At 46.3% G+C, this 45,716-nt stretch carries 42 protein-coding genes; 16 read left to right on the forward strand and 26 right to left on the reverse strand.

All coding sequences use genetic code 11. From position 1 onward, the window contains the following. Positions 1-414 precede the first annotated feature (414 nt). The gene (locus IQ263_RS14325; RefSeq protein ID WP_194068015.1) at positions 415-636 is read left to right on the forward strand and encodes a hypothetical protein; all 222 of its coding nucleotides are present in this window, start codon (positions 415-417) and stop codon (positions 634-636) included. A 51-nt stretch (positions 637-687) separates the two neighbouring features. On the opposite strand, the gene IQ263_RS14330 is transcribed toward IQ263_RS14325, so the two are convergent. Next, entirely contained in the window at positions 688-834 is a 147-nt protein-coding gene (locus tag IQ263_RS14330; RefSeq protein ID WP_194068016.1) for a hypothetical protein, read from the reverse strand. Positions 835-914: 80 nt separating this feature from the next. On the opposite strand from IQ263_RS14330, the gene hmpF reads away from it, so the two are divergent. Then, positions 915-2,660 (forward strand): pilus motility taxis protein HmpF, encoded by a 1,746-nt coding sequence (hmpF, locus tag IQ263_RS14335; RefSeq protein WP_194068017.1) that lies wholly within the window; start codon positions 915-917, stop codon positions 2,658-2,660. On the opposite strand, the gene tilS is transcribed toward hmpF, so the two are convergent. From tilS to ccsB, 3 genes are all read right to left on the reverse strand, one after another. Next, complete coding sequence (tilS, locus tag IQ263_RS14340; RefSeq protein WP_194068018.1) at positions 2,657-3,742, reverse strand: tRNA lysidine(34) synthetase TilS; 1,086 nt, start codon at positions 3,740-3,742, stop codon at positions 2,657-2,659. The two genes, hmpF and tilS, sit on opposite strands and share 4 nt — an antisense overlap. Positions 3,743-4,387: 645 nt before the next feature. Further along, positions 4,388-4,813 (reverse strand): KGK domain-containing protein, encoded by a 426-nt coding sequence (locus IQ263_RS14345; RefSeq protein ID WP_194068019.1) that lies wholly within the window; start codon positions 4,811-4,813, stop codon positions 4,388-4,390. Positions 4,814-5,237: 424 nt separating this feature from the next. Then, positions 5,238-6,296, reverse strand: a complete 1,059-nt coding sequence (gene ccsB / locus IQ263_RS14350; RefSeq protein ID WP_194068020.1) for a c-type cytochrome biogenesis protein CcsB — start codon at positions 6,294-6,296, stop codon at positions 5,238-5,240. Between the two features lie 799 nt (positions 6,297-7,095). Between ccsB and IQ263_RS14355 the strand changes: the two genes are divergently transcribed. Further along, positions 7,096-8,004 (forward strand): Rpn family recombination-promoting nuclease/putative transposase, encoded by a 909-nt coding sequence (locus IQ263_RS14355; protein WP_194068021.1) that lies wholly within the window; start codon positions 7,096-7,098, stop codon positions 8,002-8,004. A 96-nt stretch (positions 8,005-8,100) separates the two neighbouring features. Here the strand turns inward: IQ263_RS14355 and IQ263_RS14360 are convergent, their stop codons facing one another. From IQ263_RS14360 to IQ263_RS14370, 3 genes are all read right to left on the reverse strand, one after another. Then, complete coding sequence (locus IQ263_RS14360) at positions 8,101-8,259, reverse strand: hypothetical protein (RefSeq protein ID WP_194068022.1); 159 nt, start codon at positions 8,257-8,259, stop codon at positions 8,101-8,103. 676 nt (positions 8,260-8,935) lie between these two features. Continuing rightward, positions 8,936-10,675, reverse strand: a complete 1,740-nt coding sequence (locus tag IQ263_RS14365; RefSeq protein WP_194068023.1) for a DUF3352 domain-containing protein — start codon at positions 10,673-10,675, stop codon at positions 8,936-8,938. A gap of 387 nt (positions 10,676-11,062) precedes the next feature. After that, a complete protein-coding gene (locus IQ263_RS14370; RefSeq protein WP_194068048.1) occupies positions 11,063-12,154 on the reverse strand; it encodes a hypothetical protein in 1,092 nt (363 codons plus the stop codon). A 135-nt stretch (positions 12,155-12,289) separates the two neighbouring features. Between IQ263_RS14370 and IQ263_RS14375 the strand changes: the two genes are divergently transcribed. From IQ263_RS14375 to IQ263_RS14385, 3 genes are all read left to right on the forward strand, one after another. Continuing rightward, complete coding sequence (locus tag IQ263_RS14375; protein WP_194068024.1) at positions 12,290-13,528, forward strand: LL-diaminopimelate aminotransferase; 1,239 nt, start codon at positions 12,290-12,292, stop codon at positions 13,526-13,528. A 380-nt stretch (positions 13,529-13,908) separates the two neighbouring features. Next, the gene (locus IQ263_RS14380; RefSeq protein WP_194068025.1) at positions 13,909-15,228 is read left to right on the forward strand and encodes an alanine--tRNA ligase-related protein; all 1,320 of its coding nucleotides are present in this window, start codon (positions 13,909-13,911) and stop codon (positions 15,226-15,228) included. A 114-nt stretch (positions 15,229-15,342) separates the two neighbouring features. After that, positions 15,343-15,501 (forward strand): hypothetical protein, encoded by a 159-nt coding sequence (locus tag IQ263_RS14385; protein WP_194068026.1) that lies wholly within the window; start codon positions 15,343-15,345, stop codon positions 15,499-15,501. Between the two features lie 44 nt (positions 15,502-15,545). On the opposite strand, the gene cofH is transcribed toward IQ263_RS14385, so the two are convergent. Beyond that, positions 15,546-16,691, reverse strand: coding sequence for a 7,8-didemethyl-8-hydroxy-5-deazariboflavin synthase subunit CofH (cofH, locus tag IQ263_RS14390; RefSeq protein WP_194068027.1), 1,146 nt, complete (start codon positions 16,689-16,691; stop codon positions 15,546-15,548). 139 nt (positions 16,692-16,830) lie between these two features. Between cofH and IQ263_RS14395 the strand changes: the two genes are divergently transcribed. Further along, on the forward strand, positions 16,831-18,045 hold the full coding sequence (locus IQ263_RS14395; protein ID WP_194068028.1) for a glycosyltransferase: 1,215 nt from the start codon (positions 16,831-16,833) through the stop codon (positions 18,043-18,045). A gap of 150 nt (positions 18,046-18,195) precedes the next feature. After that, positions 18,196-19,986, forward strand: a complete 1,791-nt coding sequence (locus IQ263_RS14400) for a glycosyltransferase family 39 protein (protein ID WP_333194390.1) — start codon at positions 18,196-18,198, stop codon at positions 19,984-19,986. A 93-nt stretch (positions 19,987-20,079) separates the two neighbouring features. Here IQ263_RS14400 and IQ263_RS14405 read toward each other — a convergent pair whose 3' ends face one another. Continuing rightward, positions 20,080-20,490 carry a hypothetical protein gene (locus IQ263_RS14405; protein ID WP_194068029.1) on the reverse strand — a complete coding sequence of 137 codons (411 nt, stop codon included), beginning with the start codon at positions 20,488-20,490 and terminating at the stop codon, positions 20,080-20,082. 151 nt (positions 20,491-20,641) lie between these two features. On the opposite strand from IQ263_RS14405, the gene IQ263_RS14410 reads away from it, so the two are divergent. Then, positions 20,642-20,899, forward strand: coding sequence for a helix-turn-helix transcriptional regulator (locus tag IQ263_RS14410; RefSeq protein ID WP_194068030.1), 258 nt, complete (start codon positions 20,642-20,644; stop codon positions 20,897-20,899). Positions 20,900-21,175: 276 nt separating this feature from the next. On the opposite strand, the gene IQ263_RS14415 is transcribed toward IQ263_RS14410, so the two are convergent. From IQ263_RS14415 to IQ263_RS14430, 4 genes are all read right to left on the reverse strand, one after another. Continuing rightward, complete coding sequence (locus tag IQ263_RS14415) at positions 21,176-21,628, reverse strand: HNH endonuclease (RefSeq protein WP_194068031.1); 453 nt, start codon at positions 21,626-21,628, stop codon at positions 21,176-21,178. A gap of 2 nt (positions 21,629-21,630) precedes the next feature. Next, positions 21,631-21,903 (reverse strand): hypothetical protein, encoded by a 273-nt coding sequence (locus IQ263_RS14420; RefSeq protein ID WP_194068032.1) that lies wholly within the window; start codon positions 21,901-21,903, stop codon positions 21,631-21,633. A gap of 47 nt (positions 21,904-21,950) precedes the next feature. Beyond that, positions 21,951-22,556, reverse strand: coding sequence for a DUF3318 domain-containing protein (locus IQ263_RS14425; protein ID WP_194068050.1), 606 nt, complete (start codon positions 22,554-22,556; stop codon positions 21,951-21,953). Positions 22,557-23,156: 600 nt separating this feature from the next. Beyond that, positions 23,157-24,734 (reverse strand): NupC/NupG family nucleoside CNT transporter, encoded by a 1,578-nt coding sequence (locus IQ263_RS14430; RefSeq protein ID WP_194068033.1) that lies wholly within the window; start codon positions 24,732-24,734, stop codon positions 23,157-23,159. A gap of 221 nt (positions 24,735-24,955) precedes the next feature. Between IQ263_RS14430 and IQ263_RS14435 the strand changes: the two genes are divergently transcribed. Further along, positions 24,956-25,243, forward strand: coding sequence for a hypothetical protein (locus tag IQ263_RS14435; protein WP_194068034.1), 288 nt, complete (start codon positions 24,956-24,958; stop codon positions 25,241-25,243). An 83-nt stretch (positions 25,244-25,326) separates the two neighbouring features. Here IQ263_RS14435 and IQ263_RS14440 read toward each other — a convergent pair whose 3' ends face one another. Continuing rightward, on the reverse strand, positions 25,327-25,521 hold the full coding sequence (locus IQ263_RS14440; protein ID WP_194068035.1) for a hypothetical protein: 195 nt from the start codon (positions 25,519-25,521) through the stop codon (positions 25,327-25,329). A 61-nt stretch (positions 25,522-25,582) separates the two neighbouring features. Between IQ263_RS14440 and IQ263_RS14445 the strand changes: the two genes are divergently transcribed. After that, complete coding sequence (locus tag IQ263_RS14445; RefSeq protein ID WP_194068036.1) at positions 25,583-25,783, forward strand: hypothetical protein; 201 nt, start codon at positions 25,583-25,585, stop codon at positions 25,781-25,783. Positions 25,784-26,006: 223 nt separating this feature from the next. Next, the gene (locus tag IQ263_RS14450; protein WP_194068037.1) at positions 26,007-30,848 is read left to right on the forward strand and encodes a CHAT domain-containing protein; all 4,842 of its coding nucleotides are present in this window, start codon (positions 26,007-26,009) and stop codon (positions 30,846-30,848) included. A 463-nt stretch (positions 30,849-31,311) separates the two neighbouring features. Here the strand turns inward: IQ263_RS14450 and IQ263_RS14455 are convergent, their stop codons facing one another. Beyond that, entirely contained in the window at positions 31,312-32,004 is a 693-nt protein-coding gene (locus IQ263_RS14455) for a hypothetical protein (RefSeq protein WP_194068038.1), read from the reverse strand. A gap of 31 nt (positions 32,005-32,035) precedes the next feature. Beyond that, complete coding sequence (locus IQ263_RS14460) at positions 32,036-33,418, reverse strand: GAF domain-containing sensor histidine kinase (RefSeq protein WP_228050053.1); 1,383 nt, start codon at positions 33,416-33,418, stop codon at positions 32,036-32,038. A 638-nt stretch (positions 33,419-34,056) separates the two neighbouring features. Between IQ263_RS14460 and IQ263_RS14465 the strand changes: the two genes are divergently transcribed. Then, complete coding sequence (locus tag IQ263_RS14465; RefSeq protein ID WP_194011340.1) at positions 34,057-34,377, forward strand: DUF3155 domain-containing protein; 321 nt, start codon at positions 34,057-34,059, stop codon at positions 34,375-34,377. A 458-nt stretch (positions 34,378-34,835) separates the two neighbouring features. Here the strand turns inward: IQ263_RS14465 and IQ263_RS14470 are convergent, their stop codons facing one another. The 3 genes from IQ263_RS14470 to IQ263_RS14480 form a co-directional block, all read right to left on the reverse strand. Next, positions 34,836-35,372, reverse strand: coding sequence for a cofactor assembly of complex C subunit B (locus IQ263_RS14470; protein ID WP_194011341.1), 537 nt, complete (start codon positions 35,370-35,372; stop codon positions 34,836-34,838). A gap of 318 nt (positions 35,373-35,690) precedes the next feature. Continuing rightward, positions 35,691-36,083 (reverse strand): PadR family transcriptional regulator, encoded by a 393-nt coding sequence (locus IQ263_RS14475; protein ID WP_194068040.1) that lies wholly within the window; start codon positions 36,081-36,083, stop codon positions 35,691-35,693. A gap of 406 nt (positions 36,084-36,489) precedes the next feature. Further along, the gene (locus tag IQ263_RS14480) at positions 36,490-36,693 is read right to left on the reverse strand and encodes a DUF751 family protein (protein ID WP_194011343.1); all 204 of its coding nucleotides are present in this window, start codon (positions 36,691-36,693) and stop codon (positions 36,490-36,492) included. 70 nt (positions 36,694-36,763) lie between these two features. Between IQ263_RS14480 and IQ263_RS14485 the strand changes: the two genes are divergently transcribed. Continuing rightward, positions 36,764-36,964: a hypothetical protein gene (locus IQ263_RS14485; RefSeq protein WP_194068041.1), complete on the forward strand. Its 201-nt coding sequence runs from the start codon at positions 36,764-36,766 to the stop codon at positions 36,962-36,964. A 111-nt stretch (positions 36,965-37,075) separates the two neighbouring features. Here the strand turns inward: IQ263_RS14485 and IQ263_RS14490 are convergent, their stop codons facing one another. From IQ263_RS14490 to IQ263_RS14500, 3 genes are all read right to left on the reverse strand, one after another. Next, complete coding sequence (locus IQ263_RS14490) at positions 37,076-38,368, reverse strand: type II restriction enzyme (protein WP_194068042.1); 1,293 nt, start codon at positions 38,366-38,368, stop codon at positions 37,076-37,078. A gap of 2 nt (positions 38,369-38,370) precedes the next feature. Next, a complete protein-coding gene (locus tag IQ263_RS14495; RefSeq protein ID WP_194068043.1) occupies positions 38,371-39,261 on the reverse strand; it encodes a DNA adenine methylase in 891 nt (296 codons plus the stop codon). A 162-nt stretch (positions 39,262-39,423) separates the two neighbouring features. Then, complete coding sequence (locus tag IQ263_RS14500) at positions 39,424-40,359, reverse strand: metallophosphoesterase family protein (RefSeq protein WP_194068044.1); 936 nt, start codon at positions 40,357-40,359, stop codon at positions 39,424-39,426. A gap of 99 nt (positions 40,360-40,458) precedes the next feature. Between IQ263_RS14500 and IQ263_RS14505 the strand changes: the two genes are divergently transcribed. Next, the gene (locus IQ263_RS14505) at positions 40,459-41,505 is read left to right on the forward strand and encodes a hypothetical protein (protein WP_194068045.1); all 1,047 of its coding nucleotides are present in this window, start codon (positions 40,459-40,461) and stop codon (positions 41,503-41,505) included. Positions 41,506-41,854: 349 nt separating this feature from the next. Here IQ263_RS14505 and mrdA read toward each other — a convergent pair whose 3' ends face one another. Beyond that, positions 41,855-43,669, reverse strand: coding sequence for a penicillin-binding protein 2 (mrdA, locus tag IQ263_RS14510; RefSeq protein WP_194068046.1), 1,815 nt, complete (start codon positions 43,667-43,669; stop codon positions 41,855-41,857). 213 nt (positions 43,670-43,882) lie between these two features. Here mrdA and IQ263_RS14515 point away from each other — a divergent pair, with 213 nt between their 5' ends. Beyond that, on the forward strand, positions 43,883-44,176 hold the full coding sequence (locus tag IQ263_RS14515) for a phage holin family protein (protein ID WP_370589102.1): 294 nt from the start codon (positions 43,883-43,885) through the stop codon (positions 44,174-44,176). On the opposite strand, the gene IQ263_RS29840 is transcribed toward IQ263_RS14515, so the two are convergent. The 3 genes from IQ263_RS29840 to IQ263_RS14525 form a co-directional block, all read right to left on the reverse strand. Then, entirely contained in the window at positions 44,155-44,328 is a 174-nt protein-coding gene (locus IQ263_RS29840) for a hypothetical protein (protein WP_370589103.1), read from the reverse strand. The genes IQ263_RS14515 and IQ263_RS29840 overlap by 22 nt on opposite strands. An 87-nt stretch (positions 44,329-44,415) precedes the next feature. Next, on the reverse strand, positions 44,416-45,090 hold the full coding sequence (locus IQ263_RS14520; RefSeq protein WP_194068047.1) for an N-acetylmannosamine-6-phosphate 2-epimerase: 675 nt from the start codon (positions 45,088-45,090) through the stop codon (positions 44,416-44,418). A gap of 196 nt (positions 45,091-45,286) precedes the next feature. Next, the gene (locus tag IQ263_RS14525) at positions 45,287-45,652 is read right to left on the reverse strand and encodes a four helix bundle protein (protein ID WP_194068051.1); all 366 of its coding nucleotides are present in this window, start codon (positions 45,650-45,652) and stop codon (positions 45,287-45,289) included. Positions 45,653-45,716: the final 64 nt, after the last annotated feature.

A 45,716-nucleotide genomic window follows, 5' to 3' on the forward strand; every position in this document is an offset into this window, starting at 1 on the left:
CGCATTGTTTGTACAGGTCTACTAACTTAATTCCTTGGTTGTCTATCCAATGTCTAAGAGTTTTGTTTCTGACAAATTGAGCCGTCCGAATCATGTCGTCGATGATTCGATATTGCTCTGCTTTGCCCTTCAACTTAAACTCTAAAACTATCATTGGAATAGTTTATCACTTTTGCTAAAACTTTTACTTATAAGTCTGTATATTTAACAAGTCTTCACACTTCTGGTAATTAAAGCCGTCCTATAAGGACGGGGCTTTAGACCCAATTTTTTGGTAAAATTATGTGCGGTCAAACATGGACACTCGATCGGGCTAAAGCCACGCTCGATTATTGCTTCTACGAATCGACTTGCTGATGCACCCATTACTTCAACTAGACAGTTTTTGACTGACCCCGACCAAAAACGGGTGGCGTGCCGCCTACTCCGATCGCGGCGATCGCCAATTTTGAAAAGAACGTTCCTGCTAGGGTGATTCATCTCCTGCAAGTAAATCGAAAATCGAAAATCGAAAACTTGTACAGCGAAGCCGAAGTATCGAAAACTTGTACGGCGACTCGTGCCCTGGGACTTGTGTCCAGCGAAGCCGAAGTAAGCCGCAGCAAGCGGAAAAATCTAAAATCTAAAATCGACTGACTTTTTTCGGCTTTGGGCTGTGAGAGTCGCTGCGGTTTTGCTAGTCTTGAATCAAGTGGCATTGAGACTGCTCTGCCATTCTTCCAGAAAGCGGGCGGTGGCAAGGTTTTCGAGACGCTCTCCGTTGGGGGAGTGTTGTGGGTGATTGCTGTGCGCGATCGGGGAAAGGATGCTATCCCCGGATTGGGAAAACGACACCAAAGACTACTTAGTATTTTCGGTCTTTAAGTAGCTTAAAGTATGTTTGGATAGGTTTTAGGAAGCAGAGGACTATTAGTGTGCTGTATCTAGCAGAAGTACAAAAACAGAGAAGCGGCTTTGGTCTCGGTGGCGGTAAGGCTGAACTGAAACTGCTAGCTTGTCAGCGGGGCGAACACAATTGGAGTGCCGTACCGGGGGATGATGCGATTCCAGTTGAGGAAGCTAATAAGTTTAACGACGGCACGCTGGTGCTGGTTGAGTTGAGCGCTAACAAGCAAGTACAGCGGATTCAGGAGGCTGCCCGCCAGTTGGTGAGCATTCTGCAAAATTTCTCGCGCTTGCAGGACAAGTTTAAGGATAAGGAAGAGGAAATTGAACAGTGGAAGGCTTCTCTGACGTTTTCGAGTCAGGAGCTCAATCGCCGGGAAATGGAAATGCAAGCCCGCGAAGAGCAGTTGGCTCAAATGGAGGAGGAGTTGGAGCGGCTGGAGGCTCAGCGCTCGGAAATTGAAAATACTCGCGATGAGGCTAACCGATTGCGGGATGAGGTCGATCGCAGCCGGGTGGAAATTGAGACGGCTTGGGAACAGTTACGGGGCGAACAGCAGCAGGTGGCTCAGCAGCAGTCTCAGATTCCGCAGGGGGCTGCGATCGACGAGCAGCAGGCACTGAGGATTCAGGAGTTGATGAACAAGCTGGGAGGTGCAATTTCTGCCGCTCAAGGGGTTCGGGAACAATTGAATCAGTCTTTTGGTGTTGTGGGGGCTCAGCAAGCAATTTTGGATTTGCACTGGCAGCAGTTGGAGCAAAAACGGGCCAATGCTCAGCAGCAGCAGGAAGAGGTCGAACGACAGCTTCAAAGCCTGCAAAGCCGCTGGCTGGAGTGGTATCAATCTCAAGATGTTTTGGGACAAGCTCGGGCGGATCTTAAGGGGCATCAAAGTACGCTCAGCGCTAAGCAGGATCAGGTTGAGTCGATGTATTTGCAGGTGCGGGCTGTTGAGGATATGTACGAGCAATTTTCTCGGTTCGCATCTGCTGCGGGTGCTGGGGGTATGGAGCAGGCAGTAGATGTGTCTGCTCTGGAGCAGATGCCGGTTGATGAGTTGCAGGGGCTGGTGCAACACTTGCAAGAGGATTTGGAAAAGGTGTTCCGCTTTGTTAACGATCAAGAGGAGGAGTTGACTCTCCAACGGGAGACTATTGAGGAGCTGCAAGGGAAAATTCAAGCGGCTTCGGAGTACGATCGCATGGCTTTGGAAAATGAAATGGCCGATGAGCTCGAAAGTTATCAGATGTTGAACGAAACTCTGGTGGGACAGCGGCTCCGCTTGCAGGAACGGGAGGATGTTTTGAAGCAGCATCAGGGGGTGCTGTGGCGAAGATTGGGTACTGCTAATGCTCCAAAACAAGATCCTGCTGATATTGATTGGGAGCCGATGGTTGCAAAGCTCAATTCTGTGCGCCAGCAGCAAAGCCAAGAACTGCAAAGGCTGGAAAATGAAATTAAGCAGGTGCGGGAACTCATATCTCAAATTGAGGAAAATGTCAACATCCAAAATGTAGAAAGTGAGTCGAAACGTTACGAACTCAAGCAGTTAGAGCAGAATTTGTTCAACCAAAAAGCTGCTGTGGCGGAACTCTGGGGCCGGGTGAATGTTTATCAAGAAATGTTGCAACCGGTGCAGGACAATTTGAGCGGGCTGCGCCTGAAGCTGGAAGCGGCGGGGGCGGAACTCGATCGCGTGCAGCAGACTGGGGAGGAGCAAGATCGGGTAGTTTCGGATCTGCGACAAGTTTTTTCGGGCTTGATGACTGCTTAAAATTTAAGATCTAAAATTATCCAAGGTTTTTCAACTCGGGCGATCGCTCCTCCTGGAAATGGATCGGTTTGCGATCGGTTGGGCGCTGCGATTAAGCTGGTGAGTTTTTCTACGCTCTCAAAGCTGGGCGCTGAGGGTAATATTTGTTGCAGTAGCTGTCGCATAGCCCGTCGCTGCAACGCTAGGGGTGCTTCTCGCAAAATCGGGCGATTTAAGTTGACGGGCAGTTGAAATTTCACCTGCTCGCTGTCTGCAATGGGACAGATTGCTCGCTGTAGCAAGTCGCTGGCTGCAAGTTCGAGATATTCGACGTCGGCGCGGAGGAGTTCGGCTGTTTGGGCGATCGCCTGTTGGGCTTTTGGATTGAAATGAGTTTCTAAATAAGGCAATAATTCCGATCGAATGCGGTTGCGGGCATATTTTAAGTCTTGATTTGTGGAATCTTCCCAAATTGGTAGTTTTTGCTCTTGACAAAATTGACCGGTTTGCGATCGGGTGATTTCGAGCAAGGGACGAACCAATCTAAAATCGGCCGATATTTGGGAGTTGGGATTTTCCTCGGAATTCTCCAATCCAAAATCTAAAATCGGCGATCGAAAATCGCACAGGGGGCGCGTCCAGGTGAGGGCAGAAAGTCCGTCGGCACCGCTACCGCGAATCAGGTTGTAGAGGAGTGTTTCGGCGCGATCGCTGGCTGTGTGGCCTGTGACAATGTAGGGGTAGTTGTGGGCGATCGCAATTTCGGTTAAAGCTTGATACCGCCACTGTCTTGCGGCCGCTTCGGTTTTGGGGACTAACAAGGCGGTTTGCAAATAATAGGATATGCCCCAATTTTTCGCTAAATTTTCTACATGACTTGCATTTAATTGAGAATCAGAACGCCAGCGGTGATCGCAGTGGGCGATCGCTAAATCCCAACCCCATTTTGGCTGCAAATCCACCAGTAATTTGAGCGAACACAGAGAATCTTGGCCGCCGGATACTGCTACCAACAATCGCTGATTTGAGGGCAATATTTGTCGCAGCAGCAGCGTCCGGTGCAGTTGAGCGTGGAGGTGCGTCCAATTGGAAGATTGAGCCATGAGAGCAGTTTTTCATGCAGTAAGTCATTGGGCATTGGCCCGCGCAGGGCATTAGTCATTAGTCATTAGTCATTAGTCATTGGTTATTGGTTATTGGTTATTGGTTATTGGTTATTGGTTATTGGTTATTGGTTATTGGTTACTTGCTACGAATTCCCAATTTCCACTTCTCAATTCCCAATAACAACTAACAAATAACAGTCAACAGTCAACAGTCAATAGTCAACAGTCAATAGTCAACAGTCAACAGTCAACAGTCATTAGTCAACAGTCAACAGTCATTAGTCATTGGTGCTGTCCTCCCCGAGCTTTCCGTCCAATGTCCAATGTCCGAAGAGAAATGGAAGAAGGAAGAAGGAAGTTCAGCGTACTCGCAGTCTAGCCTGCAAGCTATGGTAGTGCTGTCCACGAAGAGCGGTTAGACAAAACTCGCTCATCGCCGACACTAAGCCCGTGCTATATCGCGACAGCTTGCAAAGCGAAAAAAAAGCTTTTTGCAAAAATATGAGATGCTCCTAACAAATGGGTGTTGAGGGAATTGGGAATTGGGCGGAGCGAAGCGGAGGGATTGGGAATTGGTAATAGGGCAATTTCCCTTTTTTTCACTCACAATTGCCACTTTCCCATTCTCTAAATTTCTGCTTTTTAGCTCCACATTCCTCTACTTTGAGGGTTGCTGTCTGGATACCCAGACAAAGGATAATTGTCACTTATTTGTGTTGAATCGGCTACAGTTGGTTCATCATTAGTATCAGTTGGGAATGAGCTATTTTGGTCGTAGGTCTGCGCGGTGTCTGATGTTTCTGGGGAGGCTGGAAGGGCTTTTTGTTCTGTTACCTCAGATTCTATCGGGTAAAACTCCAGACGCATCCTAAGTTTGCCTTTTGTCCAGTTTTTTCCGGCACTTAAAACTTCGCAATCCATGCCGTCTGAAAACAAGTGTTGTTCTAGCAATTTTGACTGCATAATGGTCATAAATTCGCTAACTTTGAATGTACACTGATACATTAAAGCGCTGGCAGGAGCAGACAAAACATCGTCTTCTTTGAGAAATATTTGTGATTCGTCCATATCAATTGTCCTGTTAATGAAGGAAGACGGAAAAGGGAAGAGAACCCTTCGGCTACGCGAGCGGGTAAAAAGAAGGAAAAGGGAAGAAAGTTTTTGATTCTCGATGCTTTTATAAGCTGGCATTGCATTGATGTCAAGTTTACCTCAAACGCAGTACCGGTCTGCTGTTTTACGATCGGGCTCCGAGCCCCCCAAATTCTTGCCCCCTACTCCCCCTTAAGAAGAGGGGGGGTGGAAGCGATGGAAGTCCCCTTTTAAAGGGGAATTTAGAAAGAGTCAGACTCGGATGCAAACGAGAGATACAGAGGATTTTAGGCTGAGTTTGACACTAATATTGGGCGTTGCCACCTGAGAACCGGAGATGCTATTAATCCCTACGCTTGGATTTATGCTGTTTTTCTGTGGCTGATTGGTGGCTGGGAAATTAGAAAAACCAACCGTAGGAATGTAAACCTTTGCCTAGCAGATTAACGCCTAAATAGCAAATCCAAACTACTACAAAACCTGTGGCGGCTAAAATTGCTGGGCGTCTTCCCTGCCAGCCGCGAGTGATGCGGGCGTGCAGGTAGGCTGCAAATACTAACCAAGTAATTAGCGCCCAAGTTTCTTTCGGGTCCCAACTCCAGTACGATCCCCAAGCTTCGTTGGCCCAAACGGCACCGGCGATAATTCCAACTGTCAGCAAGGGGAATCCTAAACCGATGATGCGATAGCTAATGTTATCAAGGGTTTCTGCTAGATTCAAGCGCTGGGGCGAGAGAAGTTCTGCGGTTTGAGTTGGGGCGGTTGATGCGGTTTGAACGGTTGCTAGTTCTAGCACTGCGGTGGTGCTGTAACCGTTATTGCTGTTGAAAGCGGGTTCGCCAACAGGTTGTCGGCTGTCGTCGTCGGCTGGGGGTTGGGGGTTTTGCGGGCGTTGGAGGCGGTAGTTGCCGTTGCGGTTGCTGTTGGTGCCGAAGGAACTGCCGGTGAGTTCGATTTTTTGGCCGCGGGTGACGATTAAAAATGCGATCGCCAGCAATGCTCCTACCATTAAGGTGGCGTAACTGAGCATCATGACGCTAACGTGCATCATCAGCCAGTTGGATTTGAGGGCTGGTACTAGGGGCTCTGCCGATTGCATGGTGTCGGGGAGAGTCAGGGCGGCAAAGGCGGTTATTGCCATTGCTACGGGGGTTGTCGCTACTCCTACTAGGCGGGAACGGCTCATGTTTTCGGCGACTAGATGGATGGCGGTGATGCCCCAAACTAGGAAAAATAGGGATTCGTAGAGGTTGCTGAGCGGGAAGTAGCCGGCTTCTATCCACCTAGAACCGAGTAAGGCGGCGATGGAGAGGTTGGCGACGGCCATTCCTGCGGTGCCTAGGGCGGCCAGGTAGGGAATGTTGGGGAAGGCTGCGCCTACCCAGTAGATGAGCATTGTTGCGAACAGGATGGCGAAGGAGATGTTGTCCAGCCAGTTCTGAAGTACGACCAGATCCATATTATTTACTCCGGTAGTGTTTTTACTTATTTTTGCTAACTAGATCGATCGTACTGGGGTTCGGGAGTTTTGGGTTTGAGATTTTGAATTTTTGTGGCAATTATGAGTTTTTGGGGGTGGTTGAGGTGCCTGGGGGCGATCGGGCGGACGCATCAAATAAGCTACTCTTGACCCACCAGACGAGTGTCACCCCGTCAAGTCGCGCTGGTTGATTCTGGCTGACGGCTTGAGGTTGGACGAGTTGAAAGTAAGGAAACACCGAATGCTGAGGGGCGAAATTAGATCGCCCGCTAACAAATTTATTCCTGGACGTAGAGGGGGCAGAAACAGGGTTTTTTCAGGAAAATGCTTCGTTTTCACCCAGAGATTAAGTAAAAAACCCGGTTTCTTTGTCGGGAGTGCGTCTAGGACTGAAAATATAGGATATTTTTTGATATTGGGCTATCTCGAATCGTTTAAAATTGATTTAGCAGATTACCCACTTGCTGTTTTTGCAACCAGCAAAAAAACGGAATCCCCCGAATCAAGTCGTGGATACTCCCCAAATTTTAGACAAAAGCTTAAGCTCCGGTGATTCATCTAGAAAAGTCAATTCTAAAATTGAAAATCTAAAATCTAAAATCGACTGATGGTTGGATAAGTTGCACAGGCTAGATGATATCATGTGCAGTCGATTAGTATAACAAAAATAGTTCGTAGTGCGGACTTGCATACGCAATCCCGGAGCGGACTTGCATAGGCACTACGAACCAATCCGAGATCGGTCAATCGATCGCACACGATAGGAGATGTTGAGTTAATGCGTCGAGATTCAATTTTTTATAAGTTATTTCAAGAAGCTCCGACGCTGTTGTTTGAGCTATTGGAAGAGTCACCATCAAATGCGGAACAATATCGATTTGATTCGGTGGCGGTGAAGGAACCGAAGTTTGAAATTGATGGGGTGTTTTTGCCGCCGGATGCTGCACCGGGAGTTGTATATTTCTGTGAGGTGCAGTTTCAGCGGGATGAATTGCTTTATGAGAGATTGTTTGGTGAGTCGTTTTTGTATTTTTATCGCAACCGCCAGCGATTTACTGATTGGGAAGCGGTGGTAATTTATCCGAGTCGATCGACTGAACAATCCGAAACGCATCCCTATCGATCGCTCACCTGCAGCAATCAGGTACATCGGGTATATTTGGATGAGTTGGGTGCGATCGAACAGTTGCCGCTGGGAGTGGCGCTGATGGCGTTGACGACTATCGACGAAGCGAGTACGCCGGAAGCTGCGCGATTGTTGCTGGCGCGATCGCAGCGGGAGGAATCGGAAGCGGCGAGTCGCGCCATAATAGAGATGCTGACGACAATACTGGTCTACAAGTTTACAAATTTGAACCGAAGGGAGGCAGAGGCGATGTTAGGGATTACGCTTGAGGAAACTCGGTTTTATCGGGAAGCTAAGGAAGAAGGCATTGAACAAGGCATTGAACAAGGCCGCGAACAAGGCATTGAACAAGGCCGCGAACAAGAAGGAAGAGCCTTGATTTTACGTCTGTTAAATCGCCGTCTGTTAAATCGGCGAGTTGGAACTTTGCCGGAATCTATTACCTCTAGAATTGCTGATTTGTCGATCGAGCAAATTGAAACTCTAGCAGAGGAATTGTTAGATTTTCAGTCGATCGCAGATTTAGAGATTTGGCTGGAAAATTTGCCGCAGGAAGACTGAGGCGATGTGAGGGATTACACTTGAGGGGGCGATCGCGCCCTTTGCGCGCACAAACACATCAAACGCACTCCCCCTCTGCTTCCTGGGTTCTGGGGCCTATGAAAGTGCATCCGCCGTTGCTGGGAGGATGTTAAGGGTGCGATCGGGGATGATTCCGGCGGATTTGAAGCGGATTGATGATGGAAGATGTTTTGGGCGATCGTACCCACAGACTGATGTTAAATTTTTCTGTATGGCTAGTCTAAATGGGAGCATCTCACTTTTGCAGCCAAGCTAGAAATTGGAGGTAGGAGGCAGGAGACAGGAGACAGGAGGAAAGAGGAAGAAAGAAGGAGTCAAAAGAAGTCTTTTTACAAATATGAGATGCTCCCGTCTAAATCAATGGCGTAATTCTTTTAGGAGAAATCCCCCCTTGGAATTTTATTCATGACTACAATCACCAAATCCGATTAGCAATGCTGAAGATTCAACCCCCCTCAATTTTCTCCATCCTTTACATAAAAGCACTACCAAAATAGCCTGTACAATGACCTAACATTAACAGTCCAGCACGCAATCGCCCGCCAAGAAACCCGGTTTCTTTGCATGACTGGGGACTGCAGCGGAGGATTTTAGTCCATTAAACCCGGTTTATGACAACCGCTGCACAAGTCCTAATTAAGTTATAAAAATAATCAACGATCTTGCCTCCCGCCGTTGCTGTTTAATATCATATCCGCACGACGAACTGCACGCGCAAGCAGGTTCGTAGTGCGGACTTAACTCTGCTTTCCGCCAGCAGAAAATGGACACTATAAACCAGATTCGTAGTGCGGACTTAAGTCCGCTTTCCGCCAGCAGAAAATTGACACTACAAACTTTGTTTGTTATGACAATCGAACCGACAGGATATAAAGAGTTTTCATGGCGGATTTGTTCAATGATTTAAGAGTTAATTGGGAGAAGTTTGGACGGTGGGCGAAGGACTCGGTGCACTAGGATTCGGCGAGGGCTTTGGAGAAGGAGTGGATTGGTCGGATTTTTTGAGTCTGACAAAAGCGTCGTAGCGGGTGGTACGATCGCTAATGACGGCCGCTGTAACGCCGATCGACCGCGTGGCATCTATCCACATTTTTTGGGTGGGAGGAAACTCCGGTAAAGCTAGGTTTTTCGGGTTAAACGCAGCCTCGGTGTCGATGAAAAAATTGCCGTTGTTGGGCTTAAGTTGCGATCGTACAGTTTTCTGAAAAATTTCGCTGCTTAAAAGCGGACTTTTCGGCGCAGGAACGATCGCCTCAACCACGGGAGCTCCTACTGCGATAAACGCAACATTATTCATCCAGCCGCGAGTTACCGCAATCCCTCCAAACTGCGATGTCCATTTAGTCGCAGGTTGACCGCCGACTTTAATATCCTCAACTCTAAACCCTTTCATTTTCATCGTTTCATCAAGCTGTTTCAGGGATTTGTTAGCTGCGCCGCGGTTGTTTGTTTCCACCATAAATACAAATCCAGCAGCATATTTGTCTTTGGGATTTGGCGCGCTGGCAGGTATTAATGACAGAGAAAATTCTCCCCCCATCCAGTCGAGCAAATCTTTATCTAAATCCAAGCCGGTAGTGGATTTTAAACCTGTACGCAAAATTTGGGGATTAATTGGGGACAGCGGGTTAGCATCCGCTCCCAATACATAGTCTTGCCACAAACGCTGCAAGTTGCCGCCCGATACCATCATGATTGTATTGCTTGGGAGGCGGTCAACCATTTTTAAAGCGTTGTTTTCTACCACTATCTTTCTCGTGGAATCTGGTTTGAGCCAAGAGATGGATTTGAATCCAATGCCTTCTGAATCTAGTGTCGCTGTGGTGGCAAATCCCTGATTTTGTTGCAGTTTTTCCAGGTTTTCTGGCGAAATTTCGCGGGCTGAGTTGGCTGCTGTAAAGGCTGCTGCAACGGGCATATTGACGTAGAGTTGACCGAAGGCTGCTGGATCTTTTATTTGTTGGATGGCGTCTGCATAGCCGGGGGTTTTGGCGAGGGATGGTTCGCCTTTGTAGGTGTCAATTATTCTGTCTGTAGCCGTGGGATCTGTGGTGACTGCTAGATAGTTTGTGCCGAGTACCGCAACTGAAAAACTGCGATCGGGTATACCTTGAGTTTCTGTAACTTGCACGCCTTTATAATTGCGCTCAACCATTTTTCCTTGGTTGAGGGATCTGGGTTTTGCTAATAATTCTTTGGCTTTAATCGGGTTAGCAATTGGCAAGATAATTGCGACTGACTGCTGCATTGGCTGAGGCGGGGGCGAGTTGGGTGTCCGTGGGGGGACTGGTATTGCTGTTTTGTTTCGCAGAAACGCTACCATTGCTGTGTTACCTACCCACGGTTGAATGTCTTGCGCGTAGGCGTAACCGTTGGTTGTCAGGAGGCGATCGCGCAATTCGCTTAAAAACCTTTCAAACGAAGCTTTTGACTCGGGCGTACCAAACTCTCGCAGTTTATTCCACTGCGATTCATCCGTAGTGATCGATAGAGCCATCATCGCATCTTGCGGGACAACCGTTGCTCCCGCCGGTAAATCTTTGGCGGACCCGCGAGAAATGACGAGGTAGTACGCGAGAAAGCCTAAACCGATCAGAAGTGTAGCGGCTCCGATCGCAAACAGCAGGGAAGATTTATCTTTCTTAAACATTATTCGTAAGGTTTGGGTGCTCGGAACATGATAGATGATTTCCTTGCCTAATGTAGCAAATGTTGAAACAAGAAGGAAAAACAGAAACGGAAGTCGGAAGAAGCAAGAATAGCAATAGAAGCAGTAAAGCGTGAAGTCGCAAAATCTCCGAGAAAAGAAGACTTTACAAAACTTACGCGCGCCGAGGGCACAAACCGGATTTCTGCCTAAATATCTAGCGAAGAACCGAGGATTTTTCTAAAAAACTCGGTTTGAGAGCGCAACTCCTGCTTTAGTTAAGCCGATCGACCTTGAAATTCCCTGCTAGTAAATAATAAACTTTTTGTAAGCCTTTGCTCCGACAGCCTCCGAAAAGTCAAATATAAATGGCGCAACAGATTAATTGAATCAGTTTCTCGCCTTAAAGTCTTTAAAAATCGTTTGAAACGAGTACATCAACCGGTGGACATCGTTTGTCGCCCTCGGAAAAATGTTGAGCTCCCATTTTTTGCGCGCAGTTGTTAGTAGTTTTGCTACGGGCTGGGAGTAACTGTTAGAAATGAAATAGCTGCCGCCTTCGTAACGAATATCTGACGCTAATCCGATAAAAGCACCGGCCGTTTCTAGTTGAAGTTCCGAGGTGTAGTGTTCAGTTTTGACCGCTAAAATTACTTGCGAGTGTCGGGGTTCGCGGTTGAGCAAGCGACAGATATTCGCTTCTTTTTGGTACAAAATTAAAACGTTGCAGTTGTGCAGAACTCCGGCTCTACCTTGGACCTTTACTCCGAGGTGAATTTCTAGGGCTGGTTTGTCGGGAAATTCCACCACAGCATGAGTGTATGGATGTGCGGTGCCGTGGATTGTTCCGGCTGTTTTTCTAAAGGTTAAATATTTCGGTGTTTCGTCGTCTAAAACATTGTTGTAATAAATATTGCCGCCTTCATTAGCCACTGCTTTTAGCAGGATGGTGAATAAGTAAGCGTCAAAAATTCTTGCTTGTTCTGCTGCTCCGTTGAAATCGGGGTCGATGGAGCTTTTTAATTTGCTTTTAATGTCGGAATTGAGGGCGTAGTTGCTAGGCTCAGAGGGCAGTTTTTCGAGTAATTGCTTGAGGGCGATCGCCTGTTTGTGGCGAGGGGCTGTCACGTTGGAGGTGAACTCGATTGTTTGGGCTGTTTCTGCACCTGAATTGGCAAAAATTATTTTTGTGCCGAGGGGAGAAGTTTCCGATTCTACTTTCAAGAAATAAGCTATTTCGTCTTCCATTTCGGAAGTGTTCACCGTCGCTTGTCCGACAGCATCAATTAACAGCAAAAGTTGTTCTTTTGCGGTATAATCTTCTATCTTGAGCAGAGGTGTCTTTCTTTTGAGCGATCGCTCTTGAATTACTTTACCTATCTCTACAGTATCCGCTACTTGTTGAACTACCCAATCCAATTTAAACTCATTTAGAATTGCCGCCAGTTCTTGATAGAGTTTGGCGTACTCGATGTCGTCCATAATTGCTTCTGCACTGCACACTATATCTAATTATACAAGGTGGTTGATTTTTTTGTCAATCTGCCAACAGCCAACAGTCAACACTCAACTGCCAATTAGCAGTAAGCTATTTTACGACAAACTAGCGATCGAACTATGGCAACTATCAACGACAACTACCTCAAACTCAAAGCCGGCTACCTGTTTCCCGAAATTGGGCGCAGAGTCAAAGCCTTTGCAGATGCGAATCCCCAAGCGCCCATCATCCGGCTGGGGATTGGCGACGTGACTGAACCGCTACCGGCTGCTTGTCGCGAGGCGATGGTGGCGGCGGTAGCAGACATGGGTTCGCGGGATACCTTCAAAGGATACGGCCCGGAACAAGGTTATGAATGGCTGCGCGAGAAAATTGCCGAGCACGATTTTAAGTCGCGGGGATGCGAAATTGATGCTTCGGAAATCTTTATTTCTGACGGTTCTAAGTGCGACTGCGGCAACATTTTGGATATTTTCGGCAGCGATAATACGATCGCAGTTACAGACCCAGTGTATCCGGTGTATGTAGACACAAACGTGATGGCCGGACACACGGGAGATGCGAACGACAAAGGCGAGTACGAAGGCTTTGTTTACCTGCCAATTACCGCAGAAAACAATTTTACTGCCCAAATTCCCACCGACAAAAAAGTCGATTTAATTTACCTGTGTTTCCCCAACAATCCGACGGGCGCAACTGCAACGAAGGAACACTTGCAAGCTTGGGTAAATTATGCTAAAGCTAACGGTTCGATTATTTTCTTCGATGCGGCCTACGAAGCGTATATTACCGATCCGAGTTTACCGCATTCTATCTACGAAATAGAAGGTGCGCGCGATTGTGCGATCGAATTTCGTTCGTTCTCCAAAAATGCTGGTTTCACCGGTACTCGCTGCGCCTTTACAGTAGTACCGAAGAATTTAACAGGAAAAGCCGCAGACGGTTCCGATGTCGAAATTTGGAAGTTATGGAATCGCCGCCAATCTACTAAGTTTAACGGCGTTTCTTACATTGTCCAGCGCGGTGCAGAGGCGGTTTATTCGGAGGCTGGAAAAGCACAAATTCAGGCATTAGTCAATTTTTACATGGAAAATGCTGCAATTATCCGCGAGAAATTGACAGCGGCCGGAATCGAGGTTTACGGTGGCGAAAATGCGCCTTACGTGTGGGTGAAAACGCCTCACGGTTTGACGAGTTGGGAGTTTTTTGATAAGTTGCTGCAAACTGTAAATGTGGTGGGGACACCGGGTTCTGGTTTCGGCGCGGCGGGTGAGGGTTATTTCCGCATTTCGGCGTTTAACAGTCGGGAGAATGTGGAGGAAGCGATGAGACGGATTGGGGAAGAGTTTAAGGTTTAATATCCTGTTCTGCTTAAACCGAAAAGCCGCCAGGGAATTCATTCCCTGGCTGATAGCTAAAGTCCTCGCTATGAGGACTGAAGAACTCATTAGTTTTATGCAAGAGGATTTTTGATTTGAGGTAAGGGTTTCAACCGCCGTCTTATCTCATACATCATATCATGCGCGATCGATTACGATAATAAAAACGGTTCGTTGAACCAATCGCGAGATCCGTCAATCTACTGGACACGATACCACAACCAAAGAAACCGGGTTTTTGCAGTTTTTGCTTTCTGTAACCCAATATTCTCGAAAAAACCCGGTTTCTGACCGCCCATGCTGTCGAGCCGGAAGAGCAACTTTATGTTTTAATTGTATCCATGATTGGGAACAAAAATATGCACCTGAATAGCAACCAAATTCGTCAACAGTTTCTTGAATTTTATGCAGCTAGATCTCATCAAATCCTCCCGACTGAACCTTTTGTTGTCAAAATTCCCTATTTAAATTCAATATCGCGAACTAATTTGTGGACGTTACCATTCCACCCTATTTCCCTCGGAGAGAAATACTCGCCCGAAAATCACAGTGCGATTTTACAAAAACATATTTCTCCGAATGTCCGGGTACTCACCGAGCGCCATCCTACCTTTTTCGAGATGTTAACTCACTGGGGCGATTACTCCAAACAACAAGCATTAATTTGGGCTTGGGAACTTTGCACGGAAATTTATCAAATTCCGCGATCGCGATTGGTGGTGAGTGTAGATGCACGCGATACTGAAACTCTGGCTATCTGGCGCGACAAAATCGGCATACCCGAACAACAAATTATTATCAGCCGCTGGAATTCGTGGCATCCCAAGCCTTCCGGTCATTGTGGGATTTCTACTCGCATCCATTACGATTGTTATCCTGAAAGAGGCTATGAATTAGCTGCGTCGCAAGAAGATATCGAATTTCGATCTAAAAGTAAAGAAGAGTACGATCGCGAAGATTCTATCGGTCACATTCTACCAGAAGAAGATTTGCGATTTTTGAGTTTTTACCATCTGGTATCTATGGACTCAGAATCACCGCAATATGGAAATACAAGGACTCCTCTCAAGACAAATTATATGGCTTGTGGGATGAACTTAGAACGGTTGGCGGCGATTTTGCAAGGAGGATCTAGCTTTTATCAAACCGATTTGATATTGCCCATGATTCTAAGGACGGCTAAAGTTGCGGGTGTGGAGTACGATCGCGCTGACAATTTAACTAAAGTTTCTCTCAAACTAATAGCCGACCAAATTCGTCCTGCCGTTCATTTGACTGCCGATTATATTGTCAAACCACCGCATCACTGGCCGCAGTTTATTCATCAACTAATTCAAATGTGGTTAATGCGTGGGGTATTGTACTCCCAAATATTAGGAATTGAGGAGCCTTTTGTTGAGTTGTTAATTGACAAGATTGTAACTTGTGGAGAAGTTTTTTATCCTCACCTGCGACAGTGGCAGAAGGAGATTGTTGCTTATCTGAAACCGCAAGAGTCTTACTGTTGGAGTATGTTGGAGGACGAACGAAAAAAAGGGATTGTTAGCGGTTACTTGTTAGATAAACTTTTCCGCACCTACCATTGCTACAGACAAGACATTGAAAAATGGGCCCAGAAAAATAGCTTAACTATTGATTGGGATGGGTACAATCTGATGTTGGGACCGGAGATAGATTGATAGTAGTTTATAGCAGTTATTATAAAGATCGGGTATCTATCGATAGCTCCCTCAATCCCTCAATCCCTCAATCCCTCAATCCCCCAATCTAAAATCCCCCAATCTAAAATCTAAATGAGTCCGAATTTTCCAGAAATCGCGATCGCCCAACTGATTCCGGCTACAGTGGAACGTGCTTGGCAGGTTGGAAATTTGCAAGCGCTAGAAGAATTTGAAAGTGCGATCCTCTCCGTTGGCGTAGCCCCCGTAGGGGCGGGCTTCGCTAACGGCTAAACTCGTAGGAGACGTTACGCACTTCGCACTTCCCATCCAAAAAATCACACACTTACTGCAAAATTGTCAACCCCCAAAGGTCGATAAATTGTATCTCTTTGCTGATAATCCCGCCCCAAAGAACGAATCGCATTCTGCAAATCTTCCACAGACTGACAACTGCCGCCAACTGCACCAGCCATTGTAGTAATGTGCTCTTCCATCAAAGTGCCGCCGATATCGTTGCAGCCCCATTTCAGCGCTTCTGTAGCTCCATCTAAACCCAGTTTTACCCAGCTTGGCTGATGATTGGAAATCAAATTTCCCAAAAAGATTCTAGATACAGCGGTGAGCAACAATGTATCTGCTAAAATCGGTTGGTCGCGGCCGACTCGACTCCGCAAAGGAGCCGGTGCATCCTGTCCGACAAAGGGCAGTAAAATGAATTCTGTGATGCGCGCCCCATAGTTGTTGTTAATTGCAGTTTGTTGGAGCGATCGCACTTTTTCCAAATGCAAAACCTGCTGAGAGGTCGTCTCAATATGCCCGCAAAGCATCGTGCTAGTTGTCGGCAAACCCAGACGGTGAGCAGTTCCCACAATTTCTAACCAAGTTGCAGAATCTAGTTTTTCCGGGCAAATTATCCTCCGCACCGCATCGTCGAGAACTTCCGCCGCAGTACCCGGCATCGAACCAACTCCCGCATCTTGCAAAGCTGAAATTACATAGCTGAAACTCAGATTATCTTGTCGGGCAATAAATTCTATTTCTTGGGGCGAAAAAGCGTGCAAGTGCAACTGCGGAAACTTATCCTTAATAGTTTTTACCAATTGCAGATAATAAGGCAAAGATGCGCCGCCCTGTTTAGCTTGAAGATTTAAGCCGCCCTGCATACAAATTTCCGTCGCACCCCGCTGCACTGCATCAGTTGCCTTTTCCTGAATTTGGGCTGCATCTAACCAAAAAGCGCCTTCATCTCCGTCGTCGCGGCGGAACGCACAAAAACTGCAATGCTGCTCGCAAATGTTGGTAAAATTAATATTGCGATTTATAACATAGGTGACAGTATCCCCTGATTGTCGGCGGCGCAGCAAGTCAGCGGTTGCTTGAATTTGGGCGAGATCCTCTGGATCTCTTTGCTGCAAAAGTATCAAGGCTTCGGCGGTAGAAATGTTATAACCTTGTAAAGCTCGATCTAGAATTGCATCCACAGTTTTATTTTTGGCTCAGTTACAGAATTACTGCCTAGAATTAAGGCGTTTTTATATCTTAACAAATCGATCGTAGAGGAACGCTCTGCTAAAATCTCAACTTTTACAAAAGCATCTTTTAATTTGTGAAACTTAATTTATGGGCATCAACCAAACAAATCATCTGTTACCAGTGCCTTCTGGACTTTTGCAAATTCCTGCTGTACCGACTTTCGCTTCAACTTTTACAGACGCAAATACAGCGCCCATTTATTTTTCCCTCGTCATTCCCACCTATAACGAGTGCAAGAATGTCAAGAGTATTGTGGAACAATTGAGCCAATTGCTTGATGGCATGATTCCCGGCAACTACGAGTTAATTGTAGTCGATGACGACAGCCCCGATCGCACCTGGGAAGTTGCCCTGTCCCTGACACCAGAATATCCGCAATTGCGCGTGATGCGCCGCTCAGACGAGCGGGGACTTTCTACCGCCGTAATTCGCGGGTGGCAAGCCTCTAGGGGCGAGGTTTTGGGGGTGATCGATGCCGACTTGCAGCATCCGCCGGAGACACTATTGCAGCTTTTAGCAGAAATTCAGCGGGGAGCCGATTTGGCCGCTGCGAGCCGCCACGTTGACGAGGGCGGGGTGAGCGACTGGAGCGTTGTCAGGCGATTGTTGTCGCGGGGAGCTCAAATAGTCGGATTGATCGTACTACCGGGAGTGGTGGGCCGAGTTTCCGATCCGATGAGCGGCTATTTTATGGTGCGCCGCAGTTGCATTGCCGAGAAAACCATGAATCCTGCCGGTTACAAAATTTTGATTGAAGTGCTTGGAAGGGGGGATATCCGCTGGATTGGAGAAGTTGGTTACGTGTTTCAGGAGCGGAAAGAAGGCGAGAGCAAAGTTACTGGGAAACAGTATATTGAGTATTTGCGGCATTTGCTCATATTGCGGTTTGCCCGCTGGCCGATGGGTAAGTTTCTGCGGTTTGGCGTGGTTGGTTTCAGTGGCGTGTTTGTGAATATGGCGGTTTTGTACGTGCTGCGTGAGATATTAAATTTGGAGCTGACTCGCAGTCTGATTCTTGCTGCTGAATTAGCAATTATCAGTAACTTTTTTTGGAATGATTTGTGGACTTTTGGGGATATTTCTAAGCGACAGCCGGGAATGAAGCAGCGCTTGAAACGGCTGTTAAAGTTTAATACAATTTGCTTGATGGGTTTGATTTTGAATGTGCTGCTGGTTAATGTGATGTTTAATATTTTGGGGATGAATGAATATTTGGCGACTTTAATTGCGATCGCAGTCGTGACTCTGTGGAATTTCTGGATTAATATGAAGCTGAGCTGGCGGGTTACGGAAGTTGATTAGAAACTGGGTAATGGGGAATTGATAATTGGCGATTCGTAATTGATAAAATGACGTTGGACGGAAAGCGAGTTATTGAGGTGCTCGCACTAATGACTAATGACTAATGACTAATGACTAAGGACTAATGACTCTTCTTCCCTAGGGCTTTGAATGACTGAATTGATGATTAAAAATAAACAACTGTTGCTAATATTGCTGTGGATGGCGATCGCCCTAATGCTGCGCTTTGCCAATTTGGACTCGAAACCGCTGTGGACGGACGAGTTTTCGACTCTAGTGTTTAGTTTGGGGAACAGTTTTCGCGGTGTGCCGATCGATCGCGCGATCGACCTTCCCACTCTACTACAACCGTTGCAATTTCGTCCCGATGCTGGCATTGGAGATGTCCTAAACCATTTGCTGCTAGAAAGCAACCATCCGCCAGTATATTTTATGCTAGCCCACTGGTGGATGCAGTTGTTTGGGCCGACTGAGGATAGTTTAGTGTGGATTGGGCGATCGCTGCCGGCATTATTGGGCGTAATTTCAGTTCCAGCCATCTACCTTTTAGGCAAATTTGCATTCAATTCTCGTTTAGTTGGTCAATGTGCGGCCGCAATGATGGCAGTTTCTCCCTACGGCATTTATCTCGCTCAAGAAGCCCGCCATTATACATTGGGAATCTTATTAGTTATTGCCTCTCTTTTTTGCTTGACCTTAGCTGCCAAAAAACTGCAACAGCGCGCTCCGCTGCCTATTTGGGCGGTGCTGCTTTGGATAGTTGTTAACTGTTTGGGAATTGCTTCTCACTACTTTTTCGTGCTGACTTTGTGTGCCGAAGCCATAGCCTTAATTGCTGTAATCTGGCAACAGTTTTATGGAAAATTGGCGCTTTCAGACAGTCAGCAGCCGAATATTTGGCAATTTCAAATTCTGTGGCGGCTTTTCGCAGTAGCGCTGGGGACTTTAGCTGGCGGTTTAGTTTGGTTGCCGATATTTTTGTCAAATAAATACGGTAGCGAACTCACGAATTGGCTTGTCAGTGGCGATCGCACATTTTTAGATTTGATCGCGCCGATTTTCCAAGCTTGCGCGGGATGGATTACTGTCGTGTCGCTGCTGCCGGTGGAATCGCCAAATTTGGCAGTAGTGGCTGGATCTGCGATCGGCATGACAATATTTTTGCTGTGGGCGCTTCCCATCCTATTTGTCGCTCAGAAAAACTCCTTAAAAACGCTAAATAATCGTTTAGGTACTGTGATTTTCGGCGGATTTGTGCTAGGAGCAATTTTCCTATTTTTCAGCTTTGCATACATTCTTGGAATTGACCTAACTCGCGGCCCTCGATACAATTTCGTCTACTTTCCCGGCGCTATATTATTGTTAGGAGCAACCTTAGCAGTTATTTTTAACACACCTACAGTAAAAAGTCGATGGTTTAATTTACCTGCCGTAGAAATTTCTGGCAAAAGAGCAGTCATGCTAATTTTAGCAATGAGTTTTGTCAGCGGTATCACAGTAAATTCCAATCTCGGCTATCGCAAATATTACAAACCAGACCTTTTAATTCCGATTATCCGCGAAGTTTCGTCGAAAGTTCCCGTTTTAATTGCCACTACTCAAAAGACTCATGTAGAAATAGGAGAGTTGATGGGGATTGGATGGGAATGGGAAAGAAGTTCGGCAACGGATTTTGTAGCGGATGTAACGGATGTTAGGAATAAAGAAGAAGTTAAAGCCTTTGATTCTCCGCTGTTTCTTTTGGCTAATCAGAGAAGGGATGGGCCGGAAATAGCGGCAGGGACACTTGACAAAACACTCAGTCAATTAGAACGTCCGCTAGATTTGTGGTTAGTAAATTTTCGCACACCTGTCAACTTAGCATCACAAAAATGTCAGCTTGAATCGCGCGAGTTTCCGGCAGTAGACGGGTATGAATATCAAGTTTATCACTGTTTTTGAACGGGCGGGCGATCGCAATATTAAGGTTCCTAGTGTGGACTTCAGTTCGCAACAAAGAGCGGACTAAATGCCACACTACGAACCGATCGCCCGCTAAGCATCAGCGGCAAAATATTTAATTAAGACGCTCATCACTTCACCGGGATTTTGAGTTGGAACAAGCGGGCTCCAGTCAGTAGCGCAGGCAAAATTATCGCGGTGAAAAGAATGAATGACGCGGGAAACAACAGGACGAGAACTGATCATGAAAAGTTTCAAGAGTTCTCGGTTAACTGAAGTTTGCAAGTTTGGCTGCTTAGCAGGAGGCTGCATGAGTTCGGCAGTTAGATTGTCTTGCCCAACCTCGAAAGCAAGTATTAATTCGGTATTGGGCAGCAGTTGCCGGATGACTGTCAGAGATGATTCTGCTTCGCTGCGGCTGCGAAATTGCGCGACGGGTAAGCGCTGAAAGTTGGGCAGCAGTCGGTAAATAGTCCAAGCATTCGGAGTTTCTGGGGTGTTCATGGTTGTATTGTAAATTGGGTATGTTTGCCCATAGGAATCTGACAGACTTGCATCTTTTATTGTTAGTGCAGTCTGTTTTGGCTATGGTTGTGCCTATCAAAATCAAGATAACCGCTTAATTTAAGCGCTCAAATTAAGATTTTATAATTATATGGTAAAAAAAAGGCAACGTCAACGGCAACCAGAAAATGAGTTGCCTTTTCGGAGACTGCGGGAGGATGCTAACCTCAGCCAAGAAGAGTTGGCTGTACTGATGGGCGTATCGGGTTCGTCGGTGCGACGATGGGAAAAGGGAGACGAACCGACGATGACTGTTCGGCAAATGAGGGATTTTTGCCGTTTGGTGGGGGTATCTTTTGATGAGTTGCCGGATTATCTCAGTCGGTGGGTAGATGAGGAGGAGTCATAGGGGAGCATCTCATATTTGTAAAAAGACTTCTTTTGACTCCTTCTTTCTTCCTCTTTCCTCCTGTCTCCTGTCTCCTGCCTCCTACCTCCAATTTCTAGCTTGGCTGCAAAAGTGAGATGCTCCCAGTCATAGGAGGTCGATCGGGCGATCGCGCTTTCGATTAAAATAATTAAAATAAGTGCGTTAGCGAAGCTTTCGGCAGGAATCGAGCTTTCATTGCAGTACAAATTTTGTGGCAGAAGTAGCCGCTCAAAGTTTGAGTAACTCTCAGTATGCTCAACTTTCTGATTGAATTAAATCCCCTGCAGGTGGATGTCGTTTTATAGCTTTGTCAGCGGCCCGAATATTAATGACTCTCTCTCGATTTAAGACTAATGCTGTAACTGTAGCTCGTCCAATTGGAGTCAAACCAACTATTGATAATCCATCCGCAGACCAAATAAAATGTTCGTTCCAACTATCTTGTCTGGGATTAAACAAGGGTACTTCTACGTCTGACTGAGCATCTATCGCTCTAGTTTTATCAGATTTCTTGCGGTTGCAGTGAAAGCAAGCTAGTGCCAAATTGTCAATATCGTTAGTCCCATTTTTAGTTAAGGGAATGATGTGTTCGATAGTAAACTCTACGTACTGCCATTGTTCGGAGGCATGACAATATTCGCACAGACAGTTTGCTCTCTGACGAACTTGATTTTGAATATTTTCAGGGATTAGACGACGAGGGGACATTTCTATGCAGTAGGCTGAATCTGACCCAAGAAAAGATTGCGGACAGTCCGATTGACAAAACTGAGGTAATCGTCGATTTCTTCGTAAAGATTGAGTTCTTGTTCTTCCTCATGATTTAGGGGCAAAGTTTGTTGTTTATCCAACAGTTCTTGGATTCGATTTTTAACAGCGGTGGAGGCTTTAAAAATGGGTATGCCTTCCACTAATTCAATTCGGACAGCTCCTTCTATAGGTAGAGTATCGCGCAGGTTTTCCAGTTTTGGCAGGATTAGCATAGTTGTGGATTTTATGGGTTTCCGTCTTGATTATATCAAGGTTTTTTTCAATCTTTCCTCACACTATCGGGCACGCCCACCGCCGAAATACCCGCTATCGCCCTTAAATTCTGACACCGAATCAACTCATTAAAATCCAAACTGCGCCCTTCAATTTGCGCCGCAGCTTCAATAGCAGACAGCAAATGTCCGGCGGCCTCGGCTTCGCTGTAACCGCGCCTTAGAGCCACTTTAATCGCCGTCTCGTCAGCATCTAACTCTACTTGCGAACTGCGGTTGTCGCGCCAAATTCGAGTCATCGCCAGTCCCGTCAACCCACCGGCGATCGCAATTCCGATCGCATCTCCCTGCAACAACTCTACAACAGTCCCGACAATTCCCGCCAGAGCAGCACCTTGATAAATATCCGCTTTAAACCACTTGAAATTGCCCAAAAAACTCACATTTCGCAATAGCAGCAAATCTCGCTGCGGCTTAGATAGCAACCTCCACAAATCAAAATTAATATAAATCGGTCGAGATTGATTCCAAGGCAAAGGAAAATCGCAATCAATTACCGTCGATTGTTGAGGCTTATTAATAATTTTACACGTCATGCGACCGGAAGCGGGCATCACATCTAACAGGCGGCGAATTTCAGGTTCGGGATTCATAGTTGAAGTCATTAGTCATTGGTCATTAGTCATTGGTCATTGGTCATTAGTCATTGGTCATTGGTCATTGGTCATTGGTCATTGGTCATTGGTCATTGGTCATTGGTCATTGGTCATTGGTCATTAGTCATTAGTCATTGGTCATTGGTCATTAGTCATTGGTCATTAGTCATTGGTCATTAGTCATTGGTCATTGGTCATTAGTCATTGGTCATTAGTCATTGGTCATTGGTCATTGGTCATTAGTCATTGGTCATTAGTCATTGGTCATTAGTCATTAGTCATTGGTCATTAGTCATTAGTCATTGGTCATCAGGAAGAGGGAATTGGTGCGATAAATCTCGTTTATTACTACTCATTAACAGGCTCTGTATGGTAACGCATATCCGGAGGCTCTGCCTCCTTTTTCCCAGTCGAGGCAGAGCCTCTGAATATCGGTTCCAAGGCAGAGCATTGGAACCAGTTTACCAGTTAAATATTGTTGGCCAACCCACCCCTACAAGCGGGATTTTACTGTTGCGTGAGGGCGGTTTTTACCGAATTGTCAATAATTGATAAATATTGTGGGTGAACCCGCTCCTACAAGCCATTAGAAGATAATTAAGGCGTTTTCTTCGATTCAGATTTAGGAGATTCTTGAGCTTTTGGAGTTGCTTTGTTACCCTTCGGCGAAGGCTTCGGGCTGGCAATTTCTGGGGCAACGGACGGCTGGGAAGTTACGCTTGGGGATGCCTGCTGTTTTTGGGAAGCGGGGGCAGTTATCGGAGCTGCAGGGGCTGCCTTAGCACCTAAAATGCTCGCGTCTCCGGTGTCAAATAAGCCGGCGATGCAGGCAATCATCATTGTTGCTAGGGTGCCGACAAATAATGCTTTCCAACCGAGTTCGGAAATGTCTTTGCGGCGGGAGGGAATTAGGGCGATCGTACCGCCGACAAATATACCGACGGATGCTAGGTGCGCGAAGCCGGAAAGGGCGTAACTGACAATCAAAACTGTGCGATCGCTAATCAGTCCTTGTTTTGCGGCTTCTGCTAAACTTTGATAGGGCGGAATTGCGGTTTCTAACAGGCGCCGTCCGATGATTACTGATGCTACCCAAGAATCCTCAATGGGAACTCCAGTTAACAAGGTTAGCGGATAAAATAAAACTCCTTGGATATTTTGCAGGGTGACAAAACTAAAGATTGTGCCGATGGGAGCCGGCAACACGGCTAGCCAGCCAAAGAATTGATTGATTAAGGAAACTAAGCCCAAGATTAAAATCAAAACAGCGGCGATCGCCACTGCCATTTTTACACCGTCCAATGCACCAATTATCGCTGCATCCAAAGGGCTGACTCGTTCGATGGGTTCTCCGCCCACAGTCTCTTGTTTGAGCGCTTCGCCGTCGATTTCCGAAATTTCGTCGCTGATAAATTCGCCGAGGCCTTGAGGCTTCCGTTCTTCCTTGGGGATGCCGCCCATTGTCAGCGGCACGCCTGTTTCGGGAACTAAAATTTTGGAGATGACAAAGCAAGCGGGAATGGCGATAATTGAGGCGGAAACTAAATGTCCTAAAATATTGGGAAATACAGGCTTGAGAAAGCTGACGTAAATTGCTAAAGTTGATGAAGCGGCGGTTCCAAAACAGCAGGAGAGAATGGCACAAAGTTCGGAACGAGTCATTTGCGGCAAGTAAGGCTTGACGACTATTGCTGCTTCTATTCCTACAAAAATATTGGCTGCGCCGCTGAGGGCTTCCGCGCCGCTCAACCGCATTGTCTTATAAAATATTTTGGCAAAAACTTCGGTGACAATTTGAATTACGCCGATGTTGTACAGTAAGGCCATGAGGCCGGAAAAAAAGACGACTGTCGGTAAAGCTCGAAAGGCGAAAATATATCCTAAATTAATTGCCGGCTCTTTACCCGGTACTGGTACAATATTGCTCCCGAATACAAATCTCGCTCCGGTGTCAGCAGCGGTGAATACTCCATCGAGCAAGCCTGTAAACCATTCTAGGGCGATACGAGTTGGGGGAAACAGGAATACTAAAAATCCTAAGACTAATTGCAGGCCAATTCCCCAGATGATGACGCGCCAAGGTATATAACGAACTTGGCGGTTTTCTGAGAAAATCCAGGCGATCGCGCAGAGCCCAAAAATGCCCAGAAATGAGATAAAGTTGTAAATAGACATGAGTCTAGTCCTTAAAATAGCTGAGAATGCCGATCGACGGTTTGTACCACATCAGTTATACTATTCATCGGACGGCAAGTGCCAAAAAAATAATTAGCAGATCAATTACGCACTCAACAGCGTATTTATGTCGTTGTTCATGTCAGCGCCAGCGGAAGCGGATCTTTAGCAACCGTTGATTTGCCGTAATTACCAGCAGTTTAAATAAAAACACGCAACACATGGAAGCTTTTGCTCCACATCCTCCCGAATGGACTGCGATGGCGGTTCACGCTACTGAGTTTTGCTGTCCCAAGTGCGGTGCTAGCTGCACTGATGCCCGCGAGGTCTGGATTAATCGCCGATCGCCAGTATACAGTGAGTTCCAGCGTCGCAAGTGGCAAGAATTTTATCGCTGTCAGTGCGACGGCGTGTGGTGGGCCTGGAGTAGCGATAGGCCTCCTTCTGAACTTGTGCGTCCCGATGAGAGTTCGGATGAGAGCTCCGATGAGGACTATGATGATTTTTAGAAGGACTTTCGATTTGATTTCAAATTAGGGTAAGGTGCGTCCGGGCGCACCTTACACTTACATTGGCGCGTGCAAGTTTTCAATTAATTCAGCACGTCGAGTACGCCCTTGACTACGCCTTCCATGACTTTTTCAACTAAGATCAATTCATTTTCGCCGATCGACTCGTCTAAGAGCATTGACTGAATTCGCTGTCTGTCTTCGCGAGTCAGTTCGCCAGAGGCAAAGATCCGTTCAACTACTTGTTCATTTAAAAATGGGAAGGGTTGATTTTGCATTATCTGTCCCTAAAAGCATCAATATTTTATTTTTAATTTTGCTAGAGGAGGCAGTTATTTTGTGGGTTTTTGCCTTCTCACCCAAATCTTTGCTCCAATCTTAGGACTCAGCAGGCGTTTTGTCAAGACACCTGCGACCGATAAATACGGAATCTGCTTGGTATTTCTGACATTCTGGCAAAAGATGGTTTTAGAGGGCGATCGACTCAAAGACGCTGATTTGCACCCTGGGAGCAAACCGCCGTGCCCGCAAGCTTTTTAAGTTTATTGGCACTTTAGCGGAACATTACAGCTCAAAAAAAATCAAAACTACAATAGATTAGAATGGGGCATGGCGAATGGGGAATGGGGAATTGGGAATGGGGAATTGGGAATGGGGAATTGGGAATGGGGAATTGGGAATGGGGAATTGGGAATTGTCAACCACTAACGACTGATGACTGATGACTAATAACTAATGACTAATGACTAATAACTAATAACTAATGACCTATTTTCGCTCTGCTATAATTTTGACATTAGGTTTTTTGCTGCTACCGCTAGCAGCGCGATCGCAATCTGTCATTCCGGCAAATGACGGCACTAATACTATTGTCAACCAGGAGCAAAATCGCTTAGAAATTAGAGGCGGACAACTGTCTGGAAACGGCACAAACTTGTTTCACAGCTTCAGCCAATTTAATCTCAGCGAAGGTCAAATTGCTAATTTTCTAACTAATCCAAATATTCAAAATATTTTAGGGCGAATTTCCGGCGGCAATGTTTCCTTCATTAATGGCGTGATTTCAATAAGCGGGGGAAACTCGAATTTATTCTTAATGAATCCGGCGGGAATTGTTTTCGGTCAAAATGCGAGATTGAACGTGCCGGGGTCTTTTTTTGCCACAACTTCTACGAATATCGGTTTCGGCGATCGCTGGTTTAATGCGGCCGGAATTAATGATTATAAATCCTTGCTGGGAAATCCCACTCAATTTAATTTTAATAACTCACAATCTGGGATAATTGTCAATGCTGGAAACTTAGCAGTTGGTAGCGGTCAAAATTTAACTTTGTTGGGCGGTGCTGCGATCAATACCGGGCAATTGTCCGCCCCGGCCGGTCAAATTACGGTGGCTGCTGTTGCGGGAAGCAATACAGTCCGCATCAGTCAGACTGGTAATTTATTGAGTTTAGAAATTACTCCGTCTTTGCAGTCAGACAAATCGGCGATCGCCCCAGTTGCTTTACCTGTGTTGCTGACTGGCCCAGGCCTAGAGTCAGCCACAGGTTTAACGACTAACGAACAAGGTCAATTAATCCTGACTGGGGGCCAAACAGTGCCGGTAAATGCCGGAAGCGCGATCGTATCGGGTGCTGTAAATGTCTTTGCACCTTCTGGTGCCAGAGGCGGCACAGTCAATATTTTAGGGTCAAAAGTCGGACTGTTCGGCGCAAATATCAATGCTTCCGGGACAGATGGCGGAGGAGTCGTGCGCGTCGGTGGCGGTTTCCGGGGGACGGAACCAGTGCCAAATTCCCTGGTAACTTATGTTAGTCCTGATTCTACGATCGCAGCAGACGCGATCGACCGCGGTAACGGCGGCACAGCGACAATTTGGTCAGACAATACAACTCGCTTCTTCGGCAATATTACGGCTCGCGGCGGCACAGCAGCAGGTAACGGCGGCAGAGTGGAAGTTTCGGGTAAAAATGCTCTAACTTTCCAAGGAGAGGTGGATACCCGCGCGCCTAACGGGGCGATCGGCAATTTGTGGCTCGATCCGGCAAATATTGCGATCGTCAGCGGTAACGGCGAAAACAGCCCTTCATCCTCTGCTGGCGGGGAACTCCAAGCCACAGAATCACCCACTGAAACATCGATCTCAGAAGTGCAGTTGGAACAGATGGCGGCCGGCAGCAACGTAGTTGTAGAAACCCCCGGCTACATCACCCTCCAAGACTTACCCGACAACAAACTCGCACTGCAAGCGCAAACCGGAGACAGCGTAACATTTACATCAGGCGGAGTGTTTTTTGTCAATGACCCCAAGGATTTAATCGAGACTCAAGGTGGCAACATTAACATTTTTGCCAGCAGCATTTCTCTGGGCGGAGTCAACGCTAACGGCGGCAATATCGCTCTGACTGCTAACGGCATTGACTTCAGGGGCGGCAGCAATTCCGTCAGCAGTGCGGGGGGGAAAATTCGCTTGCAGCCCAGCGACGGCCGAGGGATTCGGGTGGGCGGCACTGGCGATATTTTAGGGGTTTTGGACTTGACGGGAGGTGATCTGGGTGCTTTGGCGGCGGGTTTCGGCTCGATCGCGATCGGGCGCGCCAACAGCAGCTCGATCGCGATCGTCGCACCCATTACCTTCAACAGCCCGCTGACACTTCAAGGCAGTTCGATCGCGATCGACCATCCCCTCAGAACAACCGGCAGCGCTAGCTTGACACTCGACGCGCCCCAAACGGAGATCGGTGCCAACATCGCCGCACCGGGCGCAGATATCGCTTTTACTGGCAACCTTTCCCTGAATGCTGATGCAGCTTTGGACGCTCAAGCCACGGGCAGCATTCTGTTTTCCGGCAGCCTGGACGGAGCTCGCGCCCTGAGACTTGACGCTGGGCGAGTGCGGTTCGGCGGTACAGTCGTCGGTGAAGCTGCACCGCTGGCGAGTTTGACTGTCAGCGGCGGGGGTACCGAGATAGCTGGCGATATCGCCACATCTGGCGACATCACTTTCAAAAGTCCCGTCACAGTCGATCGCCGCAGCACAATTTCGGCCAGTACCGGCAACATCACTTTTGCCAGTACCCTCGACAGCATCCAAGGCCGGGCAAATAATTTGACGCTGCGCGCTGGCGGCAACATTACCTTTACCGGCGCAGTCGGTCAAAGTCAGAGGTTGGGCGTGCTCTCGGCTGATGCTGCTAGCGTGACGGCTACTTCCCAAATTGCAGCCCGCTTTTTGAGCGTGAACGCGCGAGATTTTGCTACCATCAGGGGGGACAGCACGGCCGCTTTGGGAGCCGATATCAAGGCAGGAAATGTACTCTTAGAGGGTAATTTAAGGACGGATGGCGGCAATGCGAACTTGCAAGCTTTGGACGAGGTTCGGACTGGCAATATTACCTCCAACGGCGGCAGCATTCGGGTTGAGGGAAATACTGTTGCAGCAGGGGCGATCGACTCTTCGTCAGCAACGGGAACAGGTGGCGCGATCGCCGTCAAAAGCAATGCCGGCGCTTTAACTGCGGGAGGTTTGAACTCTTCGGGGGCGATCGGCGGCAATATTGCCCTTACCTCGCAAGCCGGCATTTCTACTCTCGATCTCAACTCCAGCGGCACTCAGGGAAACGGCGGCGCAGTCTCTCTGAGCGCGATCGGTAACATTCAGTCGGGCTTTATCAACGCTAGAGGTGGCAGTGTTGATGTCACAACCCTCGGTTTGTTTCGATCGAACAATGTTTTTAACGATATATCCGGCAATCTTGCCAGTATTTCTACTGCAGGAGGTACAGGAGGCGGGGCGATCGCCATTCGGCACGGAGGCGGTAGCGATCGACCCTTTGTAGTTGGCGGGGCGATCGACAACGGAACTCAGGGAAGCATTAATGCTGGCGCAGAAAACGCCATTTTGCCCAGTTTTTCCTTTGGGCAAACTTACACCCAAGGAAGTTTACAAAACCAGATTTCCCTAATTACACCGGGCGCGCCCCCTACTCCTCCACCAATCCCCGAACCAATCCCCGAACCAATCCCCGAACCAATCCCCGAACCAATTCCCGAACCAATCCCCGAACCAATTCCCGAACCAATTCCCGATCCGGCGCTGTCATTTCCTGCATCTTTGCAAGTACAATTGCGACCGCCAAATCAAAACAGAAATTCCCCAACTAGCCCGGAAATTTTCGTTCCTTCTCGCAGATTCGATACCGCAGTATCCGGTATTTTAGCCTTTGAACAAACCTTCACTCGCGAATACGAAAAATATCTAGATTTGCCCGCCCGAAAGCCGATTACTAATATGTCGGTAATTTACGAAACCCTTCGCAAAAACGAACAAATTACCGGGGTAAAATCTGCAATCATTTATATGAATTGGGTCAGCGAATCAAAAGCAGCAGCCACAGAAAATGATTCGGTGCTGGTGGCAAGTCGAGATTTATCTAATCTATTTCCTGTCAGAAAAAACCTCATCCCGCCGCCTCCAAAAATGTTAGAAGATGGGTTGGGGGAGAATTGGCAACTAGCCGGCACAGAAGTTTCCGATGTTCCTACCGGCGAGCATTTAGAATTAGTGTTAGTCACAGCTAACGCTCAACCGATGCGCGTTTTAATTCCGGCGACAACGCGCTGGCAGGTACTGCAATTAGCCGACGCTTTGCAAACGGAAATTACTAATCCCAGAAGAAGAAATAGTATCAGTTATTTGGATGCAGCTCAAAAACTTTATCGGTGGTTAATTGCGCCATTTGCAGGAGAATTGGCAGCTTTAAAAATTAATAATTTAATTGTAATTCCGGCAGCGGGTTTGCGAAGCGTGCCGTTTGCAGCTCTTCACGATGGCAAACAATTTTTAGTTGAGAAATATAGCTTGAGCGTGATGCCGAGTCTGAGTTTGACTGATATCCGCTACGACAATATTACTGACGATGAAGTGTTGGCGATGGGGGCGTCGGTATTTAAGGATAAAGCGCCATTACCGGCGGTACCGGTGGAGTTAGAGTCGATCGCCCCGCCGACGCGCGGAAAATCATTTTTGAATCAAGATTTTACTCTCGCGAATTTGCAAGCTCAACGGGCAAATCAACCTTTTGGAATTATTCACTTAGCAACTCACAGCGAATTCCAGCCAGGAGAACCGAAAAATTCTTACATTCAGTTGTGGGATACTAAATTGCGCCTCGATCAAATGCGGCAGTTGCGGTGGAATGAACCGCCAGTGCACCTGTTAGTTTTAAGCGCGTGCAGTACCGCTTTGGGCGATGAAGAGGCGGAGTTGGGGTTTGCGGGTTTGGCGGTAGCTAGCGGTGCGCGATCGGCTTTGGCGAGTTTGTGGGAAGTCAGCGATGAGGGGACTTTGGGACTAATGACGGAGTTTTACCGCCTGTTGCGGACTCCCAGAAGCGGTGGTAATTTGATGATTAAAGCCGAGGCTTTGCGGTGGGCGCAATTGCAGATGTTGCGGGGGCGGGTGCGGATTCAAGACGGGATGTTGCGAGTTGAAGGGCTTTCTGAGGCGATCGCTTTACCTCCTGAAATTGCGGCCAGGGGCGATCGAATGCTTTCCCATCCTTATTATTGGGCTGCTTTTACAATGATTGGCAATCCTTGGTAATTGGGCATTGGGCATGGGGCATGGGGCATGGGGCATTGGGCAAACAGGGCATTGGCCAAACAGGGCATTGGGAATTGGCCCGCGCAGGGCATTGGGCGGAGCGAAGCGGAGGGATTGGGCATTTTCCCTAATGACTGATGACTGAGGACTGATGACTGATGACTGTTGACTGTTGACTGTTGACTGTTGACTGTTGACTGTTGACTGTTGACTGTTGACTGTTAACATCATGTATGAGTGCAACCGGAATTGATATAACCAATAACTAACAACTAACAACTAACAACTGAGGGCGGGCACGCACCATCCACCGCCCCTACCAACTAACAAATAACAACTAACAACTAACAACTAACAACTAACAACTAACAACTAACAAATAACAACTAACAACTAACAACTAACAACTAACAACTAACAACTAACAACTAACAACTAACAACTAACAACTAACTCTTCTTCCTTAATATTTTTCGCTAGGCTGGAAATGCCGCGCAACTTCCTGATGACATACGTGCCAAAAATACAAAGCCAAATTCAGAAGAGCTAATAACTTAGTGCCATCTTCTAACATCGCGTGCAATCCTGTACTTGGAGAGTTTATAATATCCTCAAACCGCGAGATAGCAAACAACAATAATGCTAGGACTAATGGCAAGTAAGGAGTAGTTTTGATGTACCGCCAAAAATTAGATATGTAAAGAAAAATCCCGCTCGCATAACATAAATAAATTATTTTTTTAGATATTCCCAGCCGAGTAAGAATCAAAGTCATCCGAAACCTGTCATCCACATACAAGACTCCCAGCAGTAAAGCACTAAAAAATAAGAAGATGGTCGATCGACTGCGGGGATCTTTTTGGCGCAGCAATCCAAAACTAAATGCACAAATTGCCACACAACTGCACCCTAGGACTTCGGAAACTCCGGTGAGAATGCCTTCGTAAGGGAACCAGAAATTAAAAGGATCGCTAAACAGGCGTTCAACTCCGTCTCCCTTCTTGTTGAGTTTTGCGTAGACGCTTAGCCAGCCCAAAATCAGGACAGTCAGAATGTTGAAAGCAGCTAAAAACGGTACAGTAAAAAAGTGTGTTTTGAAAAATTCTAAAGAATTTGAAAAATTGGGAATTTGATCTAATAAAGACCGACGCTTCATAAAAACTATCTCCAAGCAATAGGCTTAGTTACTACTGATTGAGCGGCAGCCAAAGTACAAATGTAGTACCGCGATCTGTTGGATATAAATGAGTTTCTGCTGGTGGCAGCCATTCGGGATTTACTGGAGAAAATACTTCAATTTCTCCTTGCATTTGGCGGACTAAATCGCGGGCGATCGCCAAACCCAATCCGGTGCCGGGAATTTCTGTCTGCGCTTTTTCTCCCCGGTAGTGCCGCTCGAATAAATGTTCTAAATCTTGGGGTGGAATCCCGGCACCTGTGTCGCTGACTGCCACTGCGATGGCAGGTGATGGGTGGTGTGTTGCCCGATCGCCCTTCGCTTCCTTGTACCTTACTTTAATATAAATTTGGCAGCCGACAGAGCTATATTTCAAAGCATTGTCAATTAAATTGCTCAAAACTTCGCGCAAAGCTCGATCGTTCGCCGAAACTGGCGGCAAATCTGCCGGAATGTCGGCTACCAATGATAGACGCCTTTCAGATGCGATCGCCCGGGCGGAAATTAACAGCGGTTGTAGCACCAATCCCACAAAACAGGATTCTTCCAAATTGGCTGCTGGTGACAGCGACAGAGAAGAATGCGACATTAATTCTAAATTGGACACTGCTTTTTCTGAAGTGCCCAATGGGAGTCTGAGATTTGCTTCGCCGGTGTCAAGGGTGCGATCGAACTCGGCGAGCAAGTCTTGCAGCCGATCGCTCTCTCGGACAATACTAAAAGCCACATTGCGATTTCTGTCTTCCGGTACCAGCCTGCGCGCCAACAGCTTACCAAAAGTTCGCAACGCTGTCAGCGGACTTTTGAACTGGTGCAGCAAATTGTGCATCGTATCGTACACCTGAGTCTGGATTTGCCTCGCCGTGCCCAATTCCTGCTGCATCCACTGCGATCGCTGGTCTAAAATACAAGCCAGGGTCAAGGTGCGAGCAATTTGCTGCATTTGAGCCTCCTCTCGATCGTTCCAAGGCCTGTCTTGCCTGCCGCACACCAGGAGTCCCATTACAACTCCCTCGTGTACCATAGGCGTCACAATTTGCCGGCGTTGCTGCCACACATTCTCCGGGCCTTGACACCGATCGTTCCGCCGCTGATTATCCGGGCTCTGCTCGGGCGCGATCGCCCCCACCGTCGATTCTTCCACAGGAAAAGCTGGCGCAGCCAGCCGCGGCACTGGTTTGGCTGTCGAGTTTTGGGAAGATTGCAGCCTCAGCCCCAGATTTTCTTCCGATTCGGCTGATGTTTCTGGGTAAACCGCGATCTCTACCAACTTTGCTGCGCTTCCGGGTACGAGTTCTTGTGTCAGGTATACCGCGCTGAATGTCGCTCCCAAACTGACGGCGATCGCCACCTGCGATCGGCAAAGCTGGACAAATTCGGAACTGGCTGGCATTAACATGAGCGCCACATTAAGATATCTAACGGAATTCTAAGTCAATTACAACTGGGCCGGTGCCGATTACAGATGAGAAACTTCTAAATTTCTGGTGTCTCCGCTTTGATGGAAGGCTGCTAGGTTCAAAGCATTCGGCTTTCACAAACAAAAATTGCTTAAAAGTAAAGTCCCGCCTGCATACTTTCCACAGATTTCCCAGCTTGGCTGCTGCCGGAACTTGCGGCCTACATTACCACAACTGGTGTATTTTGTCGATCGGCACGAATGTTAAGATTGTGTCGATATATTAAAAACCGTTGATTTTTTGAGCTAGAAGGGATATACTGGCCTCGGATTTGGTAGCTATGATTACCTAAAAAATCGATCTCAAACCCCGTCCGATCGGGACGGCTTTGATGATTGAATCATATATTGTTGATTCGCCAGATGTAAAAATCCGGTCTCAACTCTAGCATCCAAAAAATCTCAAATAGGTTGGGGCATCAACCTGGGGCTCGGCAAGATCGGACAAGCCGTGCTTGAGGAAAGCTGTTAGAATCCAGAATCCCCATTTTTTTTAGGGATGGGGAGTATGTCAAAACCTGTCTGTTCATACTGTCTGCTCATACTGTCTGCTTACAGAGGAGGTAAAGAAATTGGCCAGGAGACGCAAACGCAAGAGTCGCCGCCGACAAGAAGGACGCAGAATTTTAGAGTGCGTGCCTCAATATAGCATCGAGAGCGGCGAAGATAAACCCGTAACAGCGGCTCGCAAGTTCATCCATGCTGAAGGCATTGCTCCCCCTGCTTTGCTGTTAGTCAAGCGTAACGAGCATACCACCGACAGATACTTCTGGGCTGAAAAAGGTTTATTCGGAGCCCAATACGTAGAAGAGAACCATTTCTTGTTTCCCAGTTTAAAGGTAATGCTGGAAACAGCCTCCGAAAAAATTCCTGTGGTGTCCGCCCGCGCATAGGTCAAAATGTTGAGTTCAAAACATTGACAGCAATGTTTGTCTAGCTCTTTTAACAAAAGTGCGAGAGTTCTCATTGTCTGGAGAGTGCTGGCTGAAATTTACGCGAAAAGTCCTTAAGAATACAGAATAAGGGTATAAGGCTCCATCGCAACAGGATACTCGCCTGCAAAGGGCGATCGCCACAGCGCGCACTCTCAGGATAATGGTTTTTTTAGACACCGCTCACGGATACAAGCCCCGCAGGGCTGTCGCGGCTTCAAATTTTAGACGAAAATTCAAATTCCCAGATTCATCTTGAGGATAAATCGAAAATCTCAAATCTCGACTCTAAAATCGACTGAGTGTTCTGTCGATCGAGCTTTCGGACTCTTTGAGAGATCCGCAAACATTCATCGGTTAGTCGGCTAGAACTTTAAGCACGGCATCTAGCATATCAAAAAACGTTCCACACCAAAATTTTAATATTCCAGCGGTTTTAAATCTAAAGCTTTTTCCATAGCTGCTAGTTCATCGCGGTGAGCTCTGACAGTAACCAGGCTCTTAGTTTGGCTTCCCGACTCAGCAACAGATTCGAGTTTAAGGGAAACTTGCTCCGAGCGTCCAGCTTTTTTCCAGTAAAATATTCCCGCCAGCGGTGACAGCAGTACCAAAGCTAGGAAAATTTGACCTTGCTGGGGAAGTAGCATTCCCAAAAGCAAGCCCAAGGACAGAGTGCCGCCTGCACTCAGCAAAGTGAGAAAAATAGCTAAAAACCAACTAGGCCGCACAAAACCTTCAAAAGTGACTTTATAGTTTGGGGCATCGACGGCTACAACTCGGTAAGCTCTAGAAGCAAAATACTCTTGTAGCTGGGTTAAAAGCGACTCTTGGGCGCGGGGCGAAGCAAACTTGATTTGTTCGATTCTTTCTTTGACTGAGGCCTTGATGAAGAAAAACAAGCCTACAGTCATCAGCAGGGCGATCGTAAACGTTGAAGAAAGAACAGTAGTATCCATCGGTAGAAGTTTGTGTAATTGAAATTATCTACTACTACTTTACAGAACTTTACAGACAAAAGCGATCGAGGACTTACGCAGACACTTGCTTACCAAAATTACCAACAAGCTTTGTAGCAAGGTTTTTTTCTCCCCATCACCAAATTCTTATATCTCCCCACGCTTTCTAATTTTCAAGTGACAATGCGTAAGTCCTGACGTAGTGTAGCTGCTCTAATTCCTGTGCGGCGATGCTTGCAAAGCGAAGACAAGGAAGGCAGTTCGCTTTGCTAGTAGCGCCAGCATTTCAAGGGTTTAGGCATCCGATTCCAACACCGACTAACCTGTGTGACCGGTTTCTAGGGCACGGGGGCGACGGCCAGACGCGCCGTTTCCCTGACCGATATAATCGTGCCACAGGCGAGCTAGGTCTTGAGCTTGGTGCCGCCACTCGGGGAGGATTTGATACATCCGGCGGGGGCGGCCGCGTCCTTCTACTTTTTTCCAGTAACCGGTGATGACGGCTTCATCTTCGAGGAATTTGAGAGCGCTGTAGAGGACGGTATCGGAAAGTCGGTAGATGGGGAATTCCCGCTCTAGTTGTCCGATGAGTTCTGTACCGTAGGAATCCGATCGCAATAACACCGAGAGAATGTAGCACACTGCTAGTTCCTTGTTTAGATAAACAGGAGGGGGGTCTTGAAAAAATTGATAGATATGTTCAAATTTCATCTGTCTTGTCCGCTAGAAACTCTCGCGATACCGTCAGGTTGACGGGAGAGGAAAGCGGGGCGGGGTGTGCCGCTTCCTAAGAACTAAGTGGGAATCGGGGAAACAGAGGTGCAGTATTTCCCCAGTTGTGTTGATGGCTCGAAAGAGTTGTGCTGCACTTAGGTAATGTTTGCTTGCGCCAAGGTTGAGGAGCGCTCACATAACTAGGGTAACTTTCTTTCTCTTATAATCTATCGCAGCGGCTATTGCCGGCGCGGGCGATCGCACATCAGAATTTCGTTGGCTTTAGTGATTAGTGTTTCCGCTCAAACTCAGCAGCAGAAACTTCCCTAAACCCTCTACCTGCCTTTCCAAGGGGGCCACAGTTTGTCAGAGCAAGCCGGCTTTTTCGGGCCGAAACTTGCTTTTAAACCGGGCTCAGACCTAACATGGCGCGCAGGGTAAAAGTTAGAAAGACAAAAGTCGCTACAATCGAAGTAACCAGGACGATGGCTGTTGCCGGTCGATCGAGTAGAGGTTTGAGTCGCTCGAACAGGAAAAAGAAGATTCCGAGACAGACAGTAATCAAAAAACGGGGGTACCTAGAGACGTTATTAATGAAATCTTGCATGAGCGCAGATGGGGTAATTTGTTACAGCTCGATCGTTGACTGGTAACACTTGTGAGCGAGTTAGATAATTTTGGCACAGCCGGAGCTAAATCGGCTCCTCGGGCGATCGGGCGTTTTTGCCGGCGAGGCTGATATATATAATTCTAACGAATATTTTTGGTCGATCGATCGCGGTCTGTTTAATCCCGTGCAACATCCGGTGACAACTTCAGAAGTATTTATATTCAGTTCTAGTTGCGATCGACATTATAAGGCTGTTATTTATAGATAAATGTCTGCTTCCGCACCTTCTTCCCTCTTGCCGCGTCCGTTTCAGAAACCGGCCTTACGGTAGAACTAGGTCGAAGGTAATAAAAGCCCACAGAATCAAACTATGTGAATTTTAGTCTTTGATTTGGAACCAAATCCAAGAAATCCACCCTCGGACAGTAGAATAACGCCTTTTTATAGTTGTATCATTAATATCTGAACGATTTTCTGAGATTATTTTACAGATTGCATCTTCTGGCGGAATTTGTCCCAGTTCAAGCGCTAATTGAAACACTAAATAAAAAACTTTACGTTGTAAAATCTTATTAATCAAATCTAGATATTTTAATTTAGGTCTTTTATGTAAAATTGACCTTCCTTCACTTGTCAAGCGAAAAATTACTTTTTTTCTTAGGGAATCTTGATAATTTTCTATCAGTCCAATATACAATCCAGCATTAGTATAATAATCAGTTTGCCTGCGGTCAAATTCATAGTTTTCTGTAATATCATCTTTAGTTAAATCTCTTTCTAATAACAATGATAATAAATCTACTACTCTCTCAAATTTATCAGCTTGGGGAAATGGAACATCTGGCTCTGCAATTAGTTGAATATTATTGAATACCCGATCGACATCGCTCAGTTGTATTTCTTGGGGAGCGATCGTATAATTCTTTTGTTCTCTCAGTTTCAGAGAGTTATAATCTTCATCATTGCTAAATTCATAAATAAAAAAGCTAAAAACGTCGTTAGAGTATGTCATCAATACTGGAATTACTTTTTTAGTTATTTTTTGTGACCACAATCTGTAAGGATAGTAAAGTTGTCTAATCAAAAAATCCTCGATCGAATAGTTCTTAGCTTCTATCAATACAAAATAGTTGTCGCTTTCAAATCCGGCATCTATCTCACACTGAGAATTTTTAACCTTGATTGAATAGGGTTTGTTGGTGGTGGGATTGATAATATTAAAATTAAAGGACTCTGTAGACATTCTCCCAGAAACAGTATAAGCTGTTTTTTCGCCTAATAAATCATCTATAAGACCGATATTAAACGCACAGTGCAATGCGGAACTTTCAGAATATAAATTTGTGCAATCTATACTCTCTATGTGTGAAGGAAAGTCAAAAGGAATTACTTCTATTTCAGGATCGTACTTAACTTCAAAGTGTGTACCAAACTTACCAATCACATATTTTGAGCGAGAAATTGGCAAGATTGATAGATGATTTTCTCGAAAGATATCCGGCAAATTGACAGAGTGATCGAACTTTGCCATCAGCCTGCTTTCTCTTAGCTTGTTGATTTGAGCCGATTCTATTTCAAAACAGCCATTTTTATCTACTTCTTCTAAGATATTATGCGTTTCAAATAGTGTTTCCCAGGCTTTATCGTTAGCAGTCTTCTTGTTTTTTCTCATATTTATTTGTCCTGAACTTGATAATTTAAAATTAATACTTCATCAATCTTACCTCTTTTCAAGGCATTTGAGTTGATACTTCTCGTTGCCCTAACTTTTTTGATTGTATCCCGATAATCATTGTACAAATCCAGAATAAAATCCGTACAAGAATTACTCATCATCACTTTGCAACCTTTGGTCGTTAGGTCGTCAAAAACTTTTTTTAGTCTTTCTTGTTCGTGTCTATTAAAGCCATTCACATCATATCCAGTAAAAGAAGCTGTTTCCGAAACAGGATCGTAAGGAGGATCTAAATAAATAAAATCTCCTTTTCGGGCATCTTTAACAGCTTCTTGAAAATCCAAATTTGACAGTATAATGGTGTTGCTACTTAAGTATTTGTTTACAGCTCTTAAAACAGCCTCATCTAAAAAATTGGGATTTTTATATCTACCAAACGGAACATTAAATTGACCTTGGGAATTAACCCTAAACAAACCATTGTAGCAAGTTTTATTTAGATAAATGATTCGTGCTGCTTTTTCAACTGCCGACAAATCGGCATATTTTTTAGCTGAACGATCTAAGTCTCTCATATCATAATAAGAAGTTTCGCTATTGCTATATTTATCCTTGCTTAATTCCTCCATCAGCTCATCTAAAGAGTCTCTGATCGCTTGATAGCAGTTAATCAGTTCTCTGTTGCTATCATTGATAACAGCTTTTTGGGGTTGTAACTCAAACAAGAGTGCACCTCCACCTATGAAAGGTTCATAGTATGTATGTTTGCTTGTCAGCTTGGGAACATACTTAACAATTTCTGGCAATAACTGCCTTTTACCTCCTGCCCACTTTAAGAAAGGTCTTACTAAGGGATTAATTTTCCCTCTTACTAACGTATCGCTTTTCACTCAGATGCCTCTAACGCTGAACAATTCATTGTACTTGAATTTTTGTTCAAGTCAAGAGTAAAGGGTGATATTGATTCAAGGTGTAAGTCGCAGTTAAATCTATCGACAAAGACACCTTGACAAAATTTTATTAATCTGATATGTGAGGGCAAAAATTTTGAATTAAGCCGATCGCACTTCAATCACCCCTCTATCAAAAACCCGCTTGTCAGTACCGATAGAACTGACAAACATCCGGTCTTCATAAATATCAAACGTCGCAAAACTCAGCCGACTAGCCGAAAACTCCGTCCACTCAGAACGCCCCACCGGACGAGTGCCCCCGCCGGCCCCGCAAATCAAATAAGTCGTACCGTCAATCGATCGGGTGCGTTCGTAGCTGTGCTCGTGTCCGTTGATATAAAGCTGCACGCCGTACTTTTTAAACAAAGGTGTCAAAGTCTTAATAAAAGGTTGATTCACTCCGTAGATACCAGAGGAATAAATCTGGTGGTGGCCGAACACAACTTTCCACGGTGCAGTGCTTTTACTCAACTCTTTCTCCAGCCAAACAAGCTGATTTTTCCAATCCGCATTGCGATTGGTATCTAATGCAAAAAACTGTACCGGATCGCGCCGAAAAGTATAGTAGCGACCTTGCATATTAAAACCCGCATATTTAACTTGCGGGTCGCCGTTAGCAGTGCGGATGTCGTGATTTCCCAGACAAGCATAAAATTTTACGCCTTGCTGCAATAATGACTGATAAGGCTTCTCGAAAACAGCATTAATTTGTTCAATTTCGCCGTTATTGTAGATATTGTCGCCGGCGAGAACAGCAATATTAAAAGGATTTTCCCCGTGATATTGGGTCATCGCCTCAGCCACAGCATACTGACCTTTAGCCCCGGTGCCGGTGTCGGCAACCGAAATAAAGCGTAAAATAGGCGGTGAGGCCGGCAATGGGACGATCGCCCTTTGAGCCTCAACATTAGAAGGTACAGCAGCATTCGCGTCTGTACCCCAGGAAGTCCGAAGCTGAAGCATTTTCCAGACTCCGGTAAAATCTAAGCTGCTGAGACTGGCTAAAAATAGAAAGCGACGGCGTTTAAGGCTCATGATGATTCAGTTACAACTAATAAAATGATAAATTAAGGCTGAGAAGACTCAACTAAAATTCAATTTTAGATATATTTGCAACGCTCCAAGGCAAAGAAAATGTCAGAAGAACAACTAAACCAACCAACTCCAGAAGCGTCTCAATCTCCGAAAGCGGAGGTTGGCGAGGCGGCTGCAAAGTCTGCCGCCACAACCAGCCAAGCTCAAAATGCCAGCAGCGCCGTTCCCAAAAATCAGAAAATCAAAGCTTTGATTTTCTCAATTCGGAATTTGGGGAAAAAAGGGAAAAATGTAGCAGCAGAACCCCCGTTGCAGCCCCAAAAGCCGATCGCGCCCACCGCTTCTGACTCAGCAACAGTAACTCCTCCGGCTGTTGCTGCGGAAGTAAAAGCGCAAGTTAACAGCGTTCCCCCCCCAAAAGTTATGGTAAAATCCGATAATAAAAAGTCTGTATCAAAACCCGCAGGCGACAGTTTTTTAGAGAAAGTCGTTGTACTTTGGCAAAGTATTGTGCGGTTAGTGCGCGAGCTGCTGCCGCCTTTTGTCAGCGCCAAGGTGTCAGATCCAATTTTAAACGCTTCCTTAGCAGCAATTCTCATCGTTGCAGTCGGTTTAACCTTCAACAGTTTCTCAGCAAAACCGCCGGAACAACTAGCAAAAGCGCCTATTGCAGCACCGCCGCAGTCGCCGGCTACCTTTAGCGATTTTTTGCCGGACACAGCCAAATCACCAGAGGCGATCGCAAATTCTCAGCCAACATCCGCTAAATTAAAAAGCAAATCGCCCGATTTAGTAGCACCAGACAAACGGCAATCGATAGAAATTATCCCGCCACCACTAACGCCGGAACAGTCTTTGATTGCTGCAATTCAAACTCAAGTTGCTGACATTACCGATCGACTTGGCGGCGGTTTAGTTAGGTCTGTTCAAGCTGATTTCTCCATCGGCCTTTTGACAGTGAATGTCGCTGAAGATTGGTACAATCTCAGCACAATAGAGCAAAATCAGCTAGCAAGTAAAATGTGGAAAGAAGCTAATGCACTCGATTTCAGCAAGTTACAAATTGCCAATTCCGAAGGTAAATTAATCGCTAGAAGTCCAATTGTTGGTTCGGAAATGATTATTTTAGAAAGAGGCATTAATTAGATTTTTAACTTTTTGTATCTGTAAACCGTCCGACCATTTTTAAATTCTAGGACGCAGAATCAAATTATGTAAGGTGTGCAATGCACACCTTACCGCTGTTAATCTTTTTAAGAAATCGCATTTTCTTGGAAGTGATATCAATTCCATTAGGATCGGAATTATTCATTTCTCTCTGACCTCTCTGTGTTCTCTGTGTTCTAGCGCCGGTTAAATCATTCCGATGCAACCGGAAACGATAGGAGACAATGGGTAGGGGAAAACTTTTGAGCGCACTGATAGCAAAAAGGTGCGCCTCGCGCACCCTACATCACAAAATATGAACAGTCAACAGTCACCAATTAACTCATGACTAGAAAGGTTTATTAGTAGGTTTAAAACCCTGCTTTTTAAAATAGGTTCGGAATACCTCTTGAGCAATTGGTGCCGCCGAAACCGAACCAAATCCGCCGCCTTCAACAATAACTGCGATCGCAACTTCCGGCTTGTCAGCGGGAGCAAAACCTACATACATAGAATTGTCAGGATGTCCGGGCATTTCCACAGTTCCAGTTTTACCAGCACTTAAAGGAATAGTACCGTCATTCATCGCGCGGGCTGTACCTTTTTTCACCACGTCAATCAATCCTTGTTTAACGACGTTTAAAGTTGCCGGCTTAATACCTGTTGGAATTTTTTTAGTAATAGGCGTATTGGTTTGAGAAGCCAACAAATGCGGCTGTACTCGCGAACCGCCATTGGCAATAGTTGACACCATCACAGCCAATTCTAGGGGAGTACAAAGTACCAAACCTTGACCGATCGCCATTGTCACCGTATCGCCCACATACCAATCTTCCCCATACATTTTCTGTTTCTCAGCAGGGATCGGAACTTGACCGTGATTGGCTGCATCCAACCCCAAAAGCTTTAAATTAATAGCACCGCCAATGCCCATTTTTTTAGCCCATTTCGCCATTTCTTCCGGCCCTACAGCCATGCCTACTTGATAGAAAAATGTATTGCTGCTGTAGGCTAAAGCGTCCCGAAAACCGATAACGCCGTAACCAGCGCCGTGTTCGTTAAAGGTAATTCCGCCGATATTAATAGAAGAAGATGATACTAAAGTCGAGTCAGGAGAAAACTTGCCCGACTCCATCCCGGCTACAGAAGTTACAATCTTAAAAGTGCTGCCGACTGGATAGCCTTGAACTGCCCGATTTAAAAATGGTTTGTCTGGCCCTTGCAGTCGATCCCATTCTTTTTGAGTTACCTTCCGAGTGAAAATATTGGGGTCAAACGTCGGCCAACTAGCCATTGTTAAAAGAGCTCCGGTTTTGACATCGATCGCCACAACTGCACCCAGGCGATCGCCCAAAGCTTTTTCTGCAGTTTTCTGCATATCCAAATCTAAAGTTAGCTGCACCGGTTTGCCGGGAATAGGAGCTTTTACACCCAAATCTTGGATTTCCTCGCCCTTAGCATTCACCTCGATCAAACGGTTTCCCCAAACGCCTTCTAAAGTTTTATTGGCTAATTTTTCAACTCCCATCTGACCGACAATCATTCCCATCGGATATGTAGGATTAGCTTTTAATTCGTCTAAAGTAGCTTCGCCGACGTATCCTAAAACGTGAGCTGCTAGTTGTTCGTTGGGATTGTCTCGGCTCGATTCGGCGCGAATTTCAACTCCCCGCAAAGTATTAGCTTGTTCTCCCAATGCGACAAAAGTACCGACATCGATATTTTTACTAATTCGCACTGGGAGGGCAGATTTGTAGCCTGCTTCTTCGATTTTTTTGAGAATTTCGGCTGCGGGAAGTTTGACGATCGGGCCGAGTGTAGCGGCGACTTCTTCCCAGTCTTTGGTCGATCGCTCTTTCGGCCACAGATAAACCGATCGAGATACGCGATTAGCCGCAAAAATTTTGCCGTTGCGGTCTAAAATTTGACCGCGATTAGCTGCGACAGAAACAGGGCGAATGCGGTTATTTTCCGCCCGCTGTCTGTTGTATGCTCCCTGTACCAGTTGCAGTTCCGCGAGACGAAATACCGGCAGCGTCACCAAAGTAGTGACTAGCAGCATCAAAACCATCACTTGGAACGATCGGCTGCGCTGGCGCGTACCATTATCCAAGGCATTTTTGTCGAATCGGACGTGAGATTTAAAAGAAAAATCGCCAGCCATATTAATTAATCTGCTCTTTTATTCAACTAACAAGTAGATGCAGTTGCCATCCGGATTATTTGGTGGAAGATGCAAGCATTATAACTTCTCACTCTTTAGTGACAGACAGAAATTCTACCGGTTGGCAGACGAATCAGCCATATTTTGTGATTAAAGTAGATTTTAAATATCAAGTTTTTGTGACAATTCAACTTCTCAGGAGGTACAGGCGCTGTGGAACCGCTCGATTTTTTGATTGCTTGGCTGGTGACGGGCAGCAGCTTGCTGCTAATTTCTCAACTGCCAATCGGTGTGGAAATTGACAGCACACCGAAAGCCGTAATTTCCGCTGCGGTGTTGGGATTGTTGAATGTTTTAATTTTGCCCATTCTGAAAACAGTTTTTTTCCTGCCGAACTTGCTGACGCTGGGATTGCTTTCCGGCGTGTTTGCTTTTGTGATGAATGCGATCGTTTTTGCCTCTGCTGCGAAGCTAGTGGAAGGATTTCACCTACGGATGGGCCTGTGAGCGCGGTATTGGGGGCGATCGCCCTGGCAGCAGTTAGCAGCTTTATCAATAGCGCGCTGATTTAGCAATTTCCCCAGAAAAAGGGCGATCGAAATCGCCCGATATTTCCACACATTACCTTGCGCGTTTCGTTTCTCTAGAACCGATTTCAATCGCCGAATATTCCTTATTCCTTCTTCTTTCTCCCTTCTTAGTTGTCCCCTATTCCCTCTTCCTTCTTCCTTCTTCCTTCTTCCTTCTTACTTCCCAATCACCGACTTATAGGCTGTTACTTTGATGTCAATTCCAGTAATATCTGTGCCGACAACTACAGCGGCTGCTCCTAAGTTTAATGCTTTTTTTGCCATTTCTGGCCCGGCGATTCCGCCTTCGCAGATAACTGGAACCTTAAGCTTTTCTACCATTTGGGCTAGCAAATCAAATCCGGGCGGCGAGAAACTTTGCGTCTGTGGAGTGTAGCCAAAAAGAGTAGTTGCGACAGTATCTGCACCAGCTTGGGCCGCCGCGATCGCAGCTTCGATCGTGTCTACATCCGCCATCACCAATTTCCCTAATTCGCTGTGAATTCGATCGATTAACGTTTTTAACTCTTCGCCAGCAGGACGGTTTCGCAAAGTCGCGTCAACGGCGATAATATCGGCTCCAGAAGTGGCGATCGCCCGCGCGTCTTCAAACCGAGGAGTAATGTAAATCTCGCATCCCGGCAATTGCTGCTTCCAAATCCCAATTATCGGAGCCGATACCTGTTTTCGCACCGCCGCAATGTGAGCCGGAGAGTCAATCCGCACCCCCGCAGCCCCTCGATTGACAGCGGTGCGAGCCATTGCCGCAATGACGATCGGATCGTGCAGCGGCGAATCGGCAGGTGCTTGACAAGAAACAATTAATCCTGTAGGAATTTGACAATTAATCATGGTGAATTAGGAATTGGGAATTGGGCATGGGGAATTGGCCAAACAGGGAATTGGCCAAACAGGGCATCGGCCAAACAGGGCATCGGCCAAACAGGGCATCGGCCAAACAGGGCATTGGGCCCAGCGAAGGGATGGGCATGGGGCATGGGCCAAACAGGGCATCGGCCAAACAGGGCATTGGGATTTTTTTTGTAATTTATTCCCTGTGTCCTATTGAACTCAAATAAGCGTTAAGTTTTGGTAGTAATTTATCAACAATTGGTTTAAATTTGCTTACTTGTTCGCTTGTGATAAGTTGTCTAGCATACGCTAATCTTAACCAGTGTACTGTTTCGTACAAAGAGCCTCTGGCAATTTTTACAAAACGCCGATTATCTTGGTCATTATAACGACCTCTTCCTTCAGCAATATTAGCACATACACTATCAGCAGACCGAACGATCTGTTTGCCCATCGTATCTTTTGTGAAATAATCCCATTTTTTAACAATCTCCCAAATCTCATTCGCCAAACTTTCCGCCAACTTATAAACCTCTAATTCCTCAAAATCAGGTCTTCCCATAATTACCTCAAACACTCAATTATATTAAATGCCCCATGCCCCATGCCCCATCCCTCCGCTTCGC

The sequence above is a fragment of the Tychonema sp. LEGE 06208 genome, from assembly GCF_015207505.1.
Taxonomy (GTDB): domain Bacteria; phylum Cyanobacteriota; class Cyanobacteriia; order Cyanobacteriales; family Microcoleaceae; genus Microcoleus.

Coding starts and splice junctions, on each gene's coding strand:
- IQ263_RS14450 (WP_194068037.1), top strand. CDS start 26,007: ATGACCTATTTTCGCTCTGCTATAATTTTGACATTAGGTTTTTTGCTG.
- mrdA (WP_194068046.1), bottom strand. CDS start 43,669: ATGGCTGGCGATTTTTCTTTTAAATCTCACGTCCGATTCGACAAAAAT.
- IQ263_RS14400 (WP_333194390.1), top strand. CDS start 18,196: ATGACTGAATTGATGATTAAAAATAAACAACTGTTGCTAATATTGCTG.
- IQ263_RS14505 (WP_194068045.1), top strand. CDS start 40,459: ATGTCAGAAGAACAACTAAACCAACCAACTCCAGAAGCGTCTCAATCT.
- IQ263_RS14470 (WP_194011341.1), bottom strand. CDS start 35,372: ATGGATACTACTGTTCTTTCTTCAACGTTTACGATCGCCCTGCTGATG.
- IQ263_RS14440 (WP_194068035.1), bottom strand. CDS start 25,521: ATGCAAAATCAACCCTTCCCATTTTTAAATGAACAAGTAGTTGAACGG.
- IQ263_RS14375 (WP_194068024.1), top strand. CDS start 12,290: ATGGCAACTATCAACGACAACTACCTCAAACTCAAAGCCGGCTACCTG.
- IQ263_RS14415 (WP_194068031.1), bottom strand. CDS start 21,628: ATGTCCCCTCGTCGTCTAATCCCTGAAAATATTCAAAATCAAGTTCGT.
- IQ263_RS14520 (WP_194068047.1), bottom strand. CDS start 45,090: ATGATTAATTGTCAAATTCCTACAGGATTAATTGTTTCTTGTCAAGCA.
- IQ263_RS14355 (WP_194068021.1), top strand. CDS start 7,096: ATGCGTCGAGATTCAATTTTTTATAAGTTATTTCAAGAAGCTCCGACG.
- IQ263_RS14475 (WP_194068040.1), bottom strand. CDS start 36,083: ATGAAATTTGAACATATCTATCAATTTTTTCAAGACCCCCCTCCTGTT.
- IQ263_RS14425 (WP_194068050.1), bottom strand. CDS start 22,556: ATGAATCCCGAACCTGAAATTCGCCGCCTGTTAGATGTGATGCCCGCT.
- IQ263_RS14395 (WP_194068028.1), top strand. CDS start 16,831: ATGGGCATCAACCAAACAAATCATCTGTTACCAGTGCCTTCTGGACTT.
- IQ263_RS14370 (WP_194068048.1), bottom strand. CDS start 12,154: ATGGACGACATCGAGTACGCCAAACTCTATCAAGAACTGGCGGCAATT.
- IQ263_RS14410 (WP_194068030.1), top strand. CDS start 20,642: ATGGTAAAAAAAAGGCAACGTCAACGGCAACCAGAAAATGAGTTGCCT.
- IQ263_RS14430 (WP_194068033.1), bottom strand. CDS start 24,734: ATGTCTATTTACAACTTTATCTCATTTCTGGGCATTTTTGGGCTCTGC.
- IQ263_RS14435 (WP_194068034.1), top strand. CDS start 24,956: ATGGAAGCTTTTGCTCCACATCCTCCCGAATGGACTGCGATGGCGGTT.
- tilS (WP_194068018.1), bottom strand. CDS start 3,742: ATGGCTCAATCTTCCAATTGGACGCACCTCCACGCTCAACTGCACCGG.
- IQ263_RS14420 (WP_194068032.1), bottom strand. CDS start 21,903: ATGCTAATCCTGCCAAAACTGGAAAACCTGCGCGATACTCTACCTATA.
- IQ263_RS14525 (WP_194068051.1), bottom strand. CDS start 45,652: ATGGGAAGACCTGATTTTGAGGAATTAGAGGTTTATAAGTTGGCGGAA.
- IQ263_RS14360 (WP_194068022.1), bottom strand. CDS start 8,259: ATGCTCCCATTTAGACTAGCCATACAGAAAAATTTAACATCAGTCTGT.
- IQ263_RS14380 (WP_194068025.1), top strand. CDS start 13,909: ATGCACCTGAATAGCAACCAAATTCGTCAACAGTTTCTTGAATTTTAT.
- IQ263_RS14490 (WP_194068042.1), bottom strand. CDS start 38,368: ATGAGAAAAAACAAGAAGACTGCTAACGATAAAGCCTGGGAAACACTA.
- IQ263_RS14365 (WP_194068023.1), bottom strand. CDS start 10,675: ATGTTTAAGAAAGATAAATCTTCCCTGCTGTTTGCGATCGGAGCCGCT.
- IQ263_RS14455 (WP_194068038.1), bottom strand. CDS start 32,004: ATGAAGCGTCGGTCTTTATTAGATCAAATTCCCAATTTTTCAAATTCT.
- IQ263_RS14460 (WP_228050053.1), bottom strand. CDS start 33,418: ATGCCAGCCAGTTCCGAATTTGTCCAGCTTTGCCGATCGCAGGTGGCG.
- IQ263_RS14405 (WP_194068029.1), bottom strand. CDS start 20,490: ATGAACACCCCAGAAACTCCGAATGCTTGGACTATTTACCGACTGCTG.
- IQ263_RS14345 (WP_194068019.1), bottom strand. CDS start 4,813: ATGGACGAATCACAAATATTTCTCAAAGAAGACGATGTTTTGTCTGCT.
- IQ263_RS14500 (WP_194068044.1), bottom strand. CDS start 40,359: ATGAGCCTTAAACGCCGTCGCTTTCTATTTTTAGCCAGTCTCAGCAGC.
- IQ263_RS14480 (WP_194011343.1), bottom strand. CDS start 36,693: ATGCAAGATTTCATTAATAACGTCTCTAGGTACCCCCGTTTTTTGATT.
- ccsB (WP_194068020.1), bottom strand. CDS start 6,296: ATGGATCTGGTCGTACTTCAGAACTGGCTGGACAACATCTCCTTCGCC.
- IQ263_RS14385 (WP_194068026.1), top strand. CDS start 15,343: ATGAGTCCGAATTTTCCAGAAATCGCGATCGCCCAACTGATTCCGGCT.